The organism is Labilibaculum manganireducens, from assembly GCF_002843385.1.
GTDB classification, from domain to species: domain Bacteria; phylum Bacteroidota; class Bacteroidia; order Bacteroidales; family Marinifilaceae; genus Labilibaculum; species Labilibaculum manganireducens.
Genome location: NZ_MVDE01000004.1, coordinates 1 through 57,671, shown reverse-complemented (window position 1 = coordinate 57,671; position 57,671 = coordinate 1). Strand labels below are relative to the sequence as shown.

At 36.8% G+C, this 57,671-nt stretch carries 51 protein-coding genes and 3 riboswitches (1 of these 54 running past the window's edge); of the genes, 39 read left to right on the top strand and 12 right to left on the bottom strand.

Features of this window, described 5'->3' with window-relative positions:
* Both BZG01_RS04045 and BZG01_RS04040 read left to right on the top strand, forming a co-directional pair.
* Positions 1-393, top strand: the 3' portion of a protein-coding gene (locus BZG01_RS04045) for a Crp/Fnr family transcriptional regulator (RefSeq protein WP_101308549.1). It extends 312 nt beyond the left edge of the window; only the last 393 of its 705 coding nucleotides appear in the window; its start codon lies off the left edge, out of view; it ends in the stop codon at positions 391-393.
* Between the two features lie 152 nt (positions 394-545).
* Positions 546-1,208, top strand: a complete 663-nt coding sequence (locus tag BZG01_RS04040) for a ferric reductase-like transmembrane domain-containing protein (protein ID WP_180327200.1) — start codon at positions 546-548, stop codon at positions 1,206-1,208.
* A 29-nt stretch (positions 1,209-1,237) separates the two neighbouring features.
* On the opposite strand, the gene BZG01_RS22075 is transcribed toward BZG01_RS04040, so the two are convergent.
* On the bottom strand, positions 1,238-1,390 hold the full coding sequence (locus tag BZG01_RS22075; RefSeq protein ID WP_394698304.1) for a helix-turn-helix domain-containing protein: 153 nt from the start codon (positions 1,388-1,390) through the stop codon (positions 1,238-1,240).
* A gap of 111 nt (positions 1,391-1,501) precedes the next feature.
* Here BZG01_RS22075 and modA point away from each other — a divergent pair, with 111 nt between their 5' ends.
* The 3 genes from modA to modC are packed head-to-tail and all read left to right on the top strand — an operon-like array spanning position 1,502 to position 4,125.
* On the top strand, positions 1,502-2,281 hold the full coding sequence (gene modA, locus BZG01_RS04030; protein ID WP_101308547.1) for a molybdate ABC transporter substrate-binding protein: 780 nt from the start codon (positions 1,502-1,504) through the stop codon (positions 2,279-2,281).
* A gap of 2 nt (positions 2,282-2,283) precedes the next feature.
* The gene (gene modB, locus BZG01_RS04025) at positions 2,284-2,979 is read left to right on the top strand and encodes a molybdate ABC transporter permease subunit (protein WP_101308546.1); all 696 of its coding nucleotides are present in this window, start codon (positions 2,284-2,286) and stop codon (positions 2,977-2,979) included.
* Between the two features lie 51 nt (positions 2,980-3,030).
* Positions 3,031-4,125 carry a molybdenum ABC transporter ATP-binding protein gene (gene modC / locus BZG01_RS04020; RefSeq protein WP_101308545.1) on the top strand — a complete coding sequence of 365 codons (1,095 nt, stop codon included), beginning with the start codon at positions 3,031-3,033 and terminating at the stop codon, positions 4,123-4,125.
* A 54-nt stretch (positions 4,126-4,179) separates the two neighbouring features.
* Here modC and BZG01_RS04015 read toward each other — a convergent pair whose 3' ends face one another.
* Positions 4,180-4,443: a DUF3820 family protein gene (locus BZG01_RS04015; protein ID WP_245870254.1), complete on the bottom strand. Its 264-nt coding sequence runs from the start codon at positions 4,441-4,443 to the stop codon at positions 4,180-4,182.
* A 108-nt stretch (positions 4,444-4,551) separates the two neighbouring features.
* Between BZG01_RS04015 and BZG01_RS04010 the strand changes: the two genes are divergently transcribed.
* A complete protein-coding gene (locus tag BZG01_RS04010) occupies positions 4,552-5,046 on the top strand; it encodes a GAF domain-containing protein (protein WP_180327199.1) in 495 nt (164 codons plus the stop codon).
* 6 nt (positions 5,047-5,052) lie between these two features.
* On the opposite strand, the gene mnmA is transcribed toward BZG01_RS04010, so the two are convergent.
* The gene (gene mnmA / locus BZG01_RS04005) at positions 5,053-6,156 is read right to left on the bottom strand and encodes a tRNA 2-thiouridine(34) synthase MnmA (protein WP_101308543.1); all 1,104 of its coding nucleotides are present in this window, start codon (positions 6,154-6,156) and stop codon (positions 5,053-5,055) included.
* Between the two features lie 155 nt (positions 6,157-6,311).
* Here mnmA and BZG01_RS04000 point away from each other — a divergent pair, with 155 nt between their 5' ends.
* Positions 6,312-8,357 carry a M13 family metallopeptidase gene (locus BZG01_RS04000; protein WP_101308542.1) on the top strand — a complete coding sequence of 682 codons (2,046 nt, stop codon included), beginning with the start codon at positions 6,312-6,314 and terminating at the stop codon, positions 8,355-8,357.
* A gap of 789 nt (positions 8,358-9,146) precedes the next feature.
* Here BZG01_RS04000 and BZG01_RS03990 read toward each other — a convergent pair.
* Complete coding sequence (locus tag BZG01_RS03990; RefSeq protein WP_101308540.1) at positions 9,147-9,440, bottom strand: putative quinol monooxygenase; 294 nt, start codon at positions 9,438-9,440, stop codon at positions 9,147-9,149.
* Positions 9,441-9,559: 119 nt separating this feature from the next.
* Positions 9,560-10,270 (bottom strand): XRE family transcriptional regulator, encoded by a 711-nt coding sequence (locus BZG01_RS03985; RefSeq protein ID WP_101308539.1) that lies wholly within the window; start codon positions 10,268-10,270, stop codon positions 9,560-9,562.
* Between the two features lie 73 nt (positions 10,271-10,343).
* On the opposite strand from BZG01_RS03985, the gene dinB reads away from it, so the two are divergent.
* Together dinB and BZG01_RS03975 are read left to right on the top strand one after the other, a co-directional pair.
* On the top strand, positions 10,344-11,549 hold the full coding sequence (gene dinB, locus BZG01_RS03980) for a DNA polymerase IV (RefSeq protein ID WP_101308538.1): 1,206 nt from the start codon (positions 10,344-10,346) through the stop codon (positions 11,547-11,549).
* A 419-nt stretch (positions 11,550-11,968) separates the two neighbouring features.
* Positions 11,969-14,914, top strand: coding sequence for a DNA polymerase III subunit alpha (locus tag BZG01_RS03975; protein WP_101308537.1), 2,946 nt, complete (start codon positions 11,969-11,971; stop codon positions 14,912-14,914).
* A 228-nt stretch (positions 14,915-15,142) separates the two neighbouring features.
* On the opposite strand, the gene BZG01_RS03970 is transcribed toward BZG01_RS03975, so the two are convergent.
* The gene (locus BZG01_RS03970) at positions 15,143-16,186 is read right to left on the bottom strand and encodes a quinone-dependent dihydroorotate dehydrogenase (protein ID WP_101308536.1); all 1,044 of its coding nucleotides are present in this window, start codon (positions 16,184-16,186) and stop codon (positions 15,143-15,145) included.
* Between the two features lie 227 nt (positions 16,187-16,413).
* Between BZG01_RS03970 and BZG01_RS03965 the strand changes: the two genes are divergently transcribed.
* From BZG01_RS03965 to BZG01_RS03955, 3 genes are all read left to right on the top strand, one after another.
* A complete protein-coding gene (locus BZG01_RS03965) occupies positions 16,414-16,806 on the top strand; it encodes a hypothetical protein (protein ID WP_101308535.1) in 393 nt (130 codons plus the stop codon).
* 67 nt (positions 16,807-16,873) lie between these two features.
* Positions 16,874-17,170, top strand: coding sequence for a hypothetical protein (locus BZG01_RS03960; RefSeq protein ID WP_101308534.1), 297 nt, complete (start codon positions 16,874-16,876; stop codon positions 17,168-17,170).
* A gap of 245 nt (positions 17,171-17,415) precedes the next feature.
* Positions 17,416-17,931, top strand: a complete 516-nt coding sequence (locus tag BZG01_RS03955) for a hypothetical protein (RefSeq protein ID WP_101308533.1) — start codon at positions 17,416-17,418, stop codon at positions 17,929-17,931.
* Positions 17,932-18,039: 108 nt separating this feature from the next.
* Here BZG01_RS03955 and BZG01_RS03950 read toward each other — a convergent pair whose 3' ends face one another.
* A complete protein-coding gene (locus BZG01_RS03950) occupies positions 18,040-18,435 on the bottom strand; it encodes an FKBP-type peptidyl-prolyl cis-trans isomerase (RefSeq protein WP_101308532.1) in 396 nt (131 codons plus the stop codon).
* 288 nt (positions 18,436-18,723) lie between these two features.
* Between BZG01_RS03950 and BZG01_RS21765 the strand changes: the two genes are divergently transcribed.
* The 17 genes from BZG01_RS21765 to BZG01_RS03865 all read left to right on the top strand — a co-directional run bounded on the left by BZG01_RS21765 (position 18,724) and on the right by BZG01_RS03865 (position 38,061).
* The gene (locus tag BZG01_RS21765) at positions 18,724-19,497 is read left to right on the top strand and encodes a hypothetical protein (RefSeq protein ID WP_218973002.1); all 774 of its coding nucleotides are present in this window, start codon (positions 18,724-18,726) and stop codon (positions 19,495-19,497) included.
* A gap of 405 nt (positions 19,498-19,902) precedes the next feature.
* A complete protein-coding gene (locus tag BZG01_RS03940; RefSeq protein WP_218973001.1) occupies positions 19,903-20,616 on the top strand; it encodes a hemerythrin domain-containing protein in 714 nt (237 codons plus the stop codon).
* 10 nt (positions 20,617-20,626) lie between these two features.
* Entirely contained in the window at positions 20,627-21,208 is a 582-nt protein-coding gene (locus BZG01_RS03935) for a response regulator transcription factor (protein WP_101308703.1), read from the top strand.
* A 122-nt stretch (positions 21,209-21,330) separates the two neighbouring features.
* The gene (locus BZG01_RS03930; RefSeq protein WP_101308530.1) at positions 21,331-21,837 is read left to right on the top strand and encodes a flavodoxin; all 507 of its coding nucleotides are present in this window, start codon (positions 21,331-21,333) and stop codon (positions 21,835-21,837) included.
* A 41-nt stretch (positions 21,838-21,878) separates the two neighbouring features.
* Positions 21,879-22,229 (top strand): DUF2023 family protein, encoded by a 351-nt coding sequence (locus BZG01_RS03925; protein ID WP_101308702.1) that lies wholly within the window; start codon positions 21,879-21,881, stop codon positions 22,227-22,229.
* 334 nt (positions 22,230-22,563) lie between these two features.
* A complete protein-coding gene (locus BZG01_RS03920; RefSeq protein ID WP_101308529.1) occupies positions 22,564-22,950 on the top strand; it encodes an HU family DNA-binding protein in 387 nt (128 codons plus the stop codon).
* A 204-nt stretch (positions 22,951-23,154) separates the two neighbouring features.
* A complete protein-coding gene (locus tag BZG01_RS03915; RefSeq protein ID WP_101308528.1) occupies positions 23,155-24,777 on the top strand; it encodes a BSAP5a family pore-forming toxin in 1,623 nt (540 codons plus the stop codon).
* Positions 24,778-24,989: 212 nt separating this feature from the next.
* Positions 24,990-27,764, top strand: coding sequence for a TonB-dependent receptor (locus BZG01_RS03910; protein WP_101308527.1), 2,775 nt, complete (start codon positions 24,990-24,992; stop codon positions 27,762-27,764).
* Between the two features lie 13 nt (positions 27,765-27,777).
* Positions 27,778-29,007: a DUF4876 domain-containing protein gene (locus BZG01_RS03905; RefSeq protein ID WP_101308526.1), complete on the top strand. Its 1,230-nt coding sequence runs from the start codon at positions 27,778-27,780 to the stop codon at positions 29,005-29,007.
* Between the two features lie 69 nt (positions 29,008-29,076).
* Positions 29,077-30,609: a DUF6850 family outer membrane beta-barrel protein gene (locus BZG01_RS03900; protein ID WP_101308525.1), complete on the top strand. Its 1,533-nt coding sequence runs from the start codon at positions 29,077-29,079 to the stop codon at positions 30,607-30,609.
* A gap of 11 nt (positions 30,610-30,620) precedes the next feature.
* Positions 30,621-31,508 (top strand): ABC transporter ATP-binding protein, encoded by an 888-nt coding sequence (locus BZG01_RS03895; protein WP_101308524.1) that lies wholly within the window; start codon positions 30,621-30,623, stop codon positions 31,506-31,508.
* Between the two features lie 3 nt (positions 31,509-31,511).
* Positions 31,512-32,183, top strand: coding sequence for a hypothetical protein (locus tag BZG01_RS03890; protein ID WP_101308523.1), 672 nt, complete (start codon positions 31,512-31,514; stop codon positions 32,181-32,183).
* Between the two features lie 120 nt (positions 32,184-32,303).
* A complete protein-coding gene (locus BZG01_RS03885; protein ID WP_101308522.1) occupies positions 32,304-33,527 on the top strand; it encodes a DUF4857 domain-containing protein in 1,224 nt (407 codons plus the stop codon).
* 11 nt (positions 33,528-33,538) lie between these two features.
* Positions 33,539-34,066, top strand: a complete 528-nt coding sequence (locus BZG01_RS03880) for a hypothetical protein (RefSeq protein ID WP_101308521.1) — start codon at positions 33,539-33,541, stop codon at positions 34,064-34,066.
* Entirely contained in the window at positions 34,050-34,604 is a 555-nt protein-coding gene (locus tag BZG01_RS03875) for a PepSY-associated TM helix domain-containing protein (RefSeq protein ID WP_101308520.1), read from the top strand. The genes BZG01_RS03880 and BZG01_RS03875 overlap by 17 nt, the downstream gene beginning before the upstream one ends.
* Positions 34,605-34,873: 269 nt before the next feature.
* Positions 34,874-35,058: riboswitch (cobalamin riboswitch) on the top strand.
* A 109-nt stretch (positions 35,059-35,167) separates the two neighbouring features.
* Positions 35,168-37,321, top strand: a complete 2,154-nt coding sequence (locus BZG01_RS03870) for a ribonucleoside triphosphate reductase (RefSeq protein ID WP_218973000.1) — start codon at positions 35,168-35,170, stop codon at positions 37,319-37,321.
* Positions 37,322-37,350: 29 nt separating this feature from the next.
* The gene (locus tag BZG01_RS03865) at positions 37,351-38,061 is read left to right on the top strand and encodes an anaerobic ribonucleoside-triphosphate reductase activating protein (RefSeq protein ID WP_101308519.1); all 711 of its coding nucleotides are present in this window, start codon (positions 37,351-37,353) and stop codon (positions 38,059-38,061) included.
* Between the two features lie 190 nt (positions 38,062-38,251).
* Here the strand turns inward: BZG01_RS03865 and BZG01_RS03860 are convergent, their stop codons facing one another.
* From BZG01_RS03860 to BZG01_RS21495, 5 genes are all read right to left on the bottom strand, one after another.
* Complete coding sequence (locus tag BZG01_RS03860) at positions 38,252-38,764, bottom strand: acyl-CoA carboxylase biotin carboxyl carrier protein subunit (RefSeq protein WP_101308518.1); 513 nt, start codon at positions 38,762-38,764, stop codon at positions 38,252-38,254.
* Positions 38,765-38,766: 2 nt separating this feature from the next.
* A complete protein-coding gene (locus tag BZG01_RS03855; protein ID WP_245870253.1) occupies positions 38,767-40,254 on the bottom strand; it encodes an acetyl-CoA carboxylase biotin carboxylase subunit in 1,488 nt (495 codons plus the stop codon).
* 31 nt (positions 40,255-40,285) lie between these two features.
* Entirely contained in the window at positions 40,286-41,827 is a 1,542-nt protein-coding gene (locus tag BZG01_RS03850; RefSeq protein WP_101308516.1) for an acyl-CoA carboxylase subunit beta, read from the bottom strand.
* 60 nt (positions 41,828-41,887) lie between these two features.
* Positions 41,888-43,543, bottom strand: coding sequence for a putative transporter (locus tag BZG01_RS03845; protein ID WP_101308515.1), 1,656 nt, complete (start codon positions 43,541-43,543; stop codon positions 41,888-41,890).
* 274 nt (positions 43,544-43,817) lie between these two features.
* The gene (locus tag BZG01_RS21495) at positions 43,818-43,958 is read right to left on the bottom strand and encodes a hypothetical protein (protein ID WP_180327197.1); all 141 of its coding nucleotides are present in this window, start codon (positions 43,956-43,958) and stop codon (positions 43,818-43,820) included.
* Positions 43,959-44,086: 128 nt separating this feature from the next.
* Positions 44,087-44,271: riboswitch (cobalamin riboswitch) on the bottom strand.
* A gap of 305 nt (positions 44,272-44,576) precedes the next feature.
* Positions 44,577-44,789: riboswitch (cobalamin riboswitch) on the top strand.
* A gap of 135 nt (positions 44,790-44,924) precedes the next feature.
* Here BZG01_RS21495 and BZG01_RS03840 point away from each other — a divergent pair.
* From BZG01_RS03840 to BZG01_RS03795, 10 genes are all read left to right on the top strand, one after another.
* Positions 44,925-47,153 (top strand): TonB-dependent receptor, encoded by a 2,229-nt coding sequence (locus BZG01_RS03840; protein WP_101308514.1) that lies wholly within the window; start codon positions 44,925-44,927, stop codon positions 47,151-47,153.
* Between the two features lie 99 nt (positions 47,154-47,252).
* The gene (locus BZG01_RS03835; protein ID WP_101308513.1) at positions 47,253-48,767 is read left to right on the top strand and encodes a PepSY domain-containing protein; all 1,515 of its coding nucleotides are present in this window, start codon (positions 47,253-47,255) and stop codon (positions 48,765-48,767) included.
* The gene (locus tag BZG01_RS03830) at positions 48,760-49,656 is read left to right on the top strand and encodes a sirohydrochlorin cobaltochelatase (protein WP_101308512.1); all 897 of its coding nucleotides are present in this window, start codon (positions 48,760-48,762) and stop codon (positions 49,654-49,656) included. The genes BZG01_RS03835 and BZG01_RS03830 overlap by 8 nt, the downstream gene beginning before the upstream one ends.
* 67 nt (positions 49,657-49,723) lie before the next feature.
* Positions 49,724-50,848 carry an ABC transporter substrate-binding protein gene (locus BZG01_RS03825; RefSeq protein WP_101308700.1) on the top strand — a complete coding sequence of 375 codons (1,125 nt, stop codon included), beginning with the start codon at positions 49,724-49,726 and terminating at the stop codon, positions 50,846-50,848.
* A 5-nt stretch (positions 50,849-50,853) separates the two neighbouring features.
* On the top strand, positions 50,854-51,894 hold the full coding sequence (locus BZG01_RS03820; RefSeq protein WP_101308699.1) for a FecCD family ABC transporter permease: 1,041 nt from the start codon (positions 50,854-50,856) through the stop codon (positions 51,892-51,894).
* Between the two features lie 9 nt (positions 51,895-51,903).
* Positions 51,904-52,947 (top strand): ABC transporter ATP-binding protein, encoded by a 1,044-nt coding sequence (locus tag BZG01_RS03815; RefSeq protein WP_101308511.1) that lies wholly within the window; start codon positions 51,904-51,906, stop codon positions 52,945-52,947.
* Positions 52,948-53,361: 414 nt separating this feature from the next.
* A complete protein-coding gene (locus BZG01_RS03810; RefSeq protein WP_101308510.1) occupies positions 53,362-53,979 on the top strand; it encodes a transposase in 618 nt (205 codons plus the stop codon).
* 70 nt (positions 53,980-54,049) lie between these two features.
* Positions 54,050-56,053, top strand: a complete 2,004-nt coding sequence (locus BZG01_RS03805; protein ID WP_101308509.1) for a fructose-1,6-bisphosphatase — start codon at positions 54,050-54,052, stop codon at positions 56,051-56,053.
* A gap of 335 nt (positions 56,054-56,388) precedes the next feature.
* Positions 56,389-56,784, top strand: coding sequence for an SHOCT domain-containing protein (locus tag BZG01_RS03800; protein ID WP_101308508.1), 396 nt, complete (start codon positions 56,389-56,391; stop codon positions 56,782-56,784).
* A 160-nt stretch (positions 56,785-56,944) separates the two neighbouring features.
* Positions 56,945-57,496, top strand: coding sequence for a hypothetical protein (locus BZG01_RS03795; RefSeq protein WP_101308507.1), 552 nt, complete (start codon positions 56,945-56,947; stop codon positions 57,494-57,496).
* Positions 57,497-57,671 lie beyond the last annotated feature (175 nt).

Here is a 57,671-nt window from a genome sequence, read left to right as displayed (position 1 = left end):
TACATGGCTTTAACCAATGTAACTGTTTGTTATATTAAGCTTCCTGTTTTTTCAGCTTTTATTAAAGAAAACGGAAGGTTTGGATATGAGATTTTGTCTTCGGTATGTAATGATAGTGTGAGGAATTATCATCGTTTTATCGTTCAGCATCAAAAAAAGATTTTTGGCAAAGTTGCCGATGCCCTTTTGTATTTTGCAAATGTGATTTTTAATTCTCCGAATTTCATCTTACCACTTAGCCGTAAAGAAATTGCTTGTATGATTGGAACCAGTCGGGAAAGTGTGTCGAAGCAGATTTGTGGTTTTGAATCCGATAAGATTATAAAAGTAAATGGCCGTTGTATTTCAATACTGGATATGGATAAATTAAAGCAAATTAGCCGTGTAGGGTAATTCATTCCTTTTTTTAATACCTAAATGTTGGTATTTATCATCTCTTGTTTTTTCCCCATCTTTACTTATTGAAAGAGCCCAACATGATGTTTCCGGCTTTATTTTATATTACCTCTGGAAAGAGATTCTGCGTTATTAATTTTGAGTTTTATATGAATTGGCTGAAGAAAAACAGGGGATGGATTTTAGTTTGCATCATTGCGTTTGTTCCTTTGTTGAGCTTGTACGAATTGGCAAATTTTAATTTTGAGAATAACAATTATGATTTTCTCATTTTTGATGATTACGAATTATCTCCCGAACTAGCTGAGAAAATGGATGTTGATGCAGTACCGGGTATTAAATATGCGATTCATACTACAGGAAAATGGGGCATTCGTTTTCTGATAGCCATTTTAATGTGTACACCTGTACGTATTCTTTTTGGATGGACAAGTAATTTGCGTACCCGTCAGGCAATTGGTATAACAACAGGAGTTTATGCCCTTTTGCATTTTTCTTTTTTTATCAAGTACGAGGGATTTTTAGCCATTTTTAGTGAAGTAAAACTTGTAACCGGATTCTTGGCTGGAATTATTGTATTTGCTTTAATGATAACATCCAATAAAAGGTCTATGAAGTTATTGAAAAAGAACTGGAAAAAACTTCACAAATTGGCGTATGTGGCTGCAGGTTTGGTCGTTTTGCATGTTATATTGCTAAACGAAGACTGGCTTATTTATGTTTGTTTACTAGGGCTGGGTTTTATAATCAGGCACAAACCAATACGTTCGCGTTTGGAAGAATTACGAATGAAAAAAGCTAAGGGGTTTTAGGCTGATTTTTGAATGCAGTCTGCAAAAGCCTACAGCAATTCCTCTGGTTTTCTTATAAGAATTTTTCTTCTATTGTAAGTGATACTGCAATTTCGTTCTAACTTATTAAAAGTTGATGTAAGCGTTTGTCGTGTTGTGGCAGTAAGGTTTGCAATATCTTGATGCGTTAGGTTTAACCTGATTTCACGTTCATCTCCAATTTTAATTCCATGCTCTTCTACTTATGGAAAGCTTTAATCTTAGGAAAAATTGCTATTTTCAAGTCTTCAAACCCCAACTAATCTAATAGCCCTATGAAATTATTGTTGAAAACGAAGATACAGTATCTCTTTTTGCTCCTATTTGTTTTTTTATTATCGTGCTCATCTCACAATAAATCCGCTAACTCGATTAGTGTTTTTGCAGCAGCAAGCGTTATTGATGTGATGAATGAAATTGCTCACGAGTTTAAGAAGGAGACAGGAATAAGTGTTCGTCTGAATTTTGCATCATCGGGTATATTGGCCAGACAAATTGAAAGTGGTGCTGAGTTCGACTACTATGTTTCGGCCAGCAGGGAGTGGATGCATTATTTGGATTCGTTGCAATTGGTGGATCGAAATTCGATTCGAAGTCTGGTTGAAAATAGAATGGTGGCTATTGTACCCATCGAGAATACAGATTTGTATCTGGATTCTGTTTCGATAGTTAATTTCCCCGATTTATTCAAAGGTCGAATCTCCATTGGTGATCCGGATCATGTTCCTGCAGGTAAGTATGCCAGACAAATCATGATAAATAATTCATGGGAAAATAGACTTGCCAAACGAATATTACCTGCTAAGGATGTTAGAGATGCCCTTTTTATGGTTGAGATGGGAGAGGTTGAAATGGGGATGGTATATTCATCAGATGCAAAGAAATCTAAAAAAGTGAGAACAGTTTATGAATTTGCAGTGACAGATTGTGATCCAATACTGTATTACGGTGCAGGCAAAATAAATTCAGATAAAAAACTGGAGGCATTCGTTGCCTTTTTAAATGAGGATAAAGCCAAATCTATTTGGAAAAAAAATGGTTTTAAAATAGACTAATTATGGAGCATTGGTTCGTATTTTCGGAAACAGAAATGAGTGCAATCGGTCTTTCGTTTAAAGTGGCTTTGTGGTGTGCTGTTTTGGTTTTACCCATTGCTGTTTTGATGGGCTGGTGGCTGGCCCGTAAAACTTTTCGGGGAAAATCTTTAATTGAAGGATTTATAAATTTACCCTTGGTTTTACCACCTGTTGCTACAGGTTTTATTCTGTTGCTATTATTGGGTACTAAAGGACTGATTGGTCACTGGTTGAACGAGCTCCTCGGAATCAGAATCGCCTTTACTTATTATGCTGCCGTAATTGCTTCCATGATTGTTTCTTTTCCCTTGGCTGTGCGTGCCATTCGACTTTCCATAGAAATGGTTGATCCTGGATTTGAAGAAGCCGCGAAAACTTTGGGAGCCAGTACTTTTCAAAGTTTTGTTAGAGTGACTTTACCATTGGCATTGCCAGGTATTATCAGTGGTTTTGTACTCTCATTTGCAAGATCATTGGGTGAATTTGGTGCCACCATTATATTTGCAGGAAATATTTCCGGTGAAACTCAAACCATTCCATTGGCTTTGTTCAATCAGATTCAAATGCCTGGTATGGAAAGTTCGGCATTTAGATTGCTTTTGGTTGCAGTGCTTTTTTCCTTTTTGGCTATGGCTTTTTCTGAATATTTAGTGAAAAAATTACACAAGCGAAACTAAGTTTGAGAATCCGGTTGTGAGAATTAGTTATAATTTAATAATCAATTGTTTATGCACGCTTTGTCGGCACATTTAAAACGTAGTAAAGGCGATTTTTCTCTGGATATTGAAGTAGATTTTATTCAGGGAATCACGGGAATCTTTGGGCCGTCGGGGGCAGGAAAAACAACTTTAATGCACTTATTGGTTGGTTTAGAGAAGCCCGATGAAGGATTCCTGAAAATTGAAGAAACTACTATGGTAGATACTTTTAAAAATATTTACGAACCGGCCCGAAATCGTAAAGTTGGATATGTGTTTCAGGAGGGAAGATTATTTCCGCACATGAATGTTCGGAAAAATTTACTCTTTGCAGCAAAGTACATCCCGAATGGGAAACAAGTAATAGAATTTACCGAACTGGTTAATTTGCTGGAACTAAACAATTTGCTTGAAAAAAGACCCAAACAATTATCAGGAGGAGAGAAGCAACGGGTAGCCATAGGGCGTGCTTTACTGAGTTCTCCCAAGCTTTTGCTGATGGATGAACCTTTTTCATCGTTGGATGTGAAGCTGCGCCGGCAGATTATTCCTTACCTGATTAAGATCAATCGAAAATTTAACATTCCCATGCTTGTAGTAAGTCATGATTTGCCTGATTTACTAAGTTTGACGCGGGAGTTGTTTTTGCTCAAAAACGGACGCGTTCTTGGGCACGGAAACTATCTTGATTTGATTGAGCAGGAGAATATGCTTGATGTAATGCGGGGTGCCGGTTTAATGAATGTAATTCAATTTAAGGTTGAAGCTCACGATAAGAAAAATGGATTAACTATTTTATCGAACAAAGATGCCAGTGAGGAGATCAGAATTGAGCGGGAAATGGTTTTGGATTGCTGCCAGATTGGTGATGAAATGAATGTGTCGCTTCGTCCTGAGGATATTGCCTTAACATTGGAGGAAATTCCCAATATTTCTATTCGAAATCAGTTGCCCGGAACGATCGTAAAAGTGATTCAAAAAGAGAATCGTAACTATTGTCTTGTTGATGTTGGCTTTAAATTATTGATTTCGATAACTCACGCTTCCCTTTTAAAAATGGAACTTTCCGAAGGAAAAAAAGTTTGGTGTTTGTTTAAATCGATGGCTCTGCAAACAAATACCTAAATTAATTAGGAATTAGAAATTAAGAATTGCAAAATTAAATTTTGTACTCATTGATCATTGGTATTTTTTGCAAAGCGGACGCAGCATTTCCTCTAATCCGTTTAGTTTTATTTCGTACATGGATGCAAGCATTTCGCCTAATTTTCCGGGAGGAAAACCTTTTTGCCGGTACCAAACCAAATAAGGCTCAGGAATATCAATTAGATATCTTCCTTTGTATTTTCCATAGGGCATTCTCATTCGAATTAATTTGATTAACTCTTCGTTCATTAAATCCCCATCTATATTGTCCATATCCTTTTGTAGATTGTTTTGCACAAAGATATTTTAGAATTTATTATAATAAGAAAATTATGCATCAAATTTACTATTGACATTCTCTTTAATTTTTCCATAACTTTACAAATGATTTTTAAACAGATGGAGATGAATGCAATAGAAAAACAATATATAGATCTGAATATTTTGTTGAAGTGGCAGGAAAAAGTTGATCTGTTGGAGGATTTGTTGAAGGTGTCAGCAATTCTGATTATGAAACTGCATCCTCACGAACTGGAAGTATTAGTTAGTTCCCAAAGTGAGGATAATCCTTATTTGATAGGAGATAGAGGAGAGTTAAGTATTGGTTCCTACTGCGATTCGGTTGTTGCCGGCAAAACTAAAGTTCACATTAAGGATGCTGCTGAAGATGATTTATGGAAAGATAAAATGAAATGTAACAGTGGAATGTCCTGCTATCTTGGGATGCCAATTTTTTATCCGAACGGGGAATTATTCGGAACGTTCTGTGTGTTGAATAAGGAATGCAGAGAATTTGATGATTTGGATCATAAATTGGTCGATCATTTCAAGGAAAGTATCGAATCAGATTTGGTTATTGATGAGCAGAATGATATCATTCGGAATTCTTCAATTTATTAACCGGAACTATTCGGCAAAACCACCACCTATCAATTTATCGCCAATATAGAATGCCACGGGTTGTCCGGGTGCAATAGCCCATGCCGGATCTTCCAGTTTCACTTCCAATTCTGTATCGTTGTTAATTTGCAGACTGCTGTATTTTTGTGGATTTAGTCCCAGACCCCGCACAATGGTGCTGATGTTCGGTAATTTACTATCCTCAATATCATTAAAATAATAATTGGAAATTTTTAAATTCATTCGATTCAAATCATCTTTCTTTTCCAGAATAAGCGTATTGGTACGGGCATCAATCCGGCTCACCATCAAACCTGATTTTTCTTTCAGATCCAGCCCCCGTTTCTGACCGATTGTGTAGTATGGATATCCATCGTGCCAACCCAAATGATTGCCTTTTGTGTCGGTTACGTTTCCGCGGCCTATCTTTTGATCCAAATCAGGAATCATCTCCTGTAAAAAATCACGGTAATCCATACGATCCATAAAACAGATGCCCATGCTTTCTTTCTTTTTTGCCACTTCTTGGAAACCAAAATCCCCGGCTATTTCCCGAACCTCTGTCTTGGTATATTTTCCAAGTGGAGTAAGGGTTCTCGACAAAATATCCTGTCCTAAATTCCATAGGAAATACGATTGGTCTTTGGCTGGATCTTTGCCTTTGCAGATATAATATCCGTTGGACTCTTTGCAAATCTGAATGTAATGACCGGTAGCAATAAATTCGCAGTTTAATTCATTGGCTTTTTCCAGAAGCAGCTTCCATTTTAGTTGTGGATTGCACTGAATACAAGGACTGGGAGTTCGTCCGGCCATATATTCATCCAAAAAGAATTGAATAATGGTATCACGAAATTCTCTGCGTGCATCAATCACATGATGTTCGAGACCTAATTGCTGTGCCAGCTTTTGAGCATCAACAATAAAATCGGGCAGTGGATCACCAGGATTAAAGGAATTATCTGTACTAAAAAACCAAAGAGAAACACCAATAACATGGTAGCCTTGTTCCTTTAGCATCATTGCAGCAACCGACGAATCGGTTCCTCCGCTCATTCCCAATACCACCCTGGCTTTTTTGTCCATCTCCTCGTTCATATAATTCTCCATTTTGTCATCCGATGCAAAAATATCTCTTTAAAAGCTGATAACAAAATAAGTCTTGTCGGGCGAATCATAATGATTATCGAAAAAATAAGAGGGTTTTGTGGCTTTTTCCTATTTTTGGGCTAAATAAAACAAGTATTAACAACAAATCGCATAAAATGAACATTAAAAAATTGTCAGGTGGAATTCTGAGCGCAGGTTTGGCTCTCTCCATTATGGTAGGATGTGCAGAAAAGGCGCCAAAAGGTGCAGGAGTACTTAAAAAAGAAGACATGAACCTTGCAGTAAATCCAGGTGATGACTTTTTTGAATATGCCAATGGAACCTGGATGAAAAATACTCCAATTCCTGAAGATAGAAGTCGATACGGAGCTTTCGATATTTTGGGGGAAAGTGCCAATGGTGCTGTACATGATTTATTGGAAGAAGCAGCAAAAACAGAAAATGCCGAAGCGGGAAGTAATCTCAAAAAGATTCAGGATTTCTACGCAACGGGTATGGATCTTGAAAAAATTAATTCTGTTGGAATCAAACCATTGCAGCCCGAATTTGAAAGAATTGCGGCTGTTTCGAATCCTGTTGATTTGCGCCACACATTGGTTCATCTGCATAAAATGGGCATAAGTACTTTGTTTGGTGCCGGTGTTGAGCAGGACATGAAAAACACAACTGTGAACCGGATGTATTTGTCTGAAGATGGTATTTCCTTACCGGATCGTGATTACTACACAGCAGATAACGAAACGAGTGCGAACATTCGCGTTGAATTTGTGAAGCACGTTGCTAAGATGTTTGAATTGATTGGTGAAAATGCAGATGCAGCAAAAGCAAATGCGGAAACAATTATGAAATTTGAGACCCGCATGGCAACCAAATTCAATACTAATCTGGAAAACAGAAATTATCCAGCCATGTACAACCCTAAAACAGTTGAAGAATTGGCTGCAGAATATCCAAATTTCGACTGGGCTGCCTATTTCAAAGAAATAGGTGCTGATATTAAAGAGTATGTAATTGTTACTCACCCAAAATACACAGCAGAGTTGAATAAGATGTTGGCAGATGAAAAACTGGAAGACATTAAATTGTACTTGAAATGGAGAGTTCTTGATGAATCGGCCGGTTATTTAAACACTGAGCTTGAGAAGCAAAACTTTGCCTTTTTTGGAACAGTTCTTTCGGGAACAAAAGAGCAGCTGCCACGATGGAGACGTATGTCATCGGCAACAGGAGCAGTGTTGGGCGAAGCTATTGGTCAGTTGTATGTTGAGAAATATTTTCCTGCCGAGGCAAAAGAGAGAATGATTAAATTGGTTGACAATTTGAAAACTGTTTTGCGTGGAAGAATTGAGAAGCTGGATTGGATGAGTGAAGGCACCAAAAAAGAAGCATTGGCAAAATTGGATGCTTTTGGGGTGAAAATTGGTTATCCTGATAAATGGGAAGATTATTCGAAACTGCAAGTAGGTACCGATTCGTATGTGCAGAACATGTGGAGAGCTTCCGAATTTGAGTACGAGAAAAATATTAAAAAATTAGGCGAGCCTGTTGATACCAAGAAATGGGGCATGACTCCGCAAACTGTAAATGCATACTATCACCCAATGTTGAACGAAGTAGTATTTCCAGCTGCAATACTTCAACCTCCTTTCTTTTATAAGGATGGCGACGATGCTGTAAACTACGGAGCAATTGGTGTGGTAATTGGTCACGAAATGACTCACGGCTTTGATGATTCGGGCCGCCGTTTCGATAAGGAAGGAAACATGAGAGACTGGTGGACAGAAGAAGACACAGATAAATTCAATGCAAAAGCACAGAAATTAGTCGATCAGTTTGATGGGTTTAAGCCATTTGATGATGTTCATGTTGACGGTAAATTAACATTGGGCGAAAACATTGCCGATTATGGTGGATTAACAATTGCTTTGGAAGCCTACAAAATGTCGTTAAAGGGAAAAACACCTGCTGATGTGGATGGTTTTAACAACATGCAGCGTTTCTTCCTTTCTTATTCAAAAGTTTGGAGAGGAAATGTAAGAGACACTTATCTAAGAAAATTGATTAAAGAAGATGTTCACTCACCAGGAAAATATCGCGTGAATGGCGGATTATTCAATATTCCAGAATTCTATACTACTTTTAATATTGGTCCTGAATCTCCTTTGTACCGTACCGAAGAGCAAAGAGCTAAAATTTGGTAGGCTGAAAATTAGTACAAAGTAAATAGTAATCAGACTGATTTACTTGATGTATAAAAATACAAACCGTCTCGGGAAACTGAGACGGTTTTTTTATTTGAATTCAATTCAACAGGAGAGTGTACTCTGTAAGTCCTGTGTAATATAAAAACTTTCAATAATAGAATGTTAAACTACACTTCGAATGGTCGAAAGCATTTATGGGCATGTATATATTACATTTATCGTGTTGTTTGGCTTCTGATTATTTAGACGAGCACTTTTCCCTTTGCAGGATCAGTTTTGAAAATGGCTGTTTTATTTTATAAAAATGGGCATCTGCTTGCGTGGATGTCCATTTTAGCAAAATACAAAGCCCTCTCACTTTCGTGGATGTTCATTTCACACGCACACAATCGCCCCGGAGTTTTACAAATGCCCATTGTTGTGGCACACTACCTCTTCGGAGTTTCGAAAATACTGGTTTTAGTCACACACAATGCCCATATTTTTTTGGGAATGCCCATTTTAGAGCCACACAAGCCCTTCGGAGTTTTGAAAATGCCGGTTTTAGTGACACACAATGCTCATATTTTTTCGTAGATGCCCATTTTTGTAACACACACATGCCTCGGAGTTTCGAAAATGCCACCCTCGTGTGCTCTGTAAGTCCTGTATCATATGAAAACCTTCAATAACGAGCTGTTAAATAATGTTTCGAATGCCGATATCAACAAGGAGAAAGAGACAGTTTACGAAACTGTGTCTAAAGGCCTTAATCAATAATTAATACGGTATCGTCTTTTTTGTTGTTTAATTCAGTTTCTCTGCCTCGTAGATATTCAGTTCGTTTTTTACTTCAAGCAAATCTTTCACTTGGGCGATGTATTCAATCATGTGCTCAGCATTTAAATGCTTGTCGAGAGCTGGTTTAGATTCCCAACGCTCGAATAGGAAAAGTTCCGAATCAGAAGTCAGCTTTTGGTGAAGTTCGTACTCCAAACATCCGTCTTCTTGTTTCACCAGCTCGGCCACATTATTGAATGCATTAATGAAATCCTGCTTACAGTTGGCTTTAGGTTTGATTTTTACATTTACGATGATCATGATATTTCTATTAAATAACGTTGGTTTTCAGTCTTACTTTATTTTTTATTCGCAGCAAAGTTAAATTATTGTCTTTATAATCTGATTTTTTAAACTTGATGCTTTTGTTCTTCTGTTTGTTATTCAATTTCAAATCCATTAAAAGTCTCAAACTTCCAAATCTCAATTGCACTCTTAATAGGCAATTCGTAAGGTTTGTAGTTGCGGTTCGAGGATACCAAGAGGAGTGTTTGGTTTTTCTCCAACTGTTTGTAAACTACTTTAAAAACAATCCCATCTTCAAGTGTTACTATAATGCAGGGAGTGCCATCTTTAATTTGTTCCCAGTTTTGAATATAAGAAGCAGTTACCCATGCACCTTCGGGAATTGGCAGCATCGAATCTCCTGCAATTTGGAACGTTCGGTAGGTTTTGTCTTTAGGCAGAAAGGGCAATGAGAATTTTGGCAGTGAGCTGATAAACTCCAAATCGCCGTAGCTGTTTGTATAGCCTGCCTGTGCTTTTAGCGGAACCATTTCAATATTTTCTTCACGATCACGATCAATCGATATGGTGAGCAGGCGTAATTTTTTTCCGGTAACATCAATATCGAATCCATCTTCTATCTGCGAAAGCTGAAATTCCGACAGCTCTGCTAAATTGTAGCGCAGCAATGCATCTATTGATACACCAAAGTATTCGGCGAATTTAATCAATACCTTAAACGGTGGCTGAACATTTTTTTCATATCCTGCCAAAGTAGTTCTTGTAATGTCCAGTTGCTCAGCTAAACTAAGTTGAGATTTCTTTCTCCGCTGACGCAGGAACTTAATATTTTCTGCAAAAAACATAGCTTCTTTTTTTCAAAGATAGCAATTAATGACTAAATTATAGTCAGAATAATGACGAAAATATCGACAATTGGTGAGAAAGACAATATTGCATATGGATTTGGATACTTTTTTTGTGTCCTGTGAACGGCTTTTAGACAGCAGGTTGAATAATCGTCCGGTACTGATTGGAGGAACATCAGACAGAGGTGTTGTGGCTGCCTGTAGTTACGAAGCGCGTGTGTATGGCATTCATTCTGCCATGCCTATGAAAATGGCCAGGCTATTATGCCCGGGTGCTGTTGTGATAAGAGGAGACAGCGGGACTTACAGTAAGTTTTCCGACATGGTGACTGAAATTGTAAAGGAACGCGCACCTGTTTTCGAAAAATCATCGATTGATGAGTTTTACGTGGACATTACCGGAATGGATCGTTTTGTGCAGACCAGTTATTTGTGGTCGAGGGAATTACGGGAAAAGATCTTAAAAGAGACGCATTTGCCCATTTCTTTTGGACTTTCTACGAGCAAAACGGTTTCGAAGGTGGGGACAGGAGAGGCCAAGCCCAATAATCACATCGAAATTCCGGAAGGAAACGAAATGCCTTTTTTGGCACCGCTTTCCATAAAGAAAATTCCTATGGTGGGCGATAAAACCTATCACAAACTGCGAAGTATGGGTGTAGAGAAAATACGAACCGTACAGGAAATGCCCGTGGAACTGATGGAACGCGTATTGGGTAAAAACGGTACGGTAATCTGGAAAAAGGCACAAGGAATTGACAATACTCCTGTAGTGGCCTGGAGCGAGCGAAAATCCATATCCAGCGAGCGGACTTTCGAGAAAGATACCACCGATGTGATCAAATTACGCAGTTTGTTGGTGGCTATGGCCGAAAATCTGTGTTATCAACTGCGAAATGGAAACAAACTAACTGCATGTGTGACGGTTAAGATCCGATATTCCGATTTTCAGACGTATACGAAACAGAAGCGAATTCCCTATACATCTTTAGATCATACGCTCATCGCCGTAGTACTTGATTTGTTTGAGAAGATGTATGAGCGCAGAGTATTGATTCGTTTGATTGGTGTTTGCTTTAGCTATTTGGTGGGCGGAACGTATCAAATTCGTTTGTTCGAGGATTCGGAGAAGCTGATTAAATTGTATCAGGCCATGGATCTGGTGCGCAACCGTTACGGACAAAGTGCCGTGAAACGTGCCATTGGAATGGGCGCAACAACAATTGGAGGGATGAACCCTTTCAATGGTCAAACACCAATTATCCCGGCACACTGAATGAGAATCAGTGAGAATTAGTAATGATGAATTAAGAATTATGAATTAGTAATTATGAATTACGGCTTGCTCTGTTTGACCTTTCAGGACTATTGTTGAATTCTCCCTTTTCAGGGGAGATCCCGACAGGGAGAGGGGTGTTGAGTCAAGCAAATTAGGAATTAGGAATTAAGAATTATGAATTACGGCTTGCTCTGTTTGACCTTTCAGGACTATTGTTGAATTCTCCCTTTTCAGGGGAGATCCCGACAGGGAGAGGGGTGCTGAGTCAAGCAAATTAGGAAAAATTATGAATTAGTAATTATGAATTACGGCTTGCTCTGTTTGATCTTTCGACTGTCCGACCTTTCAGGACTCTTAAATCCTTCAAGACTTTTCAAGACTCTTAAACCCTTCCAGACTTTTTAGACTTTACAACCATGCTTTTAAATTGCCATAGCTACTACAGTTTTAAATACGGAACACTTTCTGTTGAAGATCTTTTAAAAGAGGTTATTGCAGGAGGATTTACGACTATTGCCTTAACGGATATCAATAATACCGCAGCAAGTCTTGATTTTGGAAGGCAATGTGCGAAGTTTGGTGTTCGGCCTGTGGTGGGAATCGATTTTCGGAATGGAATTGAGCAACAGTATGTTGCAATTGCTAAAAATTCAGATGGATTTCGTGAACTGAATGAGTTCTTAACACTTCATTTGCACGAAAAGAGAGCGTTTTTACCGAATGCACCCAGTTTTGAACATGCCTGTGTCGTTTATCCTTTCATTTCAGAATTTAGAGACTTGAAGGAACACGAATACTTGGGTGTGAGCCCTCAGGATTTACTTCGTTTGCCGTTTACTGTATGGAAAAATAATCAGCATAAGTTGGTGATTTTGCAAACAGCGAGCTTTCGCAACAAACGCGATTACAACATTCACAGGTTGTTGCGGGCCATCGATAAGAATACCTTGTTAAGCAAACTGCCCAAGTCTGAACAGGCTGATTTTGAGAATCAATACCGAAGTAGAAGTGAACTTTTAGAGATTTACAGGGAGTATCCAAAAATTATTGAGAATACAGAAAATTTATTGAATTCCTGCAATATGGAGTTTGAGTTTGGAAGCAACAAAAACAAAAAGCGTTTTACCTCTTCCGAGGAGGAAGATTTTGAACTGTTGAAGCGTGAGGCCTGCGAAGGATTAAAATATCGTTACGATCAGGTAACCGATGAGATTTTAGATCGCCTGAACAAGGAATTGAAGGTAATTCGGGAGTTGAGCTTTTGTTCCTATTTTCTGATTAACTGGGATTTGGTAAAATATGCTATGAGTAAAGGATATTACCATGTAGGACGGGGAAGCGGCGCCAATAGTCTGGTTGCTTACCTTCTGAGAATCACTAATGTTGACCCGGTTGACTTAGATCTTTACTTTGAGCGTTTTATTAATCCCTTCCGAACATCGCCACCCGATTTTGATATCGACTTTTCCTGGACTGACAGAGATGATGTAACCCGGTATTTGTTTGATAAATATGGTTGGGATCGTGTAGCCTTACTCGGTACTTTTATCACTTTCAATCATAAATCAGCTTTTCGCGAAATTGGTAAGGTATTTGGTTTGCCCGATGAAGAGATTACCCGCTTGCAAAAGAATCCAAATCCAGCAGAAGCTGATGAATATGGCAAATGGGTAATTCGTTACAGCCAGTATATTGCAGGTTTTCCAAGTCATGGAAGCATCCACTCCAGTGGGATTTTAATTGCAGATGAACCAATAAACAACTATTCAGCAACCGAACTTTTGCCCAAAGGTTTCCCGTCTACTCAGTTCGATATGTATATTGCTGAAGATTTGGGCTTGCACAAGTTCGATATTTTAAGTCAGCGGGGATTGGGTAAAATTAAAGACACGCTTGCCATTATTAAGCAAAATCATGGCATTGATATCGACATTCACAACACCAAATTGTTTATGGAAGATGTGCGGGTAAAGCGCATGTTAAAAAGGGGTGAAGCTATCGGCTGTTTTTATGTGGAATCGCCGGCCATGCGTATGCTTTTAACCAAATTAAAGGCCGAAGATTACAAGCGGTTGGTTGCCGCAAGTTCCATTATCAGACCTGGAGTGGCTAAGAGTGGAATGATGCGCGAGTACATTCTCCGCTTTCAGGATGAAAACAGAAGGGAAGAGGCCAGGCGTGAAATTCCCGACCTATACCGCATATTGGAGGAAACTTACGGTGTGATGGTGTATCAGGAAGATGTGATTAAAGTAGCGCATTATTTTGCCGGTTTATCGCTCGACGAAGCAGATGTTTTGCGCAGAGGAATGTCCTGGAAATTTAAGCAGCGAAACGAGTTTGCGAAAGTTCGCGACAAATTCTTCTCTAATTGCAGGCAAAAAGGCTATGCAGATGCTGTTGTGCAGGATATTTGGCGGCAGATTGAAAGCTTTGCCAATTACGCTTTTGCAAAAGGACATTCGGCCAGTTATGCGGTGGAGAGTTTTCAGGCGCTGTATTTAAAAGCATATTATCCATTGGAATATATGGTGGCAACGCTGAACAATGGCGGTGGTTTTTATTCTGCACAACTCTACTTGCATGAAGCGGTAATGCATGGAGCCACGGTTAAAGCACCTTGTGTAAATCGAAGTTCTTGGGAGAATCGAATTCAGGGAAGAACAATATGGCTGGGGTTCTATCTTTTGCATGATTTGGAAAGAACAATCGGAAAAAATCTGATTAATGAGCGGAATGAGAATGGCATATTTACAAGCTTGCGCGATTTTGTGAATCGATTTCCTGTTAGTTTGGAGCAATTAATTGTTTTGATACGGGTGGGAGCCTTTCGTTTTACCGGAAAAGGCAAAAAAGAATTGCTTTGGGATGCTCATTTTCTATTGGGACACAGCAAAAAGATCAAGTCCGAAAAAACCTTGTTCCAAACTGAGATGAAAGAGTTCAAGCTTCCGGATCTATGGAAACATCACTTGGAAGATGCCTTTGATGAAATTGAATTGCTGGGTTTATCCATACAGTCGCCTTTCGAATTGCTGAAAGATGAGCTTCCTTCCGATTTAAAGGCATGTCATTTGCCTCGACTGATTAATCGGTATGTTCGCATTGTTGGCTTTTTGATTACTCGAAAACCAACCAAGGCCAGCAATGGCAAAATCATGTATTTTGGAACCTGGATCGATTTGGATGGACATTGGATTGATACTGTTCATTTTCCACCTGTTGCCAAAGAGTATCCGTTTCGTGGGCCGGGTTGCTATTGCATAGAAGGAAAAGTAATTGTGGAATATGGATTTTTAAGTATTGAAGTGAGCAAGATGGAACGGATGCAAAATTTGAGTTTAGACGATGTGACAAAGTAATTATGAGTTATTAATTATGAATTACGTCTTGTCGTATTGCTTTAGCTCAGGGGAGAGCTAAATTCTGAATTCTCCCCTTTTGAGGCAATGTCATTAAATTAGAGCTTAACTTAATGACATTGCCTTTTGAGGGGAGATCCCGACAGGGAGAGGGGTGTTGAGTTAAGCAAATTAGGAATTAGGAATTACGGCTTGCTCTGTTTAATCTTTCGACTGTTCAAGACTTTTCTAGACTTTGTTTCTTATCAACTCCTTATTAATTGCTTTCACCAAAGCAGGCCCTTCGTAAATAAAGCCAGTGTAAATCTGAACAAGAGAAGCTCCTGCATCCAGTTTTTCCAAAGCATCTTCTTTGGTTAGGATACCTCCAACACCAATAACAGGAATTTTCCCGCCGGATTTTTCATGTATGTATCGAATCACTTGCGTAGATTTTTCACGAAGTGGTTGTCCGCTTAATCCGCCGGCACCAACTTGTTTTATTCTGCTTTCCGGATACGACAATCCTTCCCGTGAAATGGTTGTGTTTGTTGCAACAATGCCATCAATTTTAGTTTCCTGAACAATTTCGATGATATCATCCAATTGTGAGTTGTTTACATCGGGAGTAATCTTTAAAAGGACAGGCTTCGTTTTTTCTTTGCTTCTGTTTACATCCATAATTTCATTCAAAAGCCTCTTTAAAGGTTCCTTTCCCTGCAGTTCTCTCAGATTAGGAGTGTTGGGAGAACTTACGTTTACTACAAAGTAATCTACATAAGGATATAAGGCATCAAAACACTTTAAGTAATCATCAGTAGCTTCCTCGTTAGGCGTATTTTTATTTTTGCCAATATTTCCACCAATTATTATATTGGTTCTTTTTTTCTGCAAGCGTTCAACAGCCTCTTCAACACCTTCATTGTTAAATCCCATACGGTTTACCAATGCTTTATCATTAACAAAACGAAACAAACGGGGTTTTGGATTTCCTGACTGTGCTTTTGGAGTAAGTGTTCCAATTTCAACAAAGCCAAAGCCCATACTTCCTAAAAAATCGAAAGCTTCCGCATTTTTATCCAATCCTGCCGCCAAGCCAACTGGGTTTGGAAATTTTAAGCCAAAAAGCTCCCTTTCAAGGGATGAACTTTCAACTCTAAACTGCGCAGAAACAATAGAACGGATAATTTTCGATTTCTGGAAAGCCTTAAAACAGGTAAATGTAAATCGGTGAATTGTTTCAGGATTGAACTGAATTAAAAGGGGGCGTATTAATAATCGGTATAAACTCATCTAAATATAAATTTTAAACAAAGATAGTAAGGAATATGAATAGAAAAAGAGTTTTAAGTCTTAATTGTTTGTTTATAATGAGAAATTGCCTGGCAAATAATGGTATAATAATTAGTCAACATAACTTTTTTTTTAATGATTATTTTTATACTTTCGTAGTCGTTTTGAAAATACCTCCTGTAATTGGGAGTTAATTAAGCCAAAAAACAATAAGGATTTACAGAAATATGATGATTAAAAATGATTTTGAAAGCTGGTTGAAATCATCCGCGGGTAAATTTGTAGTGATCTACACGAAAGGTCATTCCACAGAAAGAATGAAGAATTTTCTTAATGTATTACGTGCTTTATTCGTACTGATTGCTATATGTTGTGTACTAGTATTGCTAAGCGGGAATTTTATAAATATTGGTCAGGCGATAGGAAAGGATTTAGGGATGGAAAGCATTCAGGAAATTGTTACCAAAAGTCCGGGTTTATTTAATTTGCTGCTATGGCTTTCTACCTTGTTTTCATTACTAAGTTTATGGATAATGAAGATGCTTAGGAGCAGTAGAAAGCATATTGCTGAATTTTACTATTTTTGGGATAGGCATATTGATCCGGCAGAAAATTATTGAAGGAAAATTCGTAACTAGTATAGTTTTTTTGTTTTCACTTTGGTTAAGTTATTAATAGGCAAACACTATGAATTTATTAAAAGAAATACATTTAAATCTGTTTCAGTTAAATATATTATTGGACGAAGAAGAGAAAGAAGCCTATCGCTATATTGTGCAGGAAGGTACTTACTGTGTTCATTGTAAGGATGTATGCATTGAAGGAGTTGAGGTGAGGGAAAATATCCTTAATGATATGAATGATATTTTAATCAAAGGGGTCTGTAAAAAATGTGAAGGGTATGTAAGCCGCTTTATTGAATACGGAGAATTTGAAGATTTTGTTGAAAGAGCAAATTCATTTCGTAAAGCAATAGGAGAATAAAATAATAAACGATAAGCTTTATGGTTTATCGTATAAAACATATAAGAATCCAGTCTGGTTGAAAACAGGTCTGGATTCTTTTTTTGCATAAGTTGAGTTGAATCTGATACAGGGAGTTTATTCTACTTCATAAAGCAGAATAAAGAAAATATACTTCATTAAATAGGAAAAACTAAGTCCGATAATGCTGGTTTTTTATCAAAAAATGCTTTGTTTTGTAGCCTTGAACTAAAAAAATAATAATCATGATTAGAAAATATCTACGTCTTATAATTGCTGGAATCTTATTTTTAGGATCTATCGCTCTTTTTATTAATAGTTTAGTGTCTGCGGGAATATGGATTCTTTTACTTTCCGGTTTGTTTGTATTAACCTATTTTAAAAATGAAATGAACCTTATCGCATTTTATTTTGTGAGGAAAAATAAGTTTGAGTCTGCAGGTAAGATGTTGGGGCGAGTTAAAAATCCAGGGAATATGATTGCAGGTCAGGAAGCATATTACTATTATCTTTCCGGTTTGTTTGAAGCACAAAAGCAAAAAAATACACAGGCCGAAAAACATTTTAAGAAAGCCTTGGAAACTGGTCTTCGCTTGAAAACTGATCAGGCAGTTGCTAAATTAAATTTGTCAGGAATAGCTCTTTCGAAACGAAACAAGAAACTGGCAACATATTATTTGCAGGATGCCAAAAAGCTTGATAAGCAAAAAATGTTGACGGCACAAATCAGAGAAATAGAAGGCATGCTGAAGCGCATCTAAGTTTTCTTTATTCAGATTTTGGAATGATTCAATTGCAAATGATATAATCAGACCTGGCAGATTTTCAAAAACTGTCAGGTTTTTTGTTGAGAAATATTTCATTTTTTTTTAGACTGCGTCAACTCCAATCAATTGAATATCGAAGATAAGAACCGTTCCGGCAGGTATGAATCCAAAATCGGTATTTCCGTATGCTAAATGCGAAGGGATAAATAAGATTCCTTCACCTCCTTCTTTAAAATATTGGATTCCTTCTGTCCAGCCCGCAATAACATCTGCCATATTAATTTCCAGTCTTTCATTTTGATCGAAGGTATTGCCATCGGTAAAATAGCCAATGTAGCTGATCGTAATGTTTGAAGTGCAGGTGGGATGCTTGCCTTCTCCTTCTTTGGATATGTGGTAATATATGCCGGAATCGCTTTTTTGAGCTTCCAGTTTATTGTCGGCAAGATAGGCTGTAATTTCTTCGTCGTTTTTATGCCGGAAATTGCGTTTCGTCATCTTTTTTTGAAAATTTGGTGAGTACAAAAATAGATAATTCTAATCTTGTTTTGCATTGCAAAGCCACTTTTGTGATCTTGATTCTTACCATTGAATAGAAATATGCACAAAACAATCAAGGCAACCTAAAAAGGGAATAGTCTTTATCAGGGAATTTAAATCTATCTTTGCACCCCACTAAGAAACGAAAGAAGAAAAGTGTCTCTTACTGGCAATAAATTATTCCAGCATGGTAATCCCGAAAGCTTTGGGCACAGGCTATATGGCAAAACTTAAAATTATAATCAGATGAAAGATCTTTCCAAAATAGAAAAGATAAACAAAGTAATTGAAGAATATTTTAACACAAATAGTTCACTTACAATAACACCGGTAAAAGATTTGATGCCGGCCTTTATTAAAGCCGGAATTTTTGCAAAAGATGTGAAAAAAGGATTGCCAATTCGCTTAATCCTTAGGGAACTCGATGCCGAAGATCAGTTAGCTTTAATACCTTTTGTTCATACCGAAAGACATGGAGAACATACTTATTGGTATTTTGTTCCGGCCAATGCACCTGCTCCGGATGCACCCTACAAACAGGAAAAAAAGAAACCGGAAAATGATCCGATAGCAATTCGTTTAAACAGTGATGAAACCTATGTTATCGCTTTATGCGATAAAGTTTTATCGTTAACATCGGATCGTCAAAAAAGATTTGATTTCCTTTTGGGAGATCTGCATAAAAATGGAAAAAAACAAACCATGTTGCCTGTAGATGCTTATTATGAAGAATTGCAATTGGTGATAGAATACAAAGAAATACAGAATTTCAGACCTGTTGCTGGTTTTGACAAAAACAAAGATGAGGAAGAGGAAGAAGAGGAGAGAACAAAGACTGTGTCGAGAGAGGAGCAACGAAGAATATACGATGAACGAAGAGCCAAAGTTCTTCCAGAGAATGATATCTCTTTGGTTGTAATTTCTTATTCTGATTTTGAGTACGACGATAAAAATAAAATTATCCGCAACGAAGAAAACGATCTGAAAATAGTGCAAAAAGCATTGAAAGGTTTTTGTTAGTAAAAGATAAAATGAGTTGAATTGTTAATCCTCCTTGAAATAGGGGGATTTTTTTATGAAATAGCTCGATCTGTAAATCACATAAAAAGCAACTAATCGAGTTCTAAAAGTAGATCAGGTTTGTTTAAATATAAAAGGAATAGGTTATTTTTTTATTTCTTCTTTTTATAGAAAAAGACACTACTTCCAATTCATGTCTCAAGGATAGAGTTCATTTTGTCAGGTATTTTTTTTGATTTTATCTGCAAAAAAATCATTATAAATGGGGATTTCACATAACATTTGGATGAGCTATTTTTGTCAAGAAGAATGTATAATAATTTAGATCGTGATTATGCTATTCACAAAACTCATTAAAAACGAATAAAAAAGAAGTAAATGGTTGCTTTTACAAAAAACAGTAAAATGGCAGAGGTGATCTTAAGAGATTATCAGTTGCTTCCTATTATATCTCGATTTGGAATAAAATTAGGATTCGGTAATAAGAGCATTGAAGAGATTTGTACAGATCGGAATGTAGATCTTCCATTTTTTTTAGAAATATTAAATTCTTATCACAGTATTGATTATTTCCCGAAAAATCATTTGTGCGATTTTAATGCCGATGTTATGGTTTCCTATTTAACCAATACTCATTCTTACTATTTAAATTCAAAAGTACCGCATATAGAACTATTCATTGATCGGATGGATCAGGCAGCTCAATTTGAGAATAGTAGAAATGTTGCTTTGTTAAAACAGTTTTTTAATGAGTATAAAATTGATATTGAACATCATTTTAGTGAAGAAGAAAAGAATGTATTTCCTTATATACTTGCTTTAGAAAAAGCCTTAAAATCAAATAATTGTTCACCGCAGTTATTAAAAAAAATAAAACGTGAACCAATAGAGATATATGAACGTAACCACGAAAGTCTTGAAGTGAAACTGGCTGATATGAAAAACCTAATCATAAGGTTTTTGCCACCTTTAAATTGTGAAGACGATTGTGAACATTTACTTACAGAATTATTTCAACTGGAATGTGATATTGAGGATCACACAAGAATGGAAGAGAAAGTATTAATTCCTAAAGTTAAAATGTTAGAACGTAAAGTACTGGAGTATTATGGAGTTTGAGGATAAAAAAATGCAAACAGTAATCGCTTCGGATCAATACCTGATTAGACTAGGAGTTAAAACACTTTTAAATGTGATTGGAATAGAATCGGATTTATACGAAGCAGATAGCTTTGAGGAGCTGGAACGACTTGTGAATGATGTTCCGGATTTAAATTATTTAATTCTTAGCGAAGATCTTTTACCCAAACAAAAGCAAGATTGTTTAAAAGATATTAAAGGTTCTTGTGGTCTTTGCAGGGCAATAATAATTGGTCAGCAAAAAATACCAAATTGCGTATTTGAGCATTTTATTCTCCACTCTTATAACAGAAAACAGGTGGTTGAAAAATTACAACTCTTCTTTCTAGAGTCGGATTCCACTTTTGGAAATCATGATTCCGGTACTTTAAGTGATCGGGAGATTGATGTTTTAAAGGCAGTAGCTTTAGGTTGTTCAAATAAAGAAATTGCTGATCAATTGTTTATTTCCATCAACACCGTAATTACTCATCGGAAAAATATTACCCAAAAATTAGGAATAAAAACTATTTCAGGATTAACAGTTTATGCCTTAATGAATCATTTTATTAAAGCTGAGGAGGTGAGGTAATCGGAATCCTAATAAGTAATGATTTCTAATGTTTCTCATTGAAAAAATCATAATAAATGATTATTGTAAAGATATATTGGGCTTTTTACATTTGTATTGATAATTAATTTAAATAAAATGTAATGCAAAATATTGGAATTTTTTACGGATCGTCAACAGGAAAAACAGAAACAGCAGCTAAATTAATACAAGCTGCATTTGGCGAAGATATTGCAAGTGCTATTGATGTGGCAAGTGCAAAATCACAAGATGTGGAACAATTTAAAAATCTAATTTTTGGAGCATCCACTTGGGGAATTGGGGATTTGCAAGATGATTTTGAAGACTTTTTATCAGACTTATCGAACACAAATTTAGAGGGACGTAAAGTAGCTATTTTTGGTTTAGGAGACCAGGAGGCTTTTTCAGATTCATTTGTTGATGGAGTAGGTGAAATATATGAGCAACTGGGAAATAAAAATTGTGAATTGATTGGTGGAACTTCCATTGAAGGATATGAATACGATGCCTCAAGAGCAGAGAAAGATGGACAATTTGTTGGACTGATACTAGATGAAGAGAATCAGAGTGAAATGACGGACGAAAGAGTAACACAATGGGTGACACAATTAAAGAATCAATTTAATTAAATGAAATGGAAATCACCTGTTTGGATTATAAAACCGCAGATATGCAAATACTACTTCATCATGTTTATGAATATAAAAAAGGTTTAAGAAGTCTTGTTTTACACACAATGAGTAGTAAAGAAAAAGATAAAACAGAGGAGTTATTGATTAGAAAGGGAATTAATTACTTTTTGCACTCGGTTAACGAAAATAAGATTAATGTTTTTTTTGGAAAAGAAGAGTGTATACAGATAATTTTGTCTTTTGGTGAAAAATCTTTATCTCATTTTTCTGACGAAGAAGATTTTATACTTGGAATTATGCTTGGCTACGACAGAACTCTGCAATACGAAAGATATATGAAACGAAAAGGGATAGTCACACCAATTTCAAATTCCCGACAAGTAGGTTGAAATTTTTATTTTTGCTGCTAATTCAATACTCACTTTAGATACTCCGATTATTCTTTAGTGAGTATTTTTTTATGAACTAGAGTACTGATTGATTAGTTATCATTAATAATGATTAGCATGAAAGAAATCATCAGTTCCGGCATTTTCGCATAAACTAAAATGCGAAATATTACTGATTTCAAACCTTTGTTAATTTAACAACATTTTTTACAGGTAAAAAGGATCTCTATTAAATATCATCATTTTTAATGATTTGCTTATGTTTTATTTATACTTAGTTTTATTTGTCTAAATAAAAGAGAATCTGTTTCAATCATTTAAAATTTTAATTATTATGGCAGTAAAATTTGTAGTAAGAGAAAAGGGGAATCCAAGTAAGCCTACTGAACCTAAAAAATGGTATGCCACAGCTAAATCGAGTGGTGAAATTAGTTTTAAAGATTTGAGCAATGAAATTGCAGAAGGCTCTACCACCGTAAGCGATACCGACGTATTGGCAGTGCTAAATGATCTCACCAAACTCTTGAGCCGACATCTTGAAGCAGGGGAAATTGTGCGTTTCGGAGATTTTGGTTCTTTTCAGGTATCGGTAAAAAGTACTGGTGCCGAAACAGAAAAGAAATTCCACGCAGGGCAGATAATAAAATCAAAAATCAACTTTCGCCCCGGCAACGACCTGAGAGATATGTTGCTCACCCTAAAATATACGAAAACATACTAGCATAAACAGTATTGCTAAAAACTAGTCCATGAAACACTCTATGCCTTTTACTAAAACGATATATACGATTTCCCCAAACGATATAAGCAATTTTTGGGAAAGGTATAGATGGCTTAACAGAAGCTTTAGTATGACTTCAAATCAATAATTAAACGCGCAACTGCTTGCAGTTGTATTCTATTAACTACTTAAATGTTTTAACAAATGAAAAACTTACTGTTATTTTTTACCTTTTGTATGTTTATACTTGCATCCTGTGATAATGATACTCAGGAAGAATTTATAGAAAACTCACAAGATCAAATTAAAAGCAAGGCAATCATATTAAAGGAACGTGACCCTAATTCACCATTAATTTTGTCGAAAAAAGTTACAGATGAATCTGAAGTTATGCTTAAATCTGGTAACGAACCATTTAAGAATTATTTGGGCAGGTCATTTAAAATGAATACTCTTCCTCTAACGGATTATACGAACTTTGGTCCAAGGGTAATTGATTTAGAAGAGTACCTTATAAATAATCCTAATGGTACGTATACCGACAGAATAGGTTATACTGATAGTTATTCTTTTGCATATTCTAGGTTTTATAATTTTTTGGAAAAATCAACAGTTAAAAAGAAAGTAAAAGGTGGTTTCAAATTGAATTTGGGTTTGTTTTCAATTGGTGCTAAAAAAAGCATGGAACGCACTTTCAGTAAAACGACCGTAGAAGAAAGTAACCGCGTTTTTGGTGAATTGCATTATCTATATTTAGATTCCAGATATTGGTTAACAACAAATAGTTATGATTTAAAAGAAATGAGGTATTATTTATCTAAAAGTTTCTTGAATCACTTATACAATAATACACCATCTGAATTCTTTGAAACCTATGGCGGTTTTGTTATGTGCGATTTTGTAGTTGGTGGAAAAGTTAATGCTCTTTATTCAGGAGTTTACAAAGGTAATGAATCTATAGAAGCACGTGGGAAGGATATGAATTCGGATATTGGAGCATCTTATGGCAAAACAGTATCAGGTGATTTTGGTATTGGAAGAGGTTATGCAAATGGTAAAGAGCTTACGAATAAATTTACGGATTTAAGAGCATCAGTAAAAACTCTTGGAGGAATAGGAGCAATTGCTGCTTTCACAAATCCTGAAAAAATAAGTAGTATTAATGTTGATCTTACTAGTTGGCTATCTTCATTAAATAACAAAAATAACCATAGTATTATTGAATTTTCAGATGATGGGTTGCTGCCAATTACTGAATTAATTAGAGAAGAAAACTTGAAGTATCGTATCAAGATAGCAATAAGTGGCAATAATAATGTAGTTTCTGAGTTTAGAGAACCGATACTTGTTTATGCACATGACGAAGATAATGATTACGAATTGATATTCTTAGTTACAAGATATGAGGATGCAGTAATACTGCATTACGATAGGTATCAGGATACGAACTATACGGCGAGCATTATAAATAAATACACTTCTAAGTATAAAATTAAAACAGTGGATAGGAGTGAATGGTTATCTTATGAATCTCCAGTGCCAAATGATCCATATTTGACACTTACTATTTATTATGCAGGATATGTTCCTGAGTTTTATCCCGATCAAGACCCAACAGATCTTGTGGGGGACAAAATGAAGAAATTTGTTCACAACAATAGAACTTATTTAATATCTCAAAATCCGGCAGTAAAATTTGCATACTCAATTAATGATGATTATATATTGGATACCTATGGTATAAGAGAATGGATAAATAATATGCTAACAATGCAATTAACCGACCCCGACCGACAATTGGATGATTACACTATTGTGGCTTTGTAAGAGATTACTCATTGTAGTATTATTTTATTGGTTTAATGCCCTGTTAGATGTGTTTCTGACAGGGCGTTCTGTTTTACCCCTAATATATGATGATAGACCAGCCTGTGATTTCATCACAAATGAGGATTGATAGATGGAGTAAGGCCTAGTAGCTTTGCATTGCAAGAAGAGAAGTTACTCTTTGGTAATGATTAGTTAATTGAGTTTACAGAATGAAGTTTAGATTCAAAGTATTTTTTGGTTGTATGTTTTTTGTACTGCTTTCATTTCATGGCAGTGCTCAAGGAGAATATACAATTAAAGGAAGAGTGGTAGAGAAGGATTTAGGAGAATCAGTTGCATTTGCGACAGTGGTGTTAAAAGATATTAGTATTTGGTCGATAACAGATAATGAAGGAAATTTTATTCTTAAAGATATTCCTTATGGAGAATATAAAATACACATCTCTTGCTTGGGTTTTAAAGCTGTAGAAAGTTCTATTGTAATTAACTCTGACAGAACTTCATTGCTATTTAAAATGGAAACAGAAAACCATAATTTAAGTGAGGTAATTGTAATTGCGGAAGAATCGAGAGAAAACGGAACATCTTCCACCATTAAGAAAGAGGCTTTAAAACACTTGCAGCCTTCCAGTTTTGCCGATATTTTGGAATTGCTCCCTGGAGGTGTAAGCCAAAAGAATTCGATGACCACGATGAAATTGATTTCATTGAGAGAGCCTGGTAGTGCCTCTAGCTTTAGTAATGATTCATATGATTATAATTCATCCTTTGGAACATCATTTGTGATTGACGGACAGGCAATTTCCAATGATGCAGAATTGCAAAATGTAACCGGATCTTATAGTTCAGATCGTTACATAAGGCGACGAAATACGACAGGTAAGGGTATTGATATGAGATTGATCTCTACAGATAATATTGAATCTGTAGAAATTGTTCGAGGAATTCCTTCTGTAAAATATGGGGACCTCACCAGTGGTTTGGTCAATATCACACGGGCTTATAAAGCAAAGCCCTTGACTGCAAGAATTAAAGCAGATCCAGGTTCTAAATTGTTCTCGATAGGAAAAGGAGTGAATTTGGGAGGAAGTAAAAGCTTGAATGCCGATATTGATTATTTGGATTATAAATCCGATCCCAGAAATCCGAAGGTAAATTACAGTAGAATAACTGGATCAGTGCGTTATGGAAGCAGATCAGAATCCGAAAATGGCTTATTTACTTTTAATGCAAATATTGATTATACCGGATCGTTTGATGAAACTAAGAAAGACCCGGAGATAGACCTACCAGAAACTGATAAGTATAAGAGTAAATACAATAAAGTGAGTGCAGGTACCACTCTTTCATGGCAGTCTTATAAATCTTCATTCTTTAAAGGAATTGAGGCTAGAGTTAATGGTAGTTACACACACAATCAAAAGGTCATAGATAAGTCGGTACTGGGAAATAATACACCCATCATGACCAATAGAGAGGAAGGAGAATTTTACAGTGAGTATTTGCCGTCATCCTATTTGTCTCACCTTGTGGTTGATGGCAAACCTATCTATTTGTTTGCAGATGTTTCATCGGATTTCCAATTGGATATTTTCAATGTAAAGCAAAACATTCTAATCGGAGCAGAATGGAGATACAACAAAAACTTTGGAGATGGAGAGGTGTATGACGTAAACCGTCCATTGTATCCAGGAAATGGCAGATCAAGGGTTTCAAAAGATATTCCTTCTATTCAACGACTGTCATTCTATATGGAAGATAAGTTAAGTATTCCTATTGCGAATCACAGGTTAAATCTACAAGGGGGTGTAAGAGCAACACAGGCCTTGAATATGGCATCGGATTATGCTCTCTCAGGGAAACTCTATTTCGATCCCAGAGCTAACATGAGATGGCGCTTTCCTAAGTTCAATTTATTTAATAGAAGTGGATATGTTGAGTTAACTGGTGGATATGGGATGCATACCAAATTCCCAGGGCTGACACACCTATATCCAGATATGTTTTATCTCGATATCGTTCAGCTAAATTATTTTTCTCAAAATAAAGATTTAAGACAAGTACAGTATAAAACCAAAATGATTGATCCAATCAATTATCAGTTGAAACCCAATAGAAATGAAAAGTTTGAATTTGGATTTAATTTAAAATTGGGAAAGGCCAGAGCTTATGTAACAGCATATCACGAATTGCTTAAGAATGGATTTAAGCGATTGGGATATTACGAAACAATGGGTTTTAAATTATACGATGTATCATCAGGACCTCATCCCGATGAATTAAGTGGACCACCAACAGTAGAACAATTCGATTATGAATCAAGAAAAGAATTCATCTACTATAGTAAAAGAGCAAACGGCGCACGAGAAGAGAAAGTAGGTGTTGAGTATCAAATTGATTTGGGACAAATTGATGCCATACACTCAAGGGTCTCAATTAATGGTGCTTGGATGAGAGCTAAATACGATTTAAGCGATGCAACTTACAAACACCCAAGTACAGTAATCGATGGAAAGGATTATCCATACATAGGATATTACAACTGGGACAGAGGGAAAGAATATGAACAGTTCAATACCAATTTTAGAGCGGATACTCATATTGAAAAATTTGGTTTAATGTTCTCAACAGCCATACAGTGTATGTGGTATCATCAATTTAGATATAATCCTCATGATGGTATGCCTGAGTATTATTTTGATATGGATGGAAATCAGTTTGAATACAATGAATCACACACAACAGATCCGTTATTGCGATTCTTATATCACAAACCAAGTCCAAATGACTTTGACTTGTATAAAACTCCTATTGGTATTGATGTGAATCTTACCGTATCAAAGAGCATAGGTGATCAGATGGAACTATCCTTTTATGTAAATAGAATTTTAGATTATCATCCGGATTATACGCGTAGTGATGGCACTAAAGTAACTCGAAAAGTATCTCCATACTTTGGAATGGAACTTAATATTAATCTTTAAATAATAATAAAAAATGAAAAAACTGATATTCGGTTTAAGCCTTTTAATGGTAGTATCCTTGTTCTCTTGCAGCGATGATGATGATCCAATATTGCAATCAGATTTGAATTTGGTGTTGAATCCACCTGCAAAACTAAAGGCACCAACATTTAAGAATGGTACGGTAACTGTTACTAATGTTAATTCCGGAGAAGAAATTTCCAAGGATTTATATGGATTCATGCTTCCAACATTGAACCTGGAAGATGGTCTTTACAATTTTACTGTAGAAGCCGAAGTGGATTATTTTACTAGAGATGTTGATGATAAAATAATTTATGCTACCACGGGGATTAGAGGCTTTAGCGAGAATGTTGAAGTTACAGGAGGATCTTTCGATCTTACTATCGACTTATTTGAGTACAGAAAGAATACCAGTTTTGTGATTTCAGAAATCTTCTTCAGTGGAACAAAAACACCAGAAGGAAAACAGTATAATGATGATAAATACTTTGAAATTTATAACAATACGGATAAAATCTTATATGCTGATGGTTTATGTATTGCGGAATCTGAACTAAATACAGCTCAGTCATTGAATGAATATACTCCTGATGTACGAAAAGAATATACACCTGTTAGTTCAGTTTATAGAATTCCCGGATCAGGAAAAGAATATCCTGTTGAACCTGGAAAATCTATTATTGTATGTGACGTAGCCATTGATCACTCTGCTGAGAATGCGAATTCATTTGATTTATCGATTGCAGATTTTGAATGGTTCGATGGTGCTGATGTTGATGTAGACGTACCGGAAGTTCCTAATATGGAGAAAATAGTTTCTACTTCAGCTTCTGTTTGGGGACTTCACAATCGTGGATTTACTTCTTATGTGATCTTTAAGATGGATGATATGGCACCAGAATTTAATACTGATAACGCTTACCACTATCAATATACTTTTGTATGGGGTGACTTTGTAAAAGTTATGGATTTTGATGCTTGGAAAGTTCCAAATAATATAATTATCGATGCAGTAGAATGTTCTACTATTTCTGATTACGAATGGAAAGCTCTCGATCCATCATTAGACCTTACCTGGACTCATGCTGGTGACGGGGATGATGCTCGTTACGGAAAATGTGTGAAGCGTAAGGTAAGTCACAAAGAAGGTAATCGTATTGTTTTATTGGATACCAACAACTCAGAATTCGACTTTATTCCTACTGCTGATCCTACACCAGGTATAATCGAAGAGGAATAATCCAATATTAACCTTAAAGAAGATCCGTTGGACTTGTCTCTGAGGGTCTTCTTTAATTTTATTGTTTACATGCTAACACAAAAGTTAAAATCCATTCTTGGAATTGTCATTCTCTTAAATTTAACAGCATCAGCATTTGCTCAAGATAGAAATGCGAATGCCGTTGATTTTGAAAAGGAATTAATTCAAATACAAAGTGGGATTTGGGATAATCCTGCTATGCTAGGTCATCAATACAATAAATCTTTTACCGATGTTTCTTTGGCTTGGAAACAGAGGAAAGCAAATGGCTTGTACAGAATTGAAACTGGAAACAAAACATCCTCAATTGATTTTGATGCTTATTCGTTTAAAAGACGTGAGAAAAACTTTGTGTTTGGAAGAGCAAGTTACAGCAAAAACAATATGGATAATATTAAATGGAATACAGTAAGCGATTACAGTGAATTGGCTCCATATATCGTGGCGGATACTATTGGTGGAAAAACGTACGGCGAAAATTATTCATTCGAAGGAATATACAGTCTGATTCAAAAGAAAAGTACTTATGCCCTTCAGGCCAAATATAGATCCTCAGAAGATTACAGAAAATTAGATCCACGACCAAAATCTACCGTTTCTGATTTAGAAATAAAATTAGGAGGTACAAGAGAAATCAATTCAAAATATATGATTGGTCTGTATGCAGGATATCATGATTATCAGCAAGATCATGAAGTAGATGCGTTGCGACCTGGTACAGGGATTAAAGTTTTTTATCTGAGAGGATTAGGTATTAGCGATGAGAATTTCTCAACGGTTGTAACCAATAGTGGAGGTGTTGGTAATATTTATGAAAAGAAAGGGTATTCACTGGGTACACAATTGATTCCCATTGGCCAAACAGGATGGTATCAGTCATTCTCATACAAAAAGTCGAAACTGGAATTATTAAAAATAGTTGGGACAGGCTATGATATTGTGAATGATTTAGATGCTAAGGAGTTTCAATTCACTTTAGGAAAGCAGTATCAGTTCACTAATAAAATATTCAAAATAAATTCTTTCGCATCTTATCAAAGTAAAACAGGGTCTGATTACAACTATAATTATAATAGACAACTTTTAAGTGTCATCGAAAAATATTCAGCCAAGTATCTAGATGGAGGTTTTACAAGTATTTTATTGGTAAGGGGTATTAAGCACAGTTCTTTGTATCAAATGGAAATTAAATACTCTTCTGATGAGTCAGAATATAAGATAGCTAATTCTAAAAATCCCAAACAAGAAGTAGAACATGTAACGCTTAGGCTAAATACAGGAAGAAACTTACAGTTTAGTAAATCTAGCTTGAATATAAAACTCGAGGCATTAGCCCAATACTGCATTAATAGTGATTTAACAACTTCATCTTTGGCAAAAGGAAAGGCAAATGAAAGTTTGATTGTTCCAAACTATGAGTATTTAAAAAGTGATTGGCTGAGCTTGGCTTCGAATATTCGATACGATTTCGACACAAAAAATACTTATGGTATTTATACCAAACTAGCTTATCAATACATGATAATAGAAAATTCTAAATCACAATACAGTTTCAATTTTGCAATTGGATTAACACTTTAAACATATATTTTATGCAACAAGCTATTGTTGAATGCAAAAACCTAACTCACTATTACGGCAAACGCTGTATTTATGAGAATTTGAATTTTGAAATCCCGAAAGGACGAATTTTAGGATTATTAGGAAAAAATGGAACAGGTAAAACCACAACAATTAACATTTTAAACGGCTATTTACAACCACGAAGCGGAGAATGCTTAATGTTTGGCGAAAGCTCGGCAAACCTTTCACCAGAAACCAAACAAAAAGTTGGTTTATTAATTGAAGGGCATGTTCAATATTCTTTCATGAACATTTCGGAGATTGAGAAGTTTTATTCTGCCTTTTATCCCAAATGGAGAAAGGATGCTTACTATGAGTTAATGAAACTGCTGAAAATTGATCCCAAACAGAAAATATCCCGAATGTCGTGCGGACAAAGATCGCAGGTAGCCTTGGGGTTAATCCTGGCACAAGATCCAGAGCTTTTAATTCTCGATGATTTTTCGATGGGCTTGGATCCTGGTTACCGCATGTTGTTTGTTGACTATTTAAGTGAATATGCTAAAGCGGAAAATAAAACCGTTTTTGTCACCTCTCATATTATTCAGGACATGGAACGATTGATTGATGATTGTTTGATTATGGATTATGGTCGTATTGTGATGCAAAAGCCAGTTAGTGAACTTCTTGAGTCATTTAAGCGATACAGATTTACATGCGAAAAGCCCGAATTGTTGGATAATAGCAATCACATTTATAATTCAGTAAGCATTAAAGGGAAAACAGAACTTTATTCATTACTGTCGAAAAATGAATTGGAAAAATTACTAAGCGGTAATGTTAAGGTAACCAATTCTATACAGGAAGAAAGTTTGAGTTTAGAAGAGGCATTTATTGGATTAACCGGAAAATATTAAGAGATGATCAAAGCATTATTATTTAAAGAATGGAAAAAAACCAAATGGTTTGCCATAGGTGCATTTATTGCCGGAGTAATTCTTTTGACATATCTGTTTTTAAAACTAGGCAGGTCGTTTCGAATGGTAGGTTTAGAACATCTTTGGGATGTAATTGTAAACAGAGATCAGTTTCTATTCCGAGATTTAAAATTCTTTCCTCCTGCGGTCGGATTTTGTTTGGCTTTAGCACAGTTTGTTCCTGAAATGGTTCAAAAGCGAATCAAGTTAAGTTTACATCTGCCATTGTCCAATCGTAAAATTGTTTTCACAATGTTAGGATTTGGAATGACATTGCTGATGATAATTTTTGCGATGCACTTACTAATACTTCTGACATTCTCTGGAATTTATTTTCCTGTGGAAATAACCGCGAGCATGATATATACTTTACTGCCATGGTATATTGCCGGATTAGCGGCTTATGCAATGATGTCATGGATTTGTTTGGAGCCAAGTTGGAAACGAAGGATCTTCAATACTTTAATCATGTTTGCAAGCCTTCAATTGTTTTATCTGACCGATTTCCCCGGAGCATACAGTTTTGTAGTGTTAAGTGTTGTTATTATTCCATTTTATGTCTTACCGTTTGGCTACTTATCGGTTCAGCGTTTTAAAGTTGGAATACAGGATTAATATGTTCGCTTTTAATAGATATAAAAAGGCATGTAAAATCAAATGATTCAATGTATTCACACAAGTGAGTGAATTAATATTCATGAGAGTAGTATGCTGCAAATTAGAAAATAGAAACGCATGAAAAATAGATATTCAATAAATTATCTAATAATTGTTTTAGGCACCCTGCTATTAGCATGGTTGCTGCCTAAATCTTATCATCTGGTTACCGATACAGCTTCAAAAAATATATTTACTTATTATAGTTCTGTTGACAAAGCTTTCTGCACTATCGATTTTGATGATAAGGAGGAACGTTTGATTCGCAAAAACATGAATACCAATAGAGTGTATTCTGAATCAGAATTCGACAGTATACTGCCAATGTTTTATTCCAGACAATTAATGGCAGACGGAAGAATGCCCAAAAGTATTGATGGTAAAGTAATTAATCTTAATGATGTAAAATTTAAGAAATTCTTCTTTAAAATAACCCCGGCAGATAAAAATAAACCTCACATTCCTCTATACACGTTGTTTGAATCCATGTCGGGACGTGTAAGAATAGAAATGCCAGGAGATGTTTTTCGTTTAAATTCTAAAATTGAATTTATCAATCCCGAAACCAATCGGGTAAATGAAGAAAAAAGTCAATGTTTTAATAAGATTTTTGAGAAAAGGGGTTTTCGATTTCCTGCTAAAATGGCCGCGGGTAATCCTTCAACCAGAAAAGCCTACGATGAAGGCTATTTTATTATCGATAATGACGATCAGATTTTCCACTTAAAAATGGTGAATGCAATGCCTTTTTTAAGGAAAGTTTCTTTGCCTGCAGGTGTAGTTCCTGAGTACATTTTAACCATGGAGCCAGACGACAGAAGCTTTTATGCCTTTGTATTTGATACAAATAAAAGGCTCTACATTATTACAACTGATGCTTACAAGCTACAGGAAATTCCAACATCTGCTTTCGATATCAATAAAGATCAATTGTTAATTATGGCAAATCCTTTGTTCTGGAATATCAATGTAATATCATCGAAAGGGAAAACAGTTTTAGCTCTTAATGCAGATACAAAACAGGTGGTTGATGAAGTAACATTTAAGCAGGATATTTCAGAATCTGCTTATAGTAAATTTATTTTACCATTCGCAGTTGGATTTACAAATGCCAATACCAAATACATCAAACCTATGGTTTATTTTGGATCTTATTGGGTATTACTAACCAATTTACTACTGACATTGGTATTTGTTTTCATTACGAGATATCGGAAACAAAAAATACAATTGTTTTCAGTGGTTTGGATTGCAATTACAGGTATTTATGGTTTTATCGCAAACATTATATTTAATCGTTAAACAATTTAGAAATGAAAAAGTTAATATTTACAGCATTTGTTGTTTTAAGTGTATTGGTTTCTTGTAATCAAAGCAATAAAAAACAAGAAGCTAAACAAGTAGGGAGTAAGGAATTTGCGCCTCAAACTATTGCTCAGGTAATGAAAACGGCCGAGCAAAATGTAGGGAAAGAGGTTTTCTTTACAGGAATGGTACAGCACGTTTGTGCGCATTCAGGACGCAGAGCTATTTTGTTGGATGAAACTGGTAAACTTTCCTTACGAGTGGAAGCAACAGGTAAGATTAATGGTTTTAATAGAGAATTATCGGGAGCTACGATTGCGGTTAAAGGAACGCTTCAAGAGAAACGTTTATATGAAAAGTTTATTAACGATTGGGAAGCAAAAGTAAAGGCTAAAGAAGATGCCGAAGAAGGGGGAGAACATTGTGCCTCAGAAATGACAAATATTAATCAAATGCGCGAATGGATGAAAAAGGCAAATAGAAATTTTTATTCAGTTTATTTTGTAGACGGAACTTCTTATGAAATTGTGGAATAGTAAAAAGTTGAATAAAAGCATAAGGTCTCTTCATAGAGATCTTGGCTATTTATTTATAGGATTAACTTTGATTTATGCGATTTCTGGTATTTTGCTTGTCCTAAAAAAAGGAGAACAAGATCCATCTTATCGCGAAATCGTAATGGAGAAGGATGCCGAAGCCAACCTAAGACCTGATGAGTTAAAAACTTACTGGAGGGAAAGCTTTAGCGATGCTCCAAAATTAACACGTGTCATTCCAGCTGATGAGGTTTACAATATCTACGTTAAAGGTGGATTAGGGGAATATCATCCTTACAATGGTAAAATAAAGCTAACCACATTTAAGAAAGTGCCTGTTTACAAATTTGTGAATGACGTTCATTACAACTCAGGTAAACGATTTTCGTCAATAGCGATTATTTACGCTATTGTATTAGTCTTTTTTGCCATTTCCGGAGCTATTATGGTGAAAGGGAAAAATGGATTTAAGAAAAGAGGTGTTTGGCTAATGATAATTGGTTTTATTATACCTGTTCTTATGTATTTTTGTGCTTAGTTTATACTTAGACAAATTTGTATGTGTTGTTTTTCGTTTAGGTAAATTCAAAAAGTTGGATACAAATTTGGGTCACTTCAAATCTCATTTATAAGATGAATTCTCAAATACTTCCTTGCATAATAGTAGATAAATCCAATTTACTGAGCTTTCCTTATTGAGGATATTCTTTCCTGAAAAAAGAATTGAACCATGGTTCTTGCTCTTTTATAGCTTATTGACCAACAACTGTTAATAACTCAGATTGATTATCATATTTTTTCTTCTTACTATTGTATCGATTTATAGGTTCCGAAAGGAATAATAGGGAATCACGTTTAATTCGTGAGCTGTCCCCGCAGCTGTAAGTCCTTATGTTTTTTGGTTTTTTATGCCACTGTTTTATCTCAGCTAAAATGGGAAGGCAAACCAAAAGAGGACAAGCCAGAAGACCTGCCTGTAATGATTATTCGTAGCTTTCGGGAGAAAGGCAGAGAATGAGGATACACAATTCGGTGTATCTTCCTATTCTATATTTTCCTCAGAAGCTATCATTTTTTTCAAAAAAATTAAAAAATACAAGAATGAAAATGAATGGTAGTGTATCCGAATCTCAAATTCGGAAAAGAAACGGTCAGGTTGTTAAATTCAAGCCTGATAAAATTAAAAGTGCAATCAATAAAGCATTTCAGGCAGTAGGTGAAGAACGCGTTGAACTAATCGAATTTTGTGTCAGTCAGGTCATGAAAGAGATTGATTTTTCGGGAATTCCCAATGTAGAAGAAATTCAGGATTTGGTAGAGAAAACTCTATTCAGATATGATTTGTTTGAAGTTGCGAAGGCATTTATTTTATACCGGAAACAACATGAATTGGCTCGCGATACCAAGGAATTATTTTCCAATTTAAATGTGGTTGACGATTATTTGAATCTTCAGGACTGGAGAATAAAAGAAAGTGCAAATTCTTCTTATTCTCTGCAGGGATTGAATCAACACATTTCGACCATTGTGAGTTCTCAATATTGGCTGAATAAGATTTACCCGCAGGAAATTGGAGATGCTCACCAAAAAGGAGCGTTTCACATTCACGACCTTGGATTTTTAAGTGTGTATTGTGTAGGGTGGGATCTGGAAGATCTTTTACTTACTGGTTTTAAAGGCGCGTCGGGCAAATTGGTTAGCCGGCCGGCCAAACATTTCCGTACCATTCTCGGACAAGTGGTCAATTTCTTTTATACCATGCAGGGAGAAGCCGCCGGAGCTCAGGCATTTTCGAATTTCGATACCTTATTGGCTCCTTTCATAAGGTACGATCAATTGGATGAAAATCAGATTAAACAGGCTCTTCAGGAATTTCTTTATAATATGAATGTTCCTACCCGGGTAGGTTTTCAAACGCCGTTTACCAACGTGACCATGGATTTGAATGTTCCAAAATTTATGAGTGATCAGCCGGTAATTATTGGTGGCAAATTGATGGACGAAGTTTACGGGGATTTTCAGGTTGAGATGGATCTCTTTAATAAAATTTTTGCGCAGGTAATTGAAGAAGGAGATGCCAATGGAAGTGTTTTTTCTTTCCCGATACCAACTTATAATATCACATCCGATTTTGAATGGGATAAACCAGCGTATGAAAACATTTGGAGAATCACCGCTAAATATGGAATTCCGTACTTTTCAAATTTTGTAAATTCTGATTTGTCGCCTGATGATGTGCGAAGTATGTGTTGCCGGCTGCGTTTGGATAAACGTGAACTGGCACGACGTGGAGGCGGTTTGTTTGGTGCGAATCCGTTAACTGGTTCGGTTGGAGTGGTAACTGTAAATTTACCTCGTTTGGGCTACGAAGCCAGTAACGAAGCTGAATTCTTTAAGCGTTTGGAGCATCTGATGAATCTGGCAAAAAATAGTCTGGAGATCAAACGAAAAATGATTGAAAATTTAACAGAAAAAGGCTTGTTCCCTTATTCAAAATTTTATTTGCGTCATCTAAAAAATAAGAATGGTAAATTTTGGCAAAATCATTTTTCAACAATAGGCATTGTTGGAATGAATGAGTGTTGTCTGAATTTTATTGGAAGCGATTTGGTTTCGGAAGAAGGAAATGCTTTTGCGCTTCGGATTTTTGATTTTATGAAGCAAAAACTGGTTGGTTTTCAGGAGGAAACAGGTAACATCTATAATTTGGAAGCAACGCCGGCCGAAGGAACAACTTATCGTTTGGCTCAGCTTGATACCAAAACTTACGGTGATATTATTGTTGCCAATCAGGAGAACTTTCGAAAAGGAGCGGCATCTTACTATACCAACTCTTCGCAGCTTCCGGTTGCATATACCGATGATTTATTCGAAGCTTTAACATTGCAGGACAAGCTGCAGACACAATATACCGGAGGAACTGTATTTCATACCTTTATTGGAGAAAAGCAGCTTTCTGTTGATGCCGTGAAGTTGCTGCTGCAAAAAATAACCAATAATTACCATCTCCCATACATTACCTTATCTCCAACATTTAGTATTTGCCACGAGCATGGATACATTTACGGAGAACATGAATTGTGTCCTAAATGTGCAAATTCCGGTCAACGGACGGAATGTGAAGTGTTCTCAAGAATTGTTGGATATCTGCGTCCTATACATCAATGGAATGATGGCAAAAGACAGGAATTTAAGGAGCGAAAATTGTTTGACAAAAAGGTTCATGTTGAGGTTGAAGAGCTGGTCGTAGGTTAAATTAATTTTCATTAATCTAATTTATTTCAATGCAAATATCTGGATTTATAAAGAACAGCTTAATTGATTATCATGGAAAGATGGCTTCGGTGATTTTCACTCAAGGCTGTAATATGGCATGCAGGTTTTGTCACAATTGGGAGCTGATTTCGAAATATCACCCCATGGGAGATTCAGTTGATGAAACTGAAGTATTGAATTATTTAAGAAAAGCGAAGGGATTCATCGATGCTCTTGTTATTACCGGAGGTGAACCAACTGTTCAGCCAGATTTGGTCGCATTTATACGCAAAGTGAAGGCATTGGGACTATTTGTAAAATTAGATACGAATGGAACCAATCCCAAGCTTTTAAGAATCCTGATGCAGCAGAATCTGATTGATTATGTGGCAATGGATTTGAAGACAGTGCCTGAATTATCTGCATATAAAGGGATTGTTGGCAATCAGTTTACAGAAATTCAGCTGATGAATGTAAAAAAGTCGATTGCTATTCTCAAAGATTCGCCGATTGCTGTTGAGTTTAGAACAACACTAATTCGTGAGTGTCATTCCGAAACCGATATTCGTAAAATGTGCGAAGTACTTAAAGGAGATTACAAATACACTTTACAGTCGTTTTCAGCGGTAAAAGTATTGGATTTATCTTTTGCAAATTATTCAGGCTATACTCATTTGGAGGTAGAGGAGATCATTAAATCCAACAAGGATTTAAATGGTAATATTTGTCAGCTTGATTAATTGATATAAGTTTTTTTAGTTTGTGGTTAAGAGGGTGTCCAAAAAGTATAGTTCCATTGTCATTCTGATCCCGATGAATTCGGGACGAAGAATCTTTCACTCTGAAAAACAGATGTTTCGACTTCGCTCAACATGACAATCCGATACAAAATATTACTTTCCGGACACCCTCTTTAACTAATTGCCAAAACTAGTCTATTTCGATTAAAACCTGATTGGACATTACACTATCTCCGTCTTTAACCAGGATTTTTGATATTGTACCATCTTGCGCGGCCAATATCTGATTCTGCATTTTCATTGCTTCGAGCAACACCAGAGGACTTCCTTTTTCTACTATACATCCTTCAGCTGTTAATACCTCTGTAATTTTGCCCGGCATAGGAGCAAGTAAATTACAATTGAGTTTGATGAGATTATTTTTACGAAGTTTCTCTTTTCTTTGAAAAGTAGCTTCGGTATCAATTGTAAAGTTATAGGTGTTTCCGTTTACTACGACAGTACATTTATTCTGTTTTAATTCAGCGATTTCACCAATGAAATTTTTGTCTTTGTATTGAATGATAAATTCATTGTCTTTTTCTTTTATTGTAAATCTCTCGTTTTTTGACCGGGAAGAAAGTACCTGATAGTTTTGTGTTTTTAAGCTGTACGATTGATCTCCGGAAAGCACAAAGCTCTTGTTTTTTTTAAGTGTAATCATGGCTAAAAAAGTTTATTTCTCATTTTTGCAGCCCACGCAGAATCCTCCTTGTGAGTCAAATTACTTTCGATTTTTTGTTTCTCGTTTAAATAAGCCTGAAGAGCCATTATAGCAGCTGCTTTTTCTTCATCCTGTTCCTGAAAGAAAGGTTTACCGAGCTTTTCCGATATAAACGATGTGTTGTATGATCCATTGATAAAATCAGGATGATTGAGCACCAGTTTAAAAAATGGAATTGTTGTTTTTACACCTTTTATTACCGTGTTTTCAATTACCGCTAACGCATGCTCAATGGCTTCTTGTCTGTTCTCTCCTGTAATGATCAATTTAGTTATCATAGAATCGTAACTGGGAGGAATTAATTTGCCGTTTTCAAAACCTGTATCCACGCGCAGGAAACTGCATTCAGGAAATTCCATTCTATCAATAATTCCCGGATTAGGAGAAAAATCGGCTTGCACATCTTCGGCATTGATACGCAATTCAATTGCCCAGCCTTTTCTTTGAATATCGCCTTGCCGAAGTTCCAGTTTTTCACCAACTGCTGTTTTAATCTGTTGCTCAATTAAGTCGATTCCGGTTATTGCCTCGGTAATTGGATGCTCAACCTGCACTCTGGTATTCATTTCCAGAAAATAGAAACGATTATCTTTGTCTAATAAGAATTCAACCGTACCCAGTGTGTGGTAATTAATTTTCCGACAAAGATAAAGAGCCATTTCTCCCATTTTATTTCTCAAATCATCGGAAACAGCAACAGAGGGAGCTTCCTCCATTAATTTCTGATGTTTGCGCTGAATGGAACATTCACGTTCGAATAAATGAATGGCATTTCCATGCTGGTCGGCCAATACCTGTATTTCGATGTGTTTAGGACTTTCAATATATTTTTCGATTAACAAAGAATCGTCGTTAAAAGCAGATTTGGCTTCGTTTGTAACCAATTTGTACATTAGTTCCAATTCATCAGCCGAACGCACAATGCGCATTCCTTTGCCACCACCTCCGGCAACGGCTTTCATAATCACCGGATAGCCAATTTGTTCCACCCAGGCTTTTGCATCGTAAAAATTAGTAATGTTTGTAGTACTGCCAGCCAAAACGGGGATTCCGCTTTTTTGAGCAATATTGCGGGCCATTCCTTTGTTTCCCATCGTATAAATGGCTTTCTCGCTTGGACCGATAAACAGAACTCCCTCATCTTTGCATCTGCTTGCCAAATAAGGCGATTCGGAAAGAAAACCATAGCCGGGATGAATGGCTTCGATTTGGTGTTCTTTCGCCAGACGAATTAGTTCTTCGGCATTTAAGAAAATGGATCCGTTTGGATTTTCTTCAAGAGTAATAATTTCATCGGCAAAGTCGAGATACAAAGCATTTGCCTCTCTGTTTGTCTGAATACAATACACTAAAATTCCCATTTTTGTGGCCGTTTTTGCAATTCTAATTGCAATTTCACCACGGTTTGCGATTAATATTGATTTGATCATTTCTAAGATATCAGTTCAAATTTGTTTGTATTTAAAGAGGAATATTTCCGTGCTTTTTAGCAATTTTCTCCATGTATTTGTTTTCCAGAGCTTCGAAAGCGGAAATTAATTTTTTACGGGTGTTGGCGGGTTCAATTACTTCGTCAACATATCCTTTTTCATCAGCAATGTATGGGTTGGCAATATTTTCCTTGTAGTCAGCAATTAATTTTGCTTTTAGTTCATCGGTATTTTTCGATTGGATTAGTTCTTTTCGATGAAGGATTTTTACTGCACCTTCGGGACCCATAACGGCAATTTCGGCAGTAGGCCAGGCAAAATTAAAATCTCCTCCCATATTTTTGCTGTTCATCACAATATAAGCTCCGCCGTAAGCTTTTCTTACTATTACGGTTATTTTAGGAACAGAAGCTTCGCTAAATGCATACAATAATTTTGCACCGTGGCGGATAATTCCGGAGTGTTCCTGATTGCTGCCAGGTAAAAAGCCGGGGACATCTTCCAGAACCAAAATAGGAATATTGAAAGCATCGCAGAAACGAACAAAACGGGCGGCTTTCTCTGCCGAATTAATGTCCAGAACTCCGGCTAAAACCTTGGGCTGATTGGCAACCAATCCTATTACTTTGTTTTGAAGGCGTGCAAATCCTATGATGATATTACCGGCAAAATTTTCAGATATTTCGAAAAAGCTGTTCTTATCTGTAATATTATTGATAATATCCAGCATATCGTAAGGAATGTTGGCCTCTTCAGGGATAATTACACCAAGTTTTTGGGGATTATTAGGAGCTAAAGCTTCTTGAGCCGATACAGGAGGAAAGTCTACATTGTTAGAGGGTAAATACTGCAATAATTTTCGAACCCCCAAAAGAGTATGTTCTTCATCATCGTAAACAAAATGAGCAACCCCACTTTTGGAACCATGTATATCCGCACCTCCTAAATCTTCCGAATTTATTTCTTCATTTAGGACTTCTTTCACTATCTCCGGACCGGTTACAAACATGTATGCTGTTTGTCTGGTCATAAAAATAAAATCGGTAAGAGCCGGAGAATAAACGGCACCACCGGCAGCAGGTCCAAGTATGACCGAAATTTGAGGAATTACACCCGATGCTTTTACATTGCGGTGGAAAATTCCGGCATATCCTGCTAAACTTGCCACACCTTCCTGTATTCTTGCTCCGCCGGAATCAATTAGTCCGATTATTGGATGCCCCATACTTAAGGCCATGTCCTGAACTTTCATGATTTTGGCGGCATGAACAGATCCTAGTGAACCTCCCATAAACGTAAAATCCTGAGCGAAGGCAAATACTTTGCGGCCGTTTATTTTGCCATGTCCGCAAATTACGCCGTCTCCGTATATGTTTGTTTCTATGTTGCCTGAAGGTTTAACAAATGCATCTATTTCCTCGAAACTGTTTTCGTCGAACAGCAATTCAATTCTTTCTTTGGCAGTTAGTTTTCCCTTTTTGTGTTGTTTCGAGAAATATTCCCAATTGTATTGTGCCGCCAACTGTTCTTGTCGGCTTGTATATTTTTGAAATGGTATTCTGTTGTCTTTCATTGTTTTTAGTTGTAAAATTTAAATGAATTCATTGTGAACTTATTTTCCAATAAATAGAACTTAGGTAAAAAGTAATACCAGGATTTGTGCGAGTAAAACCCGTAGGAACATGACCAAAGGGTAAACAGTGGCGTAAGCAGTCGATTGTGCCTGAATCGGAGCTATTGAATTGGCAAATTCCAAGGCCGGCGGGTCGGTCATGGATCCGGCCAATAAACCACAAATAGTGAGGTAATTGATTTTTAAGGTATGTGCAATAACGGCAACGATAAGGAGAGGAATAAAAGTGATAGCAATGCCATAAAGCATCCAGATGTAACCATCGTTTAGAAGCGTTTGTACAAAATATTTTCCCGATGAAATTCCAACACAAGCCAGAAAAAGAACAATACCCAGTTCCCGGATAAAAAGGTTGGCACTTGGAGTCATATAGAAATCAAGTTTACCAATCCGGCCTTTGTGCCCAAGTATAAGTGCAATTAACAGTGGTCCGCCTGCTAGGCCTAGCTTGGCCGGTGCAGGAAGGCCGTGAATATTTATCGGAAACAAGCCAATAATAACCCCTAGTAATATTCCCAGAAAAATGGGCAGGATATTAGGGTGTGATAGTTCTTTTACAGAGTTGCCAAGCAGAGAGGCAACTTTAATCAGAGCTTTTTTTTCTCCTACAATACGTACGGTATCACCAAATTCAATACTGTCTTCTTCCTTTGGCATTAACTCAATACCATTTCTGTAGATTCTGGTAATGTTTACAGGGAACTGGCGTGAGATCCCAATTTGTTTTATACTTTTTCCCGCCAGCTTCTTATTGGTGATCATGACTTGTTTCATTCCAAGTTTGCCAGACACCTCAACATCTTTGGTTGTATTTATTTTGCCCAAATTAAGTTGAATGTATTTAAAATTTGATTCTACCGATACTCCATAAAGAATATCTCCTTTTTCAAGAATTGTTTCGGAATCGGCAGCTATAAAATCATCGTTTCGTTTAATTCTTGAGAGAACAAAATTATTACTGCAGGTATCTTTCAGAAAAAGTATGCTTTTGCCAAAAAGGTTTTGGTTGGTAATCTCAACGTTTATGGCAATTGGCTTTCCATCGAGGCCGGTAATTTCCTTATTGTATCGTTCTTCTTCCTGTTTTACATTGATTTTGAAAATTACACGCAGTAATATCATGCTGATAATAATTCCAAAAATTCCGAACGGATAAGCAACAGCATAGCCCATGCCCGTAATTTCGATATTTTCGCTTGCGCCCATAACATCGCCAATGGTTTGCTGAGCAGCACCTAAACTGGGAGTATTGGTTACAGCTCCGCACATAATTCCGGTGATCACGGAAGTGGGAACATCGAAAATAAATTTTATAGCAACTGCAATAAAGAAACCTGAAATAACAATTCCTGAAGCGAGCAGGTTAATCTTTAATCCATTATTTTTAAGTGAAGTGATAAAGCGTGGCCCCACCTCTAAACCAATGGAATAAACAAATAATATCAAGCCAAATTCTTTAATAAAGTGCAATACGTGTGCATCGGTTGCAGCACCCAAATGCCCAATTAACAGACCGGAAAACAGTATGCCTGCAATGCCAAGTTTAATTCTGAGAAACGATAGTTTTCCAAATAGAATACCTAAAACAGCTGCCAAACAAATGATGACAATTGTAGATGCTGTTCCTGGTGTAGTTAATAGTTCTATAATGTTCATGTTGAATTATTGGTGTTTTAAACGATATGATCTCAGAAGAAGATCATTTTTTAGTGAGAAATAAAGGGATATGAAACGTCCATGTCAAAGCGATTTTGACACACAGGGAGATGATTATCTCAGCATGGTAAGTTCCATATGGCAACTTAAAAACAAATTATAATCATATGAAAAGAGCCGGAACTCCCATCTACCTTGATACGAAGTCAGGATATTATGGATTGGCAAATGAAAGTGCCAGCTCAATTTTATTGATTTAGAGGCTAGTCAGGAATCAATAAGGAATCTTATAAACTTTTTGAAATGGGAAGTGAATATTTTTTCCGGAATAATTAGTTGCAAAGCCAAAATACATGTTGTGTTCGGTCTTTACTGCTTTCTCCATTTCGCGAGGAGTGCTGCTTACTTTTTGCATAACAATACATTTTAAATGGTAAAACTGTATGCTTTGCGTCAATCAATAAAAAACAGGAATAATAAAATTAAAAAGGAACTTTTAATTCACCAGCGAGTCCTGATTTTTAGCTTTATGTCGCGAAAGCATCAATCTAATTAAATAAGACAGGTCTCCTGGCTTTTCCATTTGCAACGCCTTCCCATTCCTGATATTGGAACAGTGGCTTGATGTTGCAAACTGTATTGGAATTACAGTTGCGCGTCAGCTCACGATTTTAACGTGATTCCCTATTAAACCCTTTTTACGGGGTATCTTAATTATTTTCGGAAGCAAAGTTATTAAAAAAAGTATCTAAAAAACAAATTTAAATTTCCTTTAAGTTGAATCAATTTGATTTTACGGACATAAAAAGGAGAGAAGTAAAGAAACTGATCGTTTACAGAGGTATGGATTTTACAAGTAATCAATTGCTGAAGTTAACTTGATTCTCTGGGATGTTGATTAAAATATTAAAGCCTTAATTGGCTTGTAATGGGAGCTGTAGGCTGTGTTACTTATTCGCGTTAACTTGCATATCTATGCTGTGAAACACTTCTGGTTTGTTTGCCCCGAATGCGATATCTTAAATATATATAATACATTTGCATCGATTTTGGTGTTCTGCTCAGACTATCGTCTGAGGGAATGAAAAGGGAATCCGGTGAAAATCCGGAACAGTCCCCGCTACTGTAAATCTCATTTTGCCGTGTGCAAAATATGGTTTTTACACCGCAAGCCACTCTCAGCAATGGGGGGAAGGCTGTAAAAACTGAGATAAGTCAGGAGACCTGCCAAGTCGTAACTAAAGAACATTTTGCTTCCGGGAATCGAAGTATATGTATTGAACTTACGCGCGTGTTCAGTATTTATTATTCCAATTTCTTTGTTTGTGTAAACATTTGGCAGCAAGATGTGATGTTTTAAAATTTAAAAAACAAAACGATCATGCAGTTTAAAAATTACATTCTGATTGGCCTTTTTATATTGGCAAGTCAGAGTTTAGTTGCTCAAGTGGGGACATTGTCCGGAGCAGTCACAGAAAAGGACGGGACAAATCCTTTAATTGGTGCCAACGTTTATTTCCATGGAACAACCATAGGAGCCGCTACCAACAGCGATGGGTATTATTCGTTTCGAAACTTAAAGGTGGGAGAGTACGAAATTGTTGTTTCCTATTCGGGATATGGAAGAAAAAAAGAAATTATAGAAATTAAGGAAGGAGCAAATGCCCTTGATTTTCAGTTGAATAAATCCGAGAGAGAATTGGGCGAAGTGGTAGTTACAGGTACCGGTACACCGCATCATTTAAAAAGTGCTCCCGTTCAAACCGAACTAATCAGCAGCAAGATGGTGAAGGCTGTTTCGGCATCGGGATTTGATGATTTAATGACTGGAATTAGTCCATCATTTGATTTTAGTCCGGGCAGTATGGGGGCTTTTATGCAGTTAAACGGATTAAGCAATGATTACATTTTGGTACTTGTTGATGGAAAAAGAATGTATGGAGATGTTGGAGGCCAGAATGACATCAACCGCATTAATCCTGATGATATTGAACGAATTGAAGTGGTTAAAGGTGCATCTTCATCATTGTATGGATCAGAAGCCATTGCAGGTGTAATTAATGTGATTACCAAAAAATCGAAACGAAAAATCTACGCTGAAAGCAATTCCCGATTAAGTGAACATGGAAACAGACAGTACTTCAATAAAGTAGGTTTGAATTTAGGGCGTTTTTCATCTCTTACAACTTATTCAAGAAAGGAATCGGACGGGTGGCAGCTAAGCAAGTTCGAAATTGACGATGATATGGATAATGATGATCCATCGGATGATGTACTTGTTGTTACAGATGCCAAACAAGTGAATGCCTTCGAGGATTACACCATCAGTCAGCGCTTTGATTTTGCCGCAACCAATAAACTAAGCGTATATGCAATGGGATCGAAATACGAGAAGGATGTATTGCAGCCAATTACAGTAAAAAAATATGGTTATTACTACAACGATTTTTCTTATTCGGCAGGAGCCAAATACCTAATTAATAAGAAGGACTACATCGCTTTAGATTTTAATTCTGATCAATTTAAATACTATTACAAGTACAATCAGAATGACATATCTTCAAAATCAGGGAAAACCCTTCATTCAATAAGAGAAAAAGTTCTTAATACGGATCAAAAACGCGAAGATGTAAATCTAAAATACGTTTTTAGTCTAAAAAAGGCACATCAATTTACATTGGGTGGAGAATACGTAAACGAAAGCCTGAAATCGGAAGGTCGGTTGGTAAATGCCAAAGAAGATGCTTATACCCTTTCTGCATTTGCTCAGGATGAGATCAAACTAATTAAGAACCTCTCTTTGGTAGCTGGCGTTCGTTACGTAAAACACAAAGAATTTGGGAATGATTTTACACCCAAATTATCCACACTTTACAAATTCAACAATTTTAATTTTAGAGCAACATATGCAAAAGGTTTTAAGGCTCCAACATTAAAAGAGTTGTATTACCATTACGAAAAAGCAGGGAATCTCTACTTGGGAAATACTGATCTTGATGCGCAAAAATCTGATTATTATTCTTTTTCGGCAGAATACATTGTTTCAAAATTATCGTTTAGCTTATCGGCCTATCAAAATAGTGTTGATGATATGATTGCCTACCAAACAGTTGAAACAAGTGCTGCAGATAGAGCCGATGGAATTAAAAATACACGTCAGCACTACAACATTGGAGAAACAAAATCAAAAGGAATCGATTTCCTTTTTAATGTGAAAGTTGGCGGAGGCTTTACTCTTGGCGGGGGATACTCCTATGTAGATGCTATGAATGAGACAGATGACATTCGTTTGGAAAATGTGGCTCAAAATTATGCCAATTTCCGTTTGCTGTATGACAGAAACTGGAAAGATTATGCTTTAAACGTAAGCTTGATTGGCAGAATTCAGGATGAGAAATTTTATGAAGGTGAAAAAAATGCCGACGGGTACAATTTATGGAAACTAACAACCTCACATCGGTTTACAAGTGCAGGAACATCTCTTGAAATAACTGCCGGAGTTGATAATATTTTCGACTACGTAGATGACAGTCCTTACGGATCTCATTACGGCACTTTAAATCCGGGACGAACCGTATTTATTGGCTGTAACATCAAGTTTGCAAAATAGAATACACATTTATCTGCATAAGGCAAATTCCCTGAACTGTTTAAAAATTAGAAATTCCTGATCAGGGGATTTGCTCTTTGCCAATTTTGATACCCTAACATGAGCAGATTTAAAAATATTACCCTCCAAATTCACAATCTATCAGGAAGTGTACTCAGCCTGATGTTTGTGATTTGGTTTTTATCAGGTTTTGTCCTGATTTTCGCAGGTTTTCCTCATGCTTCAAAAGAGGAAAGGTTTCTGCATCTGTCTTTTTTAACAAAGTCTGACTTTGATTCCATTCAAGCTCCTTCAAAGAGTTTTTCAGGTGAAATAGAATTAGAGAAAATGAATGGAAATCCGGTTTACAGAGTTTATTCCGGAAGAAAATCGCAGAAAGTATACAATGCTGTTTCTTTGAATGAAAGTGAAAAAGCAACAGAAAAAGAGGCAGTAAATTTAGCAGAGGATTTTACGGGTGCTAAGCTTCAATCAGTTGAAAAGATTGAAGAATTAGACCAGTGGATTCCTTGGGACTACTACAATCCCTTACTTCCTATCTACAAATGTTATTTGAATGATAAGGATCATACGCGGATTTACATTTCTGAGAAAACAGGCAGTATCATTCAGGAAACAACAAGAAAAAGCCGTTGGGCCGCACGACTGGGAGCCATTCCTCATTGGATTTATTTTAAATCGCTGCGCCTGCAAAAAGGACTTTGGTTAAAGGTGGTGGCCTGGATTTCTTTTCTGGGTATTCTGGTAAGTATTACGGGTTTAGTGGCAGGCTTTATTCGTTTGAAGAAAAGAAAGAAAAATTCTCAGTGGACAGAATTTAGTCCTTACAAAAAGTTTTGGTACAAGTGGCATCACATTACCGGTTTTCTGTTTGGCTTTTTTGTATTCACGTTTATTTTGAGTGGTTTTTTCTCTGTTGTCGATATTCCCAAAAGCCTGGTGCCGGTACATGCAAAAGTTTCTGCCGCGAAGGTATGGAATCAGAAACCTGATGCGAAACAGCATGCAGTAATATCAATGTCTGATTTATGGAATGCTGTTAAAGGTGAAAAACCGATCCGGAAAGTAGTTTGGAAAACCGTTATGAATCAAGCTTGCTTTTGGGTGTATCGGGATCAGTTTGAATTGCCGGATGTGTATGTTGCCACAGCTGATGGTGTTTTTGCAAAACCGGACTATTCAGAAAAGGAAATCAGCAGTTGGTGCAAAAGTGCATTTACAGGCACCAATTACGATCTAAAAGAGTTGAACGAATTTGATGCCTACTATCAAAAATCCGGGATGTGGAAACGCCCTTTGCCCGTATGGCAGCTGAGCTTGCACGATGCCGATCATACCTGCATGTACATTCATCCGAAAACGGGAGAAGTCATCAAAAGCTACAACAGCAACGACAGAGGACGCCGTTGGTTGTACAAATCTCTGCACACTTTGGATTTCCCATTTTTAAAACAACACGAATGGTTAAGAAAGTTCTTGCTGTTATTCCTTTCGTTGGGAGGAACCGTGGTAAGTGTATCAGGCTTTGTGTTGGGAATAAAATGGATCAGGAGAAAAGCTAAAAAATCACTGCCGGTAAGGTTGAAACCGGTTAAAATAAAATCCAATGATTAAAAAATATCAGTTCAGTAAATTTTTAAAGACAGGCTTGTTCCTGCTCCTAATAACATTTTCATTTATGGCTGCAGCTCATACTAAAAAAGCGAATAAAACAGGAATTCTATTGGTCTCCTTTGGTTCCAGTTATCCCGAAACCCGGGCAACCTTTCAACACATCGAAGAGGAAGTGAAAGCCACGTTTCCAGATTTGGAAATACATTGGGCTTTTACATCAAAAATTATTCGCAATAAACTTCGCTCACGCGGCGAAACTATTGATTCGCCTGCCGAAGCTCTGGCAAAAATGGGAGAGGAAGGTTTTACGAATGTGGCGGTTCAGTCTCTGCATGTAATTCCCGGAGAAGAATATGAAAATTTGAAAACAACGGTGGAGGCATTTTCTGGAATGCCAAAAGGAATTGATCGGGTTCAATTAGGCAAGCCTTTGCTTTATCATCAAAATGACATTGAAAATTTAGGTGATGTTTTGCTGCAAAACCTGCCGGAAGGAATGGTGGAAGGCGATGTACTTGTTTTTATGGGACATGGCACGCATCATCCGGCAAATGTATATTATCCGGGAATGCAGTACTATTTGTGGGAAAAAAATCCAAATGTATTCCTGGCTACTGTCGAGGGATATCCTGAATTGAATCAGGTGATTGAGAAATTGGAAACCCGAAAAGTAAACAAAGTATGGTTGCTTCCTTTTATGACCATTGCCGGCGATCATGCCCGAAACGATATGGCGGGTGAAGAGGAAGAAAGCTGGAAATCAGTATTGGAAGCCAGGGGATACAAAACAGAAGCAGTTTTGGAAGGAATGGCAGATCAGGATGATGTGGTCCGCATTTGGATTGAACACCTGAAAGATGTTCTGGTTGAACTCAAATCAAAAAAATAAACTTTGGGAATTAAGAACAGGATCTGCAATTACAGCAGCATTCATTCTAAGCACTAAATCAAAATTTATGGAAAGGAAGGCCTTTATTTTTAGTAACATACTACTTCTTTTATTTTCACTAAGCAGTTGTAAACCAAATGCAAAAGAGATTCGATCAGAATCTGGAAAGTATCAGAAGAAGGAATTGAAGTATGCTAAAGGGTTTGAGATTTTTAATTCCGTTAAGGATCAGGTTCTAAGAATTTATAATGGCAAAACGAATGACTCAACTTATCAGGAATTTAAATTGGTGAGAGAGAAATTGGCAGGAGATAAGAGTCCGAATACCATTCAGGTTCCCTGTAAAAAAATCATCTGTTTGTCGTCCACTCAACTGACTTACTTTTTTGCATTACAAGATATTAACCGCATTGTGGCAACCAACAGCAGCCGGCACTTGTTTCATCAAGGCATCAACAAGCGAATTGAAGATGGAAATGTGAAACGGGTTGGAAAAGAGGGGCACTTTAATACCGAATTGATTGCCGGATTAAATCCTGATTTAATTATTGTTTCCCCCTACAAATCGGGTGGTTACGATGCCTTGAAAAATTTGGGTATTCCGTTGGTTCCTATGGCGGCTTACGATGAAAAATCACCCTTGGGGAGAGCCGAATGGGTAAAAATGATTGCACCCTTTGTTGGAAAGGAAAAGCAGGCCGATTCTTTGTTTCAAAAAATAGCCTTTCGATATGATTCCCTTAAAACCCTCACTGAAAAAGTGAAAATACGACCAACAGTATTCTCAGGAAAAATGAAGTCGGGAACCTGGTATGTGCCGGGAGGCAAGAGTTTTTACGCCAATTATTTCCGCGATGCCGGAGCCAAATATATTATTGAGGACGATAAACAAGGAGCTTATCCTTTGGGGTTCGAAAGTGTTTACACCAAAGCTGCCAATGCCGATTTTTGGCGGATTCTGGTTCCCGAACCCTTAGGTTTCGGGCGCAAATCACTGATTGAGCAAGACGTTCGTTATGCTGATTTTAAAGCCTATCAAGAGGGAAATGTAATCATGTGCAACATCAGAGAGAAACCCTACTATGAGCAAAATGCCATGAAACCGGATGTGATATTGGCAGATTACATTCATTTCTTTCATCCCGATTTGCTGCCCAATTACAAACCGGAATTTTATGAGGTTTTAAAATGATTCATATGATACCTATTTTTCAGAGAAAATCAGTTCTGATTCCTTTATCTCTTGGTCTTTTGTTGATTTTGATTGCCTTAAATCTGGCAATGGGATCGGTCAATATTCCTATTGCCGAAGTTGTTGATATTGTAACAGGAAAAGGATCATCCAATGTAATTTGGGAGAATATACTGCTGCGAACCCGACTGCCGCAAACCATAGTTGCCTTAGGTGCAGGTATGGCTCTCGGAGTAGCCGGACTGCTCATGCAAACACTTTTTCGAAATCCTTTGGCTGGGCCTTCGGTATTGGGAATTTCTTCGGGATCGAGTTTGGGGGTTGGCTTTGTTCTTTTGGTGGCAGGGCAGGTTTGGGGATTTTCCTTTTCCCGATTGGGTATTTGGGGCGATTTAGCAATAATTACAGCCTCGTTGGGAGGTGCTTTTGCTGTTTTAGCTTTGATCCTGTTCATCTCGCATAAAATTGGAGGCACCTTAAGTGTACTTATCATCGGAGTGATGATTGGATATCTGTCCAATTCGGTGGTGGGTGTATTGAAATTCTACAGCATGGAAGAAGATGTACACAACTATGTAATATGGGGATTGGGCAGTTTTTCGCGCATGTCGGTTGACCGGGCTTATTTGTTTGCGATGATTACCATTGTGCCCTCCTTACTTGCTTTGTTTTTAAGCAAATCGCTGAATTTAATGGCTTTGGGCGATCGGTACGCCAGCAATTTAGGTTTAAAGATCAAGCGGGCACGCTTGCTGATCATTTTATGTGCAGGAACATTAACCGCTGTTGTAACTGCCTTTTGCGGTCCCATCATATTCATTGGCATGGCCGTTCCGCATCTGGCAAAACTGGTATCCCGCACAAGCAATCATTTATATTTAATTTGTAATGCCTGCATTTTAGGAGCAGCAACAGCATTGCTTTGTAATTTGCTGGCCCGTCTTCCGGGAATGGAAAGCGAATTGCCCATTAACTCGGTAACGGCTTTTATTGGCGCACCGGTTGTTATCTCAGTAATCTGGAAAAAACGCAAAGAAAATTTTTAGCCCATTAGCATGAATAAAAACCTACTGCACATTAGAAATCTTTCGATAGGTTACGGCAGCAAAATTGTAGCCGGCGATTTATCCGCCATTGTTCCATCAGGAGAATTAATTTGCCTGTTGGGATCAAACGGAACAGGAAAAAGTACTTTGATGCGAAGTATTTGTGGCTTTCAGCCTGTTTTAGGAGGTTTAATTGTGATTGATAATCGGGAAGTTCATCAATTGAACGAAAAGGAGTTGTCGAAACAGATTGCAGTGGTGTTAACCGATAGAGTTGTTGTTCCGAATGCGAATGTGCAGGAGTTGGTAGGTTATGGCCGCAGTCCTTACACAGGGATGCTGGGACGATTGAACGCTGCAGATAAAATTATTGTTGCTCGCGCCATGGAGCAATGCGGAATTGCACACAAAAAAGACAGCTTGCTTACTTCTTTAAGCGACGGAGAGAGACAAAAAGCTTTTATCGCCAAAGCTCTTGCTCAGGATACGCCGCTAATTATATTGGACGAACCAACTGCTTTTTTAGATTTGCCCGCCAGAGTTGAGATCATGCAGTTGTTACGGGATATTGCCAATACATCCGGAAAATCCATTTTAATGTCTACCCACGATCTGGATTTGGCATTGCAGCTATCGGATCGCTTTTGGTTGCTGCAAAATGGAGGTCCGCTAATCACAGGTAGTCCGGAAGACTTACTGCTTAAAAATGCCTTTCAAAAAATGTTTCAGCACAAAGGAATTGTGTTCGACAATAAAACAGGTTTGTTTAAAGTGATGCATGCCCAGCACTCACAGGTAGCAGTAAAAGGTCATGGATTCGAATATGTTTTACTCAGGAGAGCCTTATCCCGAAAAGGAATAAAAGTAATAAGAGCAAATTCGGATGACTGCAACCGTGTGGAGGTGAATAAAGATGCCCAAAAACCATTCTCCTTGTATATCGGTGACCAATGCATACAGTCTGAAGACTCTGTTGAAGTTTTTGTGAATCGCGTATTGGCTGCAAAGAGTTTGCTTGAGGTACAAAGTGAATCATGCGTACTGTCTGAATAAACTAACATTTTGCTTCCCGTTTAGAATTGCTTGAAAATGAGATCTCCTTTGTCTCATGAATGAAAGCTTTGTATCCCTTACTTTTCTTTTAGCCTGTTTTTTTTCACTTTTTGCTGAACTACAGCAATTACTTGAAAAATAGAATCTAATAAGGTTAATATTTACATATTTTGTTAATTTTGAAAACAATCAAAAATTTCAGATTCCAATTTGGAATACAATGGATTCAAAAAATGTTTGTGTAAGGTAGAGACGCAATGCTTCGCGTCTAAATTGCAATAATTAATGGGGTAAAGACGCCATGCTTGGCGTCTGAATTGTAAATGAAATTAAAGGATACCATTCATGGCATCAGAAAAGGATAATTATATATGAGACGCGAAGCATTGCGTCTGTACAGAATAATAAATAAAAATGGCAGAAAAATTTCAAAATAAATACCGCATACCATCCGCCCGATTAAAAGATTGGGATTACGGATCGAATGCCATTTATTTTGTGACCATTTGTACCCACGAACGCGAACATTATTTTGGCGGAATTACCAATGGAAAAATGATTTTGAATGAAATTGGGGAATTGGCCGCAAGCGAATGGATGAAAACACCCGAAATCAGACCCGATATGAATTTGGAATTGGGCGAATTTGTAATCATGCCAAATCATTTTCATGCCCTAATCACCATTGGCAAAAATAATTCCAATACGGGTACAGACACGATGCATCGCGTTTCAAATGAAACAAAACTGTATTCAGACGCGAAGCATCGCGTTTCAAATGAAACAAAACTATATTCAGACGCGATGCATCGCGTCTCTACGTTTGGATCACAATCCAAAAATTTGGCATCAATCATTCGCGGATTCAAATCATCCGTGACCATCAATGCCCGAAAAATCAATTCCAATTTCGCATGGCAAACCCGGTTTCACGATCATATTGTGCGCGATTTTGATTCCTGTCACAGAATAGAACAATACATACAAAATAATCCAGGCAACTGGAAAAACGACGAGATGTATGAATGGTAGAGACGCCATGCTTGGCGTCTGGTTTGCGGGGTAGTAAAAGTAAATGTCAAATTAACTGATACAAAAATAAATGGTTCCCAACTACAATGAAGATCAATTGTTAAAACACAATTACAGCGAAGACGAATTAAGATTTCTAAACCTGCTTGCTGAGAAATTTCCCACAGTTCAAGCCGCCTGTACCGAAATCATTAATCTTGAATCAATCATGAATCTGCCCAAAGGTACTGAGCATTTCCTTACAGATATTCACGGAGAATACGAGACCTTTAGTCATGTGCTGCGAAATGCATCGGGCATGGTACGAAAGAAAATTGATATTGTTTACGGGAACACAATCAGCGAAAAAGAAAAGAATCAGCTGTCAACACTCATTTATTACCCTGAGGATAAACTCAAACTCATCACAATCGAGCAAGATAATCTGAACGAATGGTTTGCGGTTACGCTTCGCAGACTGATTGACGTAGCCCGCGTTTCGGCCGATAAGTATACACAATCGAAGGTGAGAAAAGCCATGCCACCCGATTTTGCTTATGTAATTGATGAATTGCTGAATGAGCCTAACGCGAAAAAGGAAAAATATTTCGAATGCATCATACAATCCATTATCGATGTAGATCGGGCCAACCAGTTTATTGTAGCCATTAGTAAGTTTATACAACGCTTGCTGATTGATCGGCTGCACATTATTGGTGATATATATGACAGAGGTCCCTATGCCGATAAGGTAATGGATGTGATACAGGATCATTATTCGGTAGATATTCAGTGGGGAAATCATGATATTGTTTGGATGGCAGCGGCATCAGGAATACGTGCCAGTATAGCTGCCGTAATTCGTTTGAGTGCCCGATACAACAATCTGGACACGCTGGAAGATGCCTACGGGATTAATCTGATGCCATTGGCTACCTTTGCCATGAAAGCCTACGAGGGGGATCCGTGTGAGGCTTTTATTCCTAAGAATACGCCGGTAGAAAACATCGGATCGACTCAGATTAAACTGACCAGTAAAATGCACAAAGCCATTATGGTGATTGAAATGAAACTGGCAGGAGAGATCATTCAGCGAAATCCGGAAATGGAAATGGACGACCGCTTGCTTCTCGACAAAATTGATTATGAAAAAGGTACTGTGAGAATTGACGGACGGGAACTGGAACTGAACGACAAATCATTTCCAACTATCGATCCAAATAATCCTTATCAACTAACCGAAGAGGAGAGAATGCTGACTGAAAAACTTCAATTTTCCTTTTTGTATTGCGACAAACTGCAGCGGCACATTAAAACATTATTCTCAAAAGGTGGTACTTATCTTTCCTACAATTCAAATCTGCTGTTTCATGGCTGTATCCCTCTCGACGAAACGGGAAATTTTAAAGAGCTTACTTTACTGGGCGAAAAATACAAAGGGAAGGCCTTGTGCGATCAGTTTGATTTAATTTCCCGGCGGGCTTATTTTAACCGCGAACATCCCGAAAAAAGGAACAAAGACCGTGATTACATGTGGTATTTGTGGAGCGGGGCTTATTCGCCGCTTTTTGGCAAAAAGAAAATGGCCACTTTCGAACGATATTTTCTGAACGATAAAGAAGCTCAGCGCGAAGAAAGCAATATGTATTACAAGTTGAGGGATGATAAAGATTCCTGCTGTCGGATTTTAAAAGAATTTGGACTCGATCCCGAAGTATCGCACATTGTTAACGGGCATGTGCCGGTAAAAGTGGGAAAAGGAGAAAGTCCGGTGAAAGCGGAGGGGAAACTCTTTGTGATTGACGGAGGAATGTCGAAGCCCTATCAAAAGGTGACCGGTATTGCCGGATATACCTTAATTTATGATTCTTACAGTTTAATTTTGGCCGAGCATACCTCTTTCGAATCGAAACACAAAGCCATTCACGATGAAGTGGATATTGTTTCAACCCGAAGCATGATTGAGCACGCAACCAAACGAATAAGAGTGGGCGACACCTATATTGGAGCCAATCTGCGCCAACAAATTCTCGATCTGAACCGATTGCTGGATGCGTACCGAAAGGGTGTTGTAAAAGTGAAAAGTGTAGGTTAAATGAAAGTATATCGATACGCTAAGACCTGAAAGTTCTTGCAATCTATTTTATTTGGAGCAGGACTTAAAAATAAAATTTCAAAAAGGCTGAATCATTGTGATTCAGCCTTTTTTTGAATTCTCGAGCTTGAAATATGTTTTGCTGGAGTGAACTTGTCTTCTATATTTTTGGTATGATAAACTCCAATTGGATACATAGAAGTAAATAACATTCTGAAGAACACATATAAATAAATCCATGATCTTGTTTTTTATTCTATGATCATAATCTCCTTTGGTATATTTTGTTAATTTTGAAAACAATCAAAAACTTCCGACCCTAATTTGCGAATAAAATGGATTCAAAAAACATGGTACTCTATGGATTAGCCGCGATTGCAGGCTTTTTTATTTTAAGAGCTTTGTATAGAGGCATACGAGGCAGACAAATGTTGCAAGAAAGATTACTAAAAGAATATCGACAAGCTTTAAACGGAATAGATCGCCCAATAGCATTAGCCGCTGGGAGAGCCTATTTTTCTTTTCTCAGAGGAAACAATGAACTTGCTCAAATAGATGAGCAAATGATTGCCAATGATATGAAGGCAATGCCTCAGGAGAAAAGTCAATCTCTTCAGGAAGATTCGAATGATATCATAAGTAAATTGGAAAGATTAGCTAAACTGAAAGAACAAGGAGTTTTAAACGACGCTGAGTTTTATGAACAGAAAGCTAAGATACTTAGCCTTTAAGAATATTTTCTACAGCCAAATTTAAATACCTATGAATAAAAATAATCTTTCGGAAAGAGATATTTGCACCGATCTTATTTGTATCAGTAGTCGTGAAATTCGTTGAGACCTTTATAAGTGGGATTGCCGGCTAAGGGTTTAAAATTATAAATTCGGAATTATGAATGTGAAAGTAATAAGTATTTTGGCTATCGTATTAGTTGCAATTTGGCTTGGCTTATACAGTTGGAAATGTAGAAATAGAATAAAAAACTATAAATGGGTTTTTGAATGGTTCTATCCATGTATCGTTTTTTTAATTTCGATAAGCGTTCTTTATCTTTTAGTTAATAGATTTATTGAAGCTACAGCCGGAGAATTTACATGGCACATGAAAACTGAAGCTTGGTCTTATTTTGGGGCTTTTATTGGGGCTATATTATTAGCTGCAACACTTATTTATCAGATTAGGGCTTCACGTCGTCAACAAGTTGAGTCCAAGTTTTTTGAATTGGTTAAATATTATCGAGATAATATTTCCGAAATGCGAATTCGAAATCCGTTTTATTATAACGACGATAAGGGAAGAGTCTACGAAGAGAAATTTGTTGAAGGTCGTAGGGTAATGAAAATAATCTTCGATCAATACAAAGTCGCTTTTGGTATTTGTAAGCAATACAAGATCGTACCCGAATATAAATTTGAAAAGTTACTAAATACAATAGTTCGTTAAGTTTTGACTTATAATGTTGAAAATGAGAAGAATAAGCAGTGTTTAAGTTTGGATAATCCCTTAAGAATCAGTATCTTAATGTTTGTTTTCGAAGCAATTATTAAGTATGACTCTCAAAGGAAAATCCAATAGCAAATATCATATAAAAAATATTTTAGACAAAATGTCTGGTGTA

What these genes read in the sequence shown, in the direction of transcription:
- BZG01_RS03905 (WP_101308526.1), top strand. Translation starts at nt 27,778, where the DNA reads ATGAAAAAACTGATATTCGGTTTAAGCCTTTTAATGGTAGTATCCTTG.
- BZG01_RS03895 (WP_101308524.1), top strand. Translation starts at nt 30,621, where the DNA reads ATGCAACAAGCTATTGTTGAATGCAAAAACCTAACTCACTATTACGGC.
- BZG01_RS03915 (WP_101308528.1), top strand. Translation starts at nt 23,155, where the DNA reads ATGAAAAACTTACTGTTATTTTTTACCTTTTGTATGTTTATACTTGCA.
- BZG01_RS03835 (WP_101308513.1), top strand. Translation starts at nt 47,253, where the DNA reads ATGAGCAGATTTAAAAATATTACCCTCCAAATTCACAATCTATCAGGA.
- BZG01_RS03930 (WP_101308530.1), top strand. Translation starts at nt 21,331, where the DNA reads ATGCAAAATATTGGAATTTTTTACGGATCGTCAACAGGAAAAACAGAA.
- BZG01_RS03975 (WP_101308537.1), top strand. Translation starts at nt 11,969, where the DNA reads ATGCTTTTAAATTGCCATAGCTACTACAGTTTTAAATACGGAACACTT.
- BZG01_RS03910 (WP_101308527.1), top strand. Translation starts at nt 24,990, where the DNA reads ATGAAGTTTAGATTCAAAGTATTTTTTGGTTGTATGTTTTTTGTACTG.
- modA (WP_101308547.1), top strand. Translation starts at nt 1,502, where the DNA reads ATGAAATTATTGTTGAAAACGAAGATACAGTATCTCTTTTTGCTCCTA.
- BZG01_RS21495 (WP_180327197.1), bottom strand. Translation starts at nt 43,958, where the DNA reads ATGCAAAAAGTAAGCAGCACTCCTCGCGAAATGGAGAAAGCAGTAAAG.
- BZG01_RS03810 (WP_101308510.1), top strand. Translation starts at nt 53,362, where the DNA reads ATGGCAGAAAAATTTCAAAATAAATACCGCATACCATCCGCCCGATTA.
- BZG01_RS03825 (WP_101308700.1), top strand. Translation starts at nt 49,724, where the DNA reads ATGGAAAGGAAGGCCTTTATTTTTAGTAACATACTACTTCTTTTATTT.
- BZG01_RS04010 (WP_180327199.1), top strand. Translation starts at nt 4,552, where the DNA reads ATGAATGCAATAGAAAAACAATATATAGATCTGAATATTTTGTTGAAG.
- BZG01_RS03960 (WP_101308534.1), top strand. Translation starts at nt 16,874, where the DNA reads ATGAATTTATTAAAAGAAATACATTTAAATCTGTTTCAGTTAAATATA.
- BZG01_RS03870 (WP_218973000.1), top strand. Translation starts at nt 35,168, where the DNA reads ATGAAAATGAATGGTAGTGTATCCGAATCTCAAATTCGGAAAAGAAAC.
- BZG01_RS03935 (WP_101308703.1), top strand. Translation starts at nt 20,627, where the DNA reads ATGCAAACAGTAATCGCTTCGGATCAATACCTGATTAGACTAGGAGTT.
- BZG01_RS03845 (WP_101308515.1), bottom strand. Translation starts at nt 43,543, where the DNA reads ATGAACATTATAGAACTATTAACTACACCAGGAACAGCATCTACAATT.
- BZG01_RS03940 (WP_218973001.1), top strand. Translation starts at nt 19,903, where the DNA reads ATGGCAGAGGTGATCTTAAGAGATTATCAGTTGCTTCCTATTATATCT.
- BZG01_RS03865 (WP_101308519.1), top strand. Translation starts at nt 37,351, where the DNA reads ATGCAAATATCTGGATTTATAAAGAACAGCTTAATTGATTATCATGGA.
- BZG01_RS03950 (WP_101308532.1), bottom strand. Translation starts at nt 18,435, where the DNA reads ATGACGAAACGCAATTTCCGGCATAAAAACGACGAAGAAATTACAGCC.
- BZG01_RS03920 (WP_101308529.1), top strand. Translation starts at nt 22,564, where the DNA reads ATGGCAGTAAAATTTGTAGTAAGAGAAAAGGGGAATCCAAGTAAGCCT.
- BZG01_RS03890 (WP_101308523.1), top strand. Translation starts at nt 31,512, where the DNA reads ATGATCAAAGCATTATTATTTAAAGAATGGAAAAAAACCAAATGGTTT.
- BZG01_RS03955 (WP_101308533.1), top strand. Translation starts at nt 17,416, where the DNA reads ATGATTAGAAAATATCTACGTCTTATAATTGCTGGAATCTTATTTTTA.
- BZG01_RS03985 (WP_101308539.1), bottom strand. Translation starts at nt 10,270, where the DNA reads ATGTTTTTTGCAGAAAATATTAAGTTCCTGCGTCAGCGGAGAAAGAAA.
- BZG01_RS03925 (WP_101308702.1), top strand. Translation starts at nt 21,879, where the DNA reads ATGCAAATACTACTTCATCATGTTTATGAATATAAAAAAGGTTTAAGA.
- BZG01_RS03800 (WP_101308508.1), top strand. Translation starts at nt 56,389, where the DNA reads ATGGATTCAAAAAACATGGTACTCTATGGATTAGCCGCGATTGCAGGC.
- BZG01_RS03855 (WP_245870253.1), bottom strand. Translation starts at nt 40,254, where the DNA reads ATGATCAAATCAATATTAATCGCAAACCGTGGTGAAATTGCAATTAGA.
- BZG01_RS03970 (WP_101308536.1), bottom strand. Translation starts at nt 16,186, where the DNA reads ATGAGTTTATACCGATTATTAATACGCCCCCTTTTAATTCAGTTCAAT.
- BZG01_RS03795 (WP_101308507.1), top strand. Translation starts at nt 56,945, where the DNA reads ATGAATGTGAAAGTAATAAGTATTTTGGCTATCGTATTAGTTGCAATT.
- BZG01_RS03805 (WP_101308509.1), top strand. Translation starts at nt 54,050, where the DNA reads ATGGTTCCCAACTACAATGAAGATCAATTGTTAAAACACAATTACAGC.
- BZG01_RS03965 (WP_101308535.1), top strand. Translation starts at nt 16,414, where the DNA reads ATGATGATTAAAAATGATTTTGAAAGCTGGTTGAAATCATCCGCGGGT.
- BZG01_RS03830 (WP_101308512.1), top strand. Translation starts at nt 48,760, where the DNA reads ATGATTAAAAAATATCAGTTCAGTAAATTTTTAAAGACAGGCTTGTTC.
- modC (WP_101308545.1), top strand. Translation starts at nt 3,031, where the DNA reads ATGCACGCTTTGTCGGCACATTTAAAACGTAGTAAAGGCGATTTTTCT.
- BZG01_RS04000 (WP_101308542.1), top strand. Translation starts at nt 6,312, where the DNA reads ATGAACATTAAAAAATTGTCAGGTGGAATTCTGAGCGCAGGTTTGGCT.
- BZG01_RS03840 (WP_101308514.1), top strand. Translation starts at nt 44,925, where the DNA reads ATGCAGTTTAAAAATTACATTCTGATTGGCCTTTTTATATTGGCAAGT.
- BZG01_RS03875 (WP_101308520.1), top strand. Translation starts at nt 34,050, where the DNA reads ATGAAATTGTGGAATAGTAAAAAGTTGAATAAAAGCATAAGGTCTCTT.
- BZG01_RS03850 (WP_101308516.1), bottom strand. Translation starts at nt 41,827, where the DNA reads ATGAAAGACAACAGAATACCATTTCAAAAATATACAAGCCGACAAGAA.
- mnmA (WP_101308543.1), bottom strand. Translation starts at nt 6,156, where the DNA reads ATGGAGAATTATATGAACGAGGAGATGGACAAAAAAGCCAGGGTGGTA.
- BZG01_RS03880 (WP_101308521.1), top strand. Translation starts at nt 33,539, where the DNA reads ATGAAAAAGTTAATATTTACAGCATTTGTTGTTTTAAGTGTATTGGTT.
- BZG01_RS03820 (WP_101308699.1), top strand. Translation starts at nt 50,854, where the DNA reads ATGATACCTATTTTTCAGAGAAAATCAGTTCTGATTCCTTTATCTCTT.
- BZG01_RS03885 (WP_101308522.1), top strand. Translation starts at nt 32,304, where the DNA reads ATGAAAAATAGATATTCAATAAATTATCTAATAATTGTTTTAGGCACC.
- BZG01_RS03900 (WP_101308525.1), top strand. Translation starts at nt 29,077, where the DNA reads ATGCTAACACAAAAGTTAAAATCCATTCTTGGAATTGTCATTCTCTTA.
- BZG01_RS21765 (WP_218973002.1), top strand. Translation starts at nt 18,724, where the DNA reads ATGAAAGATCTTTCCAAAATAGAAAAGATAAACAAAGTAATTGAAGAA.
- BZG01_RS04040 (WP_180327200.1), top strand. Translation starts at nt 546, where the DNA reads ATGAATTGGCTGAAGAAAAACAGGGGATGGATTTTAGTTTGCATCATT.
- BZG01_RS03860 (WP_101308518.1), bottom strand. Translation starts at nt 38,764, where the DNA reads ATGATTACACTTAAAAAAAACAAGAGCTTTGTGCTTTCCGGAGATCAA.
- BZG01_RS03815 (WP_101308511.1), top strand. Translation starts at nt 51,904, where the DNA reads ATGAATAAAAACCTACTGCACATTAGAAATCTTTCGATAGGTTACGGC.
- BZG01_RS03990 (WP_101308540.1), bottom strand. Translation starts at nt 9,440, where the DNA reads ATGATCATCGTAAATGTAAAAATCAAACCTAAAGCCAACTGTAAGCAG.
- modB (WP_101308546.1), top strand. Translation starts at nt 2,284, where the DNA reads ATGGAGCATTGGTTCGTATTTTCGGAAACAGAAATGAGTGCAATCGGT.